This is a genomic window from Sphingobium ummariense RL-3, from assembly GCF_000447205.1.
Classification (GTDB): domain Bacteria; phylum Pseudomonadota; class Alphaproteobacteria; order Sphingomonadales; family Sphingomonadaceae; genus Sphingobium; species Sphingobium ummariense.
This window is the reverse complement of record NZ_AUWY01000057.1, coordinates 1-56,457: the sequence shown is the minus strand read 5'-3', so window position 1 is coordinate 56,457 and position 56,457 is coordinate 1. Positions and strand designations below refer to the sequence as shown.

At 65.6% G+C, this 56,457-nt stretch carries 52 protein-coding genes and 2 pseudogenes; 25 read left to right on the top strand and 29 right to left on the bottom strand.

What is annotated here, in order from left to right; genetic code table 11:
• Nucleotides 1-96: 96 nt before the first annotated feature.
• The 9 genes and pseudogenes from M529_RS32170 (at nt 97) to M529_RS32130 (ending at nt 8,840) form a co-directional block, all read left to right on the top strand.
• Entirely contained in the window at nt 97-2,649 is a 2,553-nt protein-coding gene (locus tag M529_RS32170; protein ID WP_236617664.1) for an Rne/Rng family ribonuclease, read from the top strand.
• A gap of 186 nt (nt 2,650-2,835) precedes the next feature.
• Nucleotides 2,836-4,188, top strand: a complete 1,353-nt coding sequence (locus tag M529_RS32165) for a M48 family metalloprotease (protein ID WP_021317371.1) — start codon at nt 2,836-2,838, stop codon at nt 4,186-4,188.
• Nucleotides 4,185-4,946 carry a DsbA family protein gene (locus tag M529_RS32160; RefSeq protein ID WP_021317370.1) on the top strand — a complete coding sequence of 254 codons (762 nt, stop codon included), beginning with the start codon at nt 4,185-4,187 and terminating at the stop codon, nt 4,944-4,946. Before M529_RS32165 ends, M529_RS32160 begins: the two co-directional genes overlap by 4 nt.
• Before the next feature lie 246 nt (nt 4,947-5,192).
• Nucleotides 5,193-5,327 carry a 50S ribosomal protein L34 gene (gene rpmH / locus M529_RS32155; RefSeq protein WP_021317369.1) on the top strand — a complete coding sequence of 45 codons (135 nt, stop codon included), beginning with the start codon at nt 5,193-5,195 and terminating at the stop codon, nt 5,325-5,327.
• A gap of 32 nt (nt 5,328-5,359) precedes the next feature.
• Nucleotides 5,360-5,677: pseudogene (gene rnpA, locus M529_RS32150) on the top strand (ribonuclease P protein component); the annotation flags it as partial.
• A gap of 127 nt (nt 5,678-5,804) precedes the next feature.
• Entirely contained in the window at nt 5,805-6,017 is a 213-nt protein-coding gene (gene yidD, locus M529_RS32145; protein WP_021317367.1) for a membrane protein insertion efficiency factor YidD, read from the top strand.
• 30 nt (nt 6,018-6,047) lie between these two features.
• On the top strand, nt 6,048-7,751 hold the full coding sequence (gene yidC / locus M529_RS32140) for a membrane protein insertase YidC (protein ID WP_021317366.1): 1,704 nt from the start codon (nt 6,048-6,050) through the stop codon (nt 7,749-7,751).
• Between the two features lie 132 nt (nt 7,752-7,883).
• Nucleotides 7,884-8,531: a ribosome biogenesis GTP-binding protein YihA/YsxC gene (gene yihA / locus M529_RS32135; protein ID WP_021317365.1), complete on the top strand. Its 648-nt coding sequence runs from the start codon at nt 7,884-7,886 to the stop codon at nt 8,529-8,531.
• A gap of 6 nt (nt 8,532-8,537) precedes the next feature.
• Nucleotides 8,538-8,840 carry an alkylphosphonate utilization protein gene (locus M529_RS32130; RefSeq protein WP_021317364.1) on the top strand — a complete coding sequence of 101 codons (303 nt, stop codon included), beginning with the start codon at nt 8,538-8,540 and terminating at the stop codon, nt 8,838-8,840.
• Between the two features lie 154 nt (nt 8,841-8,994).
• Here the strand turns inward: M529_RS32130 and M529_RS32125 are convergent, their stop codons facing one another.
• The 5 genes from M529_RS32125 to M529_RS32105 all read right to left on the bottom strand — a co-directional run bounded on the left by M529_RS32125 (nt 8,995) and on the right by M529_RS32105 (nt 12,360).
• Entirely contained in the window at nt 8,995-9,546 is a 552-nt protein-coding gene (locus M529_RS32125) for a 2'-5' RNA ligase family protein (RefSeq protein ID WP_021317363.1), read from the bottom strand.
• Nucleotides 9,547-9,820: 274 nt separating this feature from the next.
• A complete protein-coding gene (locus tag M529_RS32120) occupies nt 9,821-10,243 on the bottom strand; it encodes an ExbD/TolR family protein (RefSeq protein WP_021317362.1) in 423 nt (140 codons plus the stop codon).
• Between the two features lie 24 nt (nt 10,244-10,267).
• Nucleotides 10,268-10,756 (bottom strand): ExbD/TolR family protein, encoded by a 489-nt coding sequence (locus M529_RS32115; protein ID WP_021317361.1) that lies wholly within the window; start codon nt 10,754-10,756, stop codon nt 10,268-10,270.
• Between the two features lie 113 nt (nt 10,757-10,869).
• A complete protein-coding gene (locus M529_RS32110) occupies nt 10,870-11,625 on the bottom strand; it encodes a MotA/TolQ/ExbB proton channel family protein (protein WP_174391615.1) in 756 nt (251 codons plus the stop codon).
• A 75-nt stretch (nt 11,626-11,700) separates the two neighbouring features.
• Nucleotides 11,701-12,360 carry an energy transducer TonB gene (locus M529_RS32105; RefSeq protein WP_021317359.1) on the bottom strand — a complete coding sequence of 220 codons (660 nt, stop codon included), beginning with the start codon at nt 12,358-12,360 and terminating at the stop codon, nt 11,701-11,703.
• Nucleotides 12,361-12,608: 248 nt separating this feature from the next.
• Here M529_RS32105 and M529_RS32100 point away from each other — a divergent pair, with 248 nt between their 5' ends.
• Nucleotides 12,609-13,490: a hypothetical protein gene (locus M529_RS32100; RefSeq protein WP_031294748.1), complete on the top strand. Its 882-nt coding sequence runs from the start codon at nt 12,609-12,611 to the stop codon at nt 13,488-13,490.
• Between the two features lie 76 nt (nt 13,491-13,566).
• The gene (locus M529_RS32095; protein WP_021317357.1) at nt 13,567-14,871 is read left to right on the top strand and encodes a homoserine dehydrogenase; all 1,305 of its coding nucleotides are present in this window, start codon (nt 13,567-13,569) and stop codon (nt 14,869-14,871) included.
• A 6-nt stretch (nt 14,872-14,877) separates the two neighbouring features.
• Here the strand turns inward: M529_RS32095 and M529_RS50255 are convergent, their stop codons facing one another.
• Nucleotides 14,878-15,036, bottom strand: a complete 159-nt coding sequence (locus M529_RS50255; protein ID WP_236617663.1) for a hypothetical protein — start codon at nt 15,034-15,036, stop codon at nt 14,878-14,880.
• 52 nt (nt 15,037-15,088) lie between these two features.
• On the opposite strand from M529_RS50255, the gene M529_RS50250 reads away from it, so the two are divergent.
• Nucleotides 15,089-15,241 carry a hypothetical protein gene (locus M529_RS50250; protein ID WP_236617662.1) on the top strand — a complete coding sequence of 51 codons (153 nt, stop codon included), beginning with the start codon at nt 15,089-15,091 and terminating at the stop codon, nt 15,239-15,241.
• A 359-nt stretch (nt 15,242-15,600) separates the two neighbouring features.
• The gene (gene glpX / locus M529_RS32085; RefSeq protein WP_031294746.1) at nt 15,601-16,584 is read left to right on the top strand and encodes a class II fructose-bisphosphatase; all 984 of its coding nucleotides are present in this window, start codon (nt 15,601-15,603) and stop codon (nt 16,582-16,584) included.
• A gap of 47 nt (nt 16,585-16,631) precedes the next feature.
• Here glpX and M529_RS32080 read toward each other — a convergent pair whose 3' ends face one another.
• The 5 genes from M529_RS32080 to M529_RS32060 all read right to left on the bottom strand — a co-directional run bounded on the left by M529_RS32080 (nt 16,632) and on the right by M529_RS32060 (nt 22,224).
• Nucleotides 16,632-17,009 carry a MerC domain-containing protein gene (locus tag M529_RS32080; protein ID WP_021317354.1) on the bottom strand — a complete coding sequence of 126 codons (378 nt, stop codon included), beginning with the start codon at nt 17,007-17,009 and terminating at the stop codon, nt 16,632-16,634.
• An 89-nt stretch (nt 17,010-17,098) separates the two neighbouring features.
• The gene (locus M529_RS32075; RefSeq protein WP_021317353.1) at nt 17,099-18,880 is read right to left on the bottom strand and encodes a sensor domain-containing diguanylate cyclase; all 1,782 of its coding nucleotides are present in this window, start codon (nt 18,878-18,880) and stop codon (nt 17,099-17,101) included.
• A 152-nt stretch (nt 18,881-19,032) separates the two neighbouring features.
• Entirely contained in the window at nt 19,033-19,410 is a 378-nt protein-coding gene (clpS, locus tag M529_RS32070; RefSeq protein WP_236617661.1) for an ATP-dependent Clp protease adapter ClpS, read from the bottom strand.
• Nucleotides 19,411-19,544: 134 nt separating this feature from the next.
• Complete coding sequence (locus M529_RS32065; protein ID WP_021317351.1) at nt 19,545-20,333, bottom strand: phasin family protein; 789 nt, start codon at nt 20,331-20,333, stop codon at nt 19,545-19,547.
• Between the two features lie 139 nt (nt 20,334-20,472).
• On the bottom strand, nt 20,473-22,224 hold the full coding sequence (locus M529_RS32060; protein ID WP_021317350.1) for a PHA/PHB synthase family protein: 1,752 nt from the start codon (nt 22,222-22,224) through the stop codon (nt 20,473-20,475).
• A 142-nt stretch (nt 22,225-22,366) separates the two neighbouring features.
• Between M529_RS32060 and M529_RS32055 the strand changes: the two genes are divergently transcribed.
• Genes M529_RS32055 through M529_RS32045 form a run of 4 tightly spaced genes read left to right on the top strand, consistent with a single transcriptional unit; the run spans nt 22,367 to nt 24,835 of the window.
• Entirely contained in the window at nt 22,367-23,578 is a 1,212-nt protein-coding gene (locus M529_RS32055; protein ID WP_021317349.1) for an LL-diaminopimelate aminotransferase, read from the top strand.
• 56 nt (nt 23,579-23,634) lie between these two features.
• The gene (locus M529_RS49675) at nt 23,635-23,802 is read left to right on the top strand and encodes a hypothetical protein (RefSeq protein ID WP_161626329.1); all 168 of its coding nucleotides are present in this window, start codon (nt 23,635-23,637) and stop codon (nt 23,800-23,802) included.
• Nucleotides 23,803-23,804: 2 nt separating this feature from the next.
• Complete coding sequence (locus M529_RS32050) at nt 23,805-24,302, top strand: DUF2721 domain-containing protein (RefSeq protein ID WP_031294744.1); 498 nt, start codon at nt 23,805-23,807, stop codon at nt 24,300-24,302.
• Nucleotides 24,299-24,835: a (2Fe-2S)-binding protein gene (locus M529_RS32045; protein ID WP_021317346.1), complete on the top strand. Its 537-nt coding sequence runs from the start codon at nt 24,299-24,301 to the stop codon at nt 24,833-24,835. The genes M529_RS32050 and M529_RS32045 overlap by 4 nt, the downstream gene beginning before the upstream one ends.
• A gap of 1 nt (nt 24,836) precedes the next feature.
• Here M529_RS32045 and M529_RS32040 read toward each other — a convergent pair whose 3' ends face one another.
• On the bottom strand, nt 24,837-25,646 hold the full coding sequence (locus M529_RS32040; RefSeq protein WP_021317345.1) for a DODA-type extradiol aromatic ring-opening family dioxygenase: 810 nt from the start codon (nt 25,644-25,646) through the stop codon (nt 24,837-24,839).
• 205 nt (nt 25,647-25,851) lie between these two features.
• Here M529_RS32040 and M529_RS32035 point away from each other — a divergent pair, with 205 nt between their 5' ends.
• The 3 genes from M529_RS32035 (at nt 25,852) to M529_RS32025 (ending at nt 28,155) form a co-directional block, all read left to right on the top strand.
• Complete coding sequence (locus tag M529_RS32035; protein WP_408021269.1) at nt 25,852-26,751, top strand: RcnB family protein; 900 nt, start codon at nt 25,852-25,854, stop codon at nt 26,749-26,751.
• A gap of 99 nt (nt 26,752-26,850) precedes the next feature.
• Nucleotides 26,851-27,528: a prolyl hydroxylase family protein gene (locus M529_RS32030; protein ID WP_021317343.1), complete on the top strand. Its 678-nt coding sequence runs from the start codon at nt 26,851-26,853 to the stop codon at nt 27,526-27,528.
• 156 nt (nt 27,529-27,684) lie between these two features.
• Nucleotides 27,685-28,155, top strand: a complete 471-nt coding sequence (locus tag M529_RS32025; RefSeq protein ID WP_021317342.1) for an RcnB family protein — start codon at nt 27,685-27,687, stop codon at nt 28,153-28,155.
• Nucleotides 28,156-28,252: 97 nt separating this feature from the next.
• On the opposite strand, the gene M529_RS32020 is transcribed toward M529_RS32025, so the two are convergent.
• Complete coding sequence (locus M529_RS32020) at nt 28,253-31,216, bottom strand: TonB-dependent receptor domain-containing protein (RefSeq protein ID WP_021317341.1); 2,964 nt, start codon at nt 31,214-31,216, stop codon at nt 28,253-28,255.
• Between the two features lie 115 nt (nt 31,217-31,331).
• Nucleotides 31,332-32,285, bottom strand: coding sequence for a cupin domain-containing protein (locus M529_RS32015; protein WP_031294740.1), 954 nt, complete (start codon nt 32,283-32,285; stop codon nt 31,332-31,334).
• A 106-nt stretch (nt 32,286-32,391) separates the two neighbouring features.
• Here M529_RS32015 and M529_RS32010 point away from each other — a divergent pair, with 106 nt between their 5' ends.
• The gene (locus M529_RS32010; protein WP_021317339.1) at nt 32,392-32,886 is read left to right on the top strand and encodes a hypothetical protein; all 495 of its coding nucleotides are present in this window, start codon (nt 32,392-32,394) and stop codon (nt 32,884-32,886) included.
• Here the strand turns inward: M529_RS32010 and M529_RS32005 are convergent.
• Complete coding sequence (locus tag M529_RS32005; protein ID WP_021317338.1) at nt 32,864-34,186, bottom strand: MFS transporter; 1,323 nt, start codon at nt 34,184-34,186, stop codon at nt 32,864-32,866. The genes M529_RS32010 and M529_RS32005 overlap by 23 nt on opposite strands.
• 121 nt (nt 34,187-34,307) lie before the next feature.
• On the opposite strand from M529_RS32005, the gene M529_RS32000 reads away from it, so the two are divergent.
• Nucleotides 34,308-35,228, top strand: coding sequence for a cupin domain-containing protein (locus M529_RS32000; protein ID WP_021317337.1), 921 nt, complete (start codon nt 34,308-34,310; stop codon nt 35,226-35,228).
• Between the two features lie 87 nt (nt 35,229-35,315).
• Nucleotides 35,316-36,338 (top strand): SMP-30/gluconolactonase/LRE family protein, encoded by a 1,023-nt coding sequence (locus M529_RS31995; protein WP_021317336.1) that lies wholly within the window; start codon nt 35,316-35,318, stop codon nt 36,336-36,338.
• Nucleotides 36,339-36,404: 66 nt separating this feature from the next.
• Here M529_RS31995 and M529_RS31990 read toward each other — a convergent pair whose 3' ends face one another.
• Together M529_RS31990 and M529_RS31985 are read right to left on the bottom strand one after the other, a co-directional pair.
• Complete coding sequence (locus M529_RS31990; protein WP_021317335.1) at nt 36,405-36,755, bottom strand: hypothetical protein; 351 nt, start codon at nt 36,753-36,755, stop codon at nt 36,405-36,407.
• A gap of 9 nt (nt 36,756-36,764) precedes the next feature.
• On the bottom strand, nt 36,765-38,630 hold the full coding sequence (locus M529_RS31985; protein ID WP_021317334.1) for a pyrroloquinoline quinone-dependent dehydrogenase: 1,866 nt from the start codon (nt 38,628-38,630) through the stop codon (nt 36,765-36,767).
• A gap of 194 nt (nt 38,631-38,824) precedes the next feature.
• Here M529_RS31985 and M529_RS31980 point away from each other — a divergent pair, with 194 nt between their 5' ends.
• Both M529_RS31980 and M529_RS31975 read left to right on the top strand, forming a co-directional pair.
• The gene (locus M529_RS31980; RefSeq protein ID WP_021317333.1) at nt 38,825-40,009 is read left to right on the top strand and encodes a CaiB/BaiF CoA transferase family protein; all 1,185 of its coding nucleotides are present in this window, start codon (nt 38,825-38,827) and stop codon (nt 40,007-40,009) included.
• Nucleotides 40,006-40,788, top strand: coding sequence for an enoyl-CoA hydratase (locus M529_RS31975; RefSeq protein WP_021317332.1), 783 nt, complete (start codon nt 40,006-40,008; stop codon nt 40,786-40,788). The genes M529_RS31980 and M529_RS31975 overlap by 4 nt, the downstream gene beginning before the upstream one ends.
• Before the next feature lie 33 nt (nt 40,789-40,821).
• Here the strand turns inward: M529_RS31975 and ccoS are convergent, their stop codons facing one another.
• The 12 genes and pseudogenes from ccoS to M529_RS49670 all read right to left on the bottom strand — a co-directional run.
• The gene (gene ccoS, locus M529_RS31970) at nt 40,822-40,968 is read right to left on the bottom strand and encodes a cbb3-type cytochrome oxidase assembly protein CcoS (protein WP_021317331.1); all 147 of its coding nucleotides are present in this window, start codon (nt 40,966-40,968) and stop codon (nt 40,822-40,824) included.
• Entirely contained in the window at nt 40,965-43,100 is a 2,136-nt protein-coding gene (locus M529_RS31965) for a heavy metal translocating P-type ATPase (RefSeq protein ID WP_021317330.1), read from the bottom strand. Before M529_RS31965 ends, ccoS begins: the two co-directional genes overlap by 4 nt.
• The gene (locus M529_RS31960; protein WP_031294737.1) at nt 43,100-43,576 is read right to left on the bottom strand and encodes a FixH family protein; all 477 of its coding nucleotides are present in this window, start codon (nt 43,574-43,576) and stop codon (nt 43,100-43,102) included. Before M529_RS31960 ends, M529_RS31965 begins: the two co-directional genes overlap by 1 nt.
• Nucleotides 43,573-45,009 carry a cytochrome c oxidase accessory protein CcoG gene (gene ccoG, locus M529_RS31955; RefSeq protein ID WP_021317328.1) on the bottom strand — a complete coding sequence of 479 codons (1,437 nt, stop codon included), beginning with the start codon at nt 45,007-45,009 and terminating at the stop codon, nt 43,573-43,575. The genes M529_RS31960 and ccoG overlap by 4 nt, the downstream gene beginning before the upstream one ends.
• Before the next feature lie 171 nt (nt 45,010-45,180).
• The gene (gene ccoP / locus M529_RS31950; RefSeq protein WP_021317327.1) at nt 45,181-46,101 is read right to left on the bottom strand and encodes a cytochrome-c oxidase, cbb3-type subunit III; all 921 of its coding nucleotides are present in this window, start codon (nt 46,099-46,101) and stop codon (nt 45,181-45,183) included.
• The gene (locus M529_RS31945) at nt 46,094-46,270 is read right to left on the bottom strand and encodes a cbb3-type cytochrome c oxidase subunit 3 (RefSeq protein WP_021317326.1); all 177 of its coding nucleotides are present in this window, start codon (nt 46,268-46,270) and stop codon (nt 46,094-46,096) included. Before M529_RS31945 ends, ccoP begins: the two co-directional genes overlap by 8 nt.
• Nucleotides 46,267-47,001, bottom strand: coding sequence for a cytochrome-c oxidase, cbb3-type subunit II (ccoO, locus tag M529_RS31940; protein ID WP_021317325.1), 735 nt, complete (start codon nt 46,999-47,001; stop codon nt 46,267-46,269). The genes M529_RS31945 and ccoO overlap by 4 nt, the downstream gene beginning before the upstream one ends.
• 12 nt (nt 47,002-47,013) lie before the next feature.
• A complete protein-coding gene (gene ccoN, locus M529_RS31935; RefSeq protein WP_021317324.1) occupies nt 47,014-48,672 on the bottom strand; it encodes a cytochrome-c oxidase, cbb3-type subunit I in 1,659 nt (552 codons plus the stop codon).
• Nucleotides 48,673-48,806: 134 nt separating this feature from the next.
• Nucleotides 48,807-49,571: a Crp/Fnr family transcriptional regulator gene (locus M529_RS31930; RefSeq protein WP_021317323.1), complete on the bottom strand. Its 765-nt coding sequence runs from the start codon at nt 49,569-49,571 to the stop codon at nt 48,807-48,809.
• Between the two features lie 99 nt (nt 49,572-49,670).
• Nucleotides 49,671-53,873 (bottom strand): glycosyltransferase, encoded by a 4,203-nt coding sequence (locus M529_RS47680; protein WP_161626328.1) that lies wholly within the window; start codon nt 53,871-53,873, stop codon nt 49,671-49,673.
• A 442-nt stretch (nt 53,874-54,315) separates the two neighbouring features.
• Nucleotides 54,316-55,584: an MFS transporter gene (locus M529_RS31920; RefSeq protein ID WP_021317321.1), complete on the bottom strand. Its 1,269-nt coding sequence runs from the start codon at nt 55,582-55,584 to the stop codon at nt 54,316-54,318.
• A 504-nt stretch (nt 55,585-56,088) separates the two neighbouring features.
• Nucleotides 56,089-56,457, bottom strand: a pseudogene (locus tag M529_RS49670) (hypothetical protein); the annotation flags it as partial.

Sequence of the window (56,457 nt, the reverse complement as noted above, 5' to 3'; positions counted from 1 at the left end):
CGCACTCCGCGCCGCTGGCGCGCAGGCGGCCGTCCTTCACTTATCGCGTGGCGGCCCGGCTGCATGCCGCAGGCCGCCATCGCCGGAGACTTATAAATGACAATGCGTATGCTGATCGATGCGCGCCACCGGGAAGAAACCCGGGTCGCGGTCGTCAAGGGTAACCGGATCGAGGAGTTTGATTTCGAATCCGCCGAGCACAAGCAGCTCAAAGGAAATATCTATCTAGCCAAGGTCACGCGGGTCGAACCGTCGCTGCAGGCGGCGTTCGTCGATTATGGCGGCAACCGCCACGGCTTCCTGGCCTTTTCGGAAATCCACCCCGATTATTACCAGATTCCGCGCGAGGACCGCGAGGCATTGCTGCGCGAGGAACGCGCGCATGCCGAGGAAGAGGCCGCTCTGCGTGCCGACTATGATGACGACGAGGATGTCGGCGCGATGGACGGCGGCGTCGAATATGTCGAGGCCACCCATCATCAGGACGATGAGGACGCCGCCGAGGGCGAGACCGCGGAGGCCGAGGGCGAAAGCGAAGGCGGCAAGCCCGCGCGTCGCCGTCGCGAGAAGAATGGCGACGACGCGGCCGACGAACTGCGCCGCAAGCGCATGGCGCTGCGTCGCCGTTACAAGATCCAGGACGTCATCAAGCGCCGCCAGGTGCTGCTGGTCCAGGTCGTCAAGGAAGAGCGCGGCAACAAGGGCGCGGCACTGACCACCTATCTGTCGCTGGCCGGCCGTTATTGCGTGCTGATGCCCAACACCAGCCATGGCGGCGGTATTTCCCGCAAGATCAGCAACGCGGCCGACCGCAAGCGGCTGAAGTCGATCATCGCGGAGATGAACCTGCCCTCCACCATGGGCTGCATCGTCCGCACCGCCGGGCTCCAGCGCACCAAGCCGGAGATCAAGCGCGACTTCGACTATCTCGCCCGCCTGTGGGACGAGATCCGCGAAAAGACGCTGAAGTCGGCAGCCCCCGCGCTGATCCACAATGACAGCGACCTCATCAAGCGCGCGATCCGCGATATCTACAACAAGGATATCGAAGAGGTCATCGTCGAGGGCGAGGAAGGCTACAAGGCCGCCAAGGACTTCATGAAGCTGCTGATGCCCAGCCATGCCCGGCGGGTGAAGCAATATGCCGACGCCGTGTCGCTGTTCCAGCGCGCCAGCGTCGAGGACCAGCTGGCCGCGATGTACAATCCGGTCGTGCAGCTGAAGTCCGGCGGCTACCTGGTCATCAACCCGACCGAGGCGCTGGTGTCGATCGACATCAACTCGGGCCGCTCCACCCGCGAGCATGGCATCGAGCAGACCGCCGTCGCCACCAATCTGGAGGCCGCGCGTGAGATCGCGCGCCAGCTGCGCCTGCGCGACATGGCCGGTCTGGTCGTCATCGACTTCATCGACATGGAGATGAACTCCAACATCCGTAAGGTCGAGAAGGCGATGAAGGAGGCGCTGAAGGACGATCGCGCCCGCATCCAGGTCGGCCGCATCTCGGGCTTCGGCCTGATGGAGATGAGCCGCCAGCGGCTGCGCACCGGCGTGCTGGAAGCATCCACCCGGCAGTGCCCGCATTGCGAGGGCACGGGCCTGGTCCGCACCGCGTCGTCGGCAGGCCTTTCCGCGCTGCGCATGCTGGAGGAGGAAGCCGCCCGCGGGCGCGGCAGCATCGTTACCCTGCGCGCGAGCCAGGAAGCGGCCTTCTACGTCCTCAACAACAAGCGCCGCGAGCTCGACGAGATCGAGCAGCGCTATGGCGTCACCATCGTCATCCTGCCGGATGGCGAGGTCGAGGGCGCGCGCATGTCGGTCGAGGCCAGCGGCCCGCGGCCCGAGCGCGTCGTGACCTATGCCCCGCTCGCGCAGGAAGAGGACGATGCCGACCTTCCCGAGGAGGAAGAGGAGGAAGAGGCCGAGGAAGCCGCCACCGCCGAATCCGCTCGTGAAGATCGCAGCGAGCGCGGGGAAGAGCGCGAAGGTGGCCGCCGCCGCAATCGCCGTGGTCGCCGCGGCGGTCGCCGCCGCCGCGAAAATGGCGAGGACGCGGCGGAAACGACCGTGACCGAAGGCAGCGACGCCGAGGCTGCGCAGCCGGAAACGGTCGACGCGGAGCCGGCGATCGAAGCGGAAGTCGCGGCCGAAGCGCCGGCCGAGGAGGAAGCGCCCAAGACGCGCCGCCGTCCACGCGCCCGGAAGGCGAAGGAAGCCGAAGCCGCCCCTGTTACGGAGGCGGCCGAAGCGACCGCTCCCGCCGTGGAGGTGGAGGCCGAAGCTGCTCCCGCAGTCGAGGAGGCGCCCGCCAAGCCCAAGCGCGCGCGCCGCAAAAAGGCCGAGCCGGCCGCCGAGGAGGCCGCTGCCGTCGAGGAGCCCGCCATCGCCGAGGAAGCGCCTGCCAAGCCCAAGCGCTCGCGTCGCAAGAAAGCCGAGCCGACTGCGGAGGAGGCAGCCCCGGCCGAGGCTGCGGCTGTCGAGACACAAATGGCTGCTCCCCCGGCTGTCGAAGCTTCGGCCGCGGCGGAAGCCGGCGACGAGGGCGAGCCCGTGGCCGTTGACGGCGAGACCATGGCCGCCGAGGGCGAAGCACCGGAAGATGGCGGCTCGCCGCGCCGGGGCTGGTGGCAGCGCACTTTCGGCCAGTAAGCCGGAGCGTCATGTCATGAACAAGCGCCGCTGCACGACCGGTCCAGGCCGGAAGGCAGCGGCGCTTTTCGTGTGGCAGCTTTATTCTGCGGCAGGGCAGCCGGGCGTCTTCACCGCCCGTTCATCCCGCAGCTGGCATGGCCGGGCGCCGATGTCCCCCCGCACCCCTGCTCCCGCGGTCCGCGCATGACGGCGCGGCTGTTCCGCTATCTGATCCTGTCGCTCGCGGCGATCGCCTTCACCGCGCGGCCGGCGATGGCGCAACAGATCCTGCGCGACGCGGAGACTGAGGCCTTCATGGCCGAGATGTCGGGTCCGCTCATCAAGGCGGCCGGCATGGAGCCGCGCAACGTCCAGGTGATGGTCATCAACGACCCGGAGATCAACGCCTTCGTCGCGGGCGGGCAATATGTCTGGGTGCACAGCGGCCTGATCGCGCAGGCTGACAATGTGAACCAGTTGCAGGGCGTGGTGGCGCACGAGTTGGGCCATATCGAGGGTGGACACGTCATCCGCTCCGGCGAGGGCATCAAGGAGGCGACCGGCGTCACGCTGCTCAGCCTGGTGCTCGGCGCCGCGGCCATCGCGGCGGGCGGCGCGGAAGCGGGCATGGGCATCATGGGCCTGGGCCAGCAGGCCGCCATGGGCCGGTTCCTCGCCTTTTCCCGCGCGCAGGAAAGCTCCGCCGACCTTGCCGGCGCCCGCTATCTCAGCACCGCGCACCTGAGCGGGAAGGGAAGCCTGGAATTCTTCAAGAAGCTGCAGAACCAGGAATATCGCCTCGCCATCCCGCAGGACAACAGCTACGGCCGCACCCACCCGCTGTCGGGCGAGCGCATCCAGGTGCTGCGCGAGGTCTATGAACCCGATCCGGCCTGGAACAACCCGCCCGACCCTCAGCTGGAGGCGCGGTTCGAGCGGATCAAGGCGAAGCTGATCGGGTTCGTGTCGGAACCCACCCAGACCTTGCTGAAATATCCCGAGAGCGACCAGTCGATCCCGGCGCATTATGCGCGCGCCTATGCCTGGCACAAGAGCGCCTATCCGCAGAAGGCGCTGGAGGAAACCGACACCCTGCTCGCCGCGCAGCCGCACGATCCCTATTTCCTTGAGCTGAAAGGCCAGATCCTGCTGGAAAGCGGCCGCCCCGCCGAGGCCATCCCGCCGCTGCGCGAGGCGGTGCAGCTGACCAGCCAGCCGCTGATCGCCACGCTGCTGGGCCATGCGCTGATCGCGACCGAGGACGATGCCAATTTCGCCGAGGCGGAGAAGGTGCTGCGCAACGCCATCGCCCGTGACCGGGAAAACCCCTTCGCCTGGTATCAGCTCGGGGTCGTTTACGAGCATCGCGGCGACACGGCACGGGCAGCGCTGGCGACGGCGGAACGCTATTCGATGATGGGGCAGGACGCGATGGCGTTGCGCAGCGCGGACGCGGCGATGCAGGGGCTGAAACCCGGCACGGTTGACTATCTGCGCGCACAGGATATCGCGATGGTCTCCCGCGCGGCGGTCGAGCAGCAGCGGAAGAGACGATGACCCAGCCCAGCCGGCCGCCCTTTCGCGCGGCGCTTTCCAACAGGATGATGCAGATGACCCTCGGCGCCCTCGCCCTCCTCGCCGTCGGCGGCACCGCCCTTGCCCTGCAGGCGGGCTCCGTCCCGGTCGGCGACAAGGCGGCGATCGAGAAGATCGTCCACGACTATATATTGGAGCATCCCGAGATCATCCCGCAGGCGATCGAGAAGCTGCAGGCCAAGCGCCTGTCCGGCACGATCCAGGAGAACCGCAAGGCGATCGAGACGCCCTATGCCGGTGCCTGGGAAGGGGCGCCGGATTCGGACGTCACGCTGGTCGAATTCTTCGACTATGCCTGCGGCTATTGCCGGGCGTCGCTGCCCGATCTGGCGAAGCTGGTGAGCGAGGACCGGAAGCTGAAGATCGTCTATCGCGAACTGCCGATCCTGTCGGACGAAAGCAGCGACGCGGCCAAGGTTTCGCTGCTCGCCGCCGAGAAGGGGCGCTATATGGCCTATCACAAGGCGCTCTATGCGGCCGGCCATGTGACGCGGGACTCGATCCTGGCGGCCGCCGCGGAAGCGGGTATCGGCAAGGCGGAAGCGGAAGCGGCGATGGCATCGAGCAAATATGATGCGGAGATCCAGTCCAACATCGCCCTCGCCCAGAAGCTGCAGGCGAACGGTACGCCGACCTTCGTGGTGGGCGACCAGGTGCTGAATGGCGCGGTGGGGTACCAGGCGCTGAAGGACGGCGTGGCCGCGGTGCGGGGGAAGTGAAGCCCAAAGCTCTATTCCGTTCGGGCTGAGCGAAGTCGAAGCCCTCTACTGAGCACAGCGAAGTTACCCTCCCTCCGGTCGGGCGAGCCCTTCGACTTCGCTCAGGGCGAACGGCGTTGATCTGTGCCTCCGCCATTGACTTCCCCGCCCCTTTTCCCTATCGGACGCCCCCTGACATGTGGCCGCCCGGCGTTGGCGGCCCTTTTTTGTCACGCCCGATTCTCTATTTGTGTTGAGGAATGAACGATGAAGCGCACCTTTCAGCCGAGCAATCTGGTTCGGAAGCGCCGTCACGGTTTCCGCGCCCGCATGGCGACGCCGGGTGGCCGCAACGTGATTCGCGCCCGCCGGTCGCGCGGCCGCAAGAGCCTGAGCGCCTGAGCGAATCGCCCGGTACCGCAGCGCCGGCCGTGATGGCCCGGCGCGCGGATTTCCTGGCGGCGAATCGCGGGCAGCGCGCGCCCATGCCGGGCTTCGTGTTGCTGGTCCGCGACCGGGGGGACGGCGATCCGGCGATGCGCTACGGCATCACGGTGACCAAGAAGATCGGCGGCGCTGTCATCCGCAACCGGATGAAGCGCCGTTTTCGCGTTCTGGCGCGCGAACTGCTGCCGACCTGCGGCATCGCCGGGGCGGACCATGTGCTGATCGGCCGGGCCGACGGGATCGAGCGCGACTTCGCCCTGCTGCGCGGCGAACTGGAAAAGGCGCTGCGGAAGGTGGCGAGGCGGTGAGCCTATTTTCCCATCCGTTCGGGCTGAGCTTGTCGAAGCCCCCTGCAGAGCGAAGCGAAGCACCGGCTTTCGCTCCGCTCAGGCGAGCCCTTCGACTTCGCTCAGGGCGAACGGTTACGGCACCATGATCGCCCGCCTGCTCATCCTCCTCGCCCGCATCTGGCAGATCGGGCCTTCGCGCATCCTGCCGCCCACCTGCCGCTATGCCCCATCCTGCTCCGAATATGCGATCCAGGCGGTGCGTAAATATGGCGCGATCAAGGGTAGCTGGCTGGCGGGCAAGCGGCTAATGCGGTGCCACCCATGGGGCGGTTCGGGCTACGACCCGGTCCCCTGACACAAGATCAAGACGGCGGAGCCGACAAGCGTGGACGACAAGAAGAACATCATCCTGGCGGTGCTGCTGACGGCGCTGATCCTGTTTGGCTGGCCCTATATCTCCAACCGCTTCTTCCCGGCGGCCAACCCGCCGGCCACGAAGATCGAGGGCGGCAAGACCACGCCTGTCGCCCAGCCCGGCGCCGATCCGGCCGCCGACAGCCCCGCGGCGATCCGCGACCGCGCGCTGGTGCTGCGCGAAAGCCCGCGCGTGCCCATCCGCACGCCCAAGCTGACCGGCTCGATCAACCTGAAGGGCGCGCGCATCGACGACATCGTGCTGCCGACCTATCGCGAGACGATCGCCAAGGATTCGCCCGCGGTGCGCCTGTTCTCGCCGCGCGGCACGGTGGACGCCTATTTCGCCGGCTTCGGCTGGCAGGGTGAAGGCATCAAGGCGCCCGACGGCAACACGGTCTGGACCGCGGAAGGCACCGAGCTGACCCCGACCAGTCCGGTGACCCTGCGCTGGAACAACGGCGCGGGGCAGACCTTCGAGATCCGCTATTCGGTCGACCAGAATTACATGATCACCGCGCAGCAGAAGGTGTCGAACAGCGGCGCCGGCACGGTGGGGATCAAGAGCTACGGCTACGTCAGCCGCATGGGCATTCCCAAGGATCCCGACACCTGGACCATCCATGTGGGGCCGATGGGCGTGTTCAACGGCGCGGCCAATTACGACGTCAACTACAAGGACCTGGACAAGGGCCCTGCGACGCAGAGCTTCCAGTCGACCGGCGGCTGGCTGGGCTTCACCGACAAATACTGGCTGTCCGCGCTGGTGCCGGATCAGAAGGCGTCCGTCGCGGGCCAGTTCCGCAAGGGCGCCGGCACGCAGTACCAGGCCGACTACAGCCTGGCGCCCGTCATGCTGGCGCCCGGCAAGGCGATCACGCAGACCAGCCGCTTGTTCGTCGGCGCGAAGGAAGTGAAGACGCTCGAAGCCTATCAGGATGCGGGCGTGCCGCTGTTCGACCGGGCGATCGACTGGGGCTGGTTCTACTGGTTCGAAAAGCCGATCTTCGCCCTGCTCCACTGGCTGTTCGAGCATATCGGCAATTTCGGCGTGGCAATCATCTGCCTGACCTTCATTGTCCGGGCGCTGATGTTCCCGGTGGCGCAGCGCCAGTTCGCCAGCATGGCGGCCATGCGCGCGGTGCAGCCAAAGATGAAGGCGCTGCAGGAACGCTACAAGGACGACAAGCCGAAGCTCCAGCAGGAGATGATGGAGCTCTACAAGCGCGAGAAGGTGAACCCGCTCGCTGGCTGCCTGCCGATCTTCATCCAGATCCCGATCTTCTTCGCGCTCTACAAGGTGCTGATGCTGACGATCGAGATGCGGCACCAGCCCTTCGTGCTGTGGATCAAGGATCTGTCGGCGCCCGACCCGCTGCACATCCTCAACCTGTTCGGCCTGCTGGACTTCACGCCGCCCGCCTTCCTGGGGATCGGCGTGCTGGCGCTGCTGCTCGGCATCTCGATGTATTTCCAGTTCAAGCTCAACCCGGCGCAAATGGACCCGATGCAGCAGCAGGTGTTCGCGATCATGCCGTGGATGATGATGTTCATCATGGCGCCCTTCGCGGCGGGCCTGCTGGTCTACTGGATCACCAACAACTGCCTGTCGATGGCGCAGCAGTGGTTCCTCTACAAGCGTCACCCGCAATTGAGCGCGGTGGAGGCGAAATAGCGTCTGGAAAGAACCCGTTCGTGCTGAGTAGGGACTGAGCTTGTCGAAGGCCCGTATCGAAGCATGGCGACTGGCCCTTCGATACGCCGCTTCGACAAGCTCAGCGGCTACTCAGGGCGAACGGAGTAGAATGTGACTGCACCCGAACCTACCGACCTCGTCGAGGAAGCGCGCAAGGTCTTCGCCGGACCGATCGCGTTCCTCAAGTCCGCGCCGGACCTCAAATTCCTGCCCGACATGGCGGTGAACGAGGTGGCGTTCGCGGGGCGCTCGAATGTCGGCAAGTCGTCGCTGCTGAACGCGCTGACGGGGCGCAACGGCCTCGCCCGCACATCCAACACGCCGGGGCGGACGCAGGAGCTGAACTTCTTCGACGTGGGCGATCCGCTGCGCTTCCGGCTGGTCGACATGCCGGGCTATGGCTATGCGAAGGCGCCCAAGGACATGGTGCGCAAGTGGCGTTTCCTGGTGAACGACTATCTGCGCGGGCGGGCGAAGCTCAAGCGCACGCTGGTGCTGATCGACAGCCGCCACGGCATCAAGGACGTCGATACGGACATATTGGACATGCTGGACGCCGCGGCGGTCAGCTACCGCATCGTCCTGACCAAGGCGGACAAGGTGAAGGCCAGCGAGCTGGCAGCCGTGCGGAAGGCGACCGCCGAGGCGATCCGTAAGCGCCCAGCCGCTCACCCCGACATCATCGCCACATCGAGCGATAAGGGCATGGGGATCGCGGAGCTGCGCGCCGCGGTGCTCGAGAGCGTAACGCAGGGGTAAGGCGGCATGGGCGACGAAGACTATGTCTATGACGAGGCGAGCGGCGAGTGGATCAGCGCTGCGGACGCGGCCGCCCGAGCCGGCGCTGTCGATGCTGTGGAGGTGCGCGACGCGGTCGGCAACCTGTTGGCCGACGGGGACCAGGTGACACTGATCAAGGATCTGGTCGTCAAGGGAGCTGGCCAGACCCTCAAGCGCGGCACGCTCATCAAGTCGATCCGGCTGACCGGCGACCCGCAAGAAATCGACTGCCGCTACGAGGGCATCAAAGGCCTGGTGCTGCGCGCGGAGTTTGTGAAGAGGCGGTAGGGACGCGGCAGCTTTCGCGCCATCGGAGAGGCGCTGCAGCGAACAGGCAAGCTGCGATGCCATCCCGAACATTATCGCCGGGCCCATCCCGATGGCCTGCAAGCGGCGGCCCTGCCTTGGGAAGGGGGCGGATATGCCGCCCCGTCAGAACCCTTCAGAACAGGCTATATTGCGCGCTGCCCTGCAGCGGCCAGGTTGCCAGCGTTTCGTGGTGGGTATGGCCGACATGGCTGCAGACCAGGACGAACCGGTCAACATGCCACTGAAAGCCCTCAACGGCGCGCTGGTCGACCGGGCCGTCGCGGTAGAAAAGAGTCTGGTGCGGGCTGAAGCTCCAGCCGGGGCGGCTGGCAATTCCCGCGCGCGTCATAGCATTGGCGACCTGCCGCTGGAGAGCGGCAAGCGGCGGCACCGCGCGGGAAGGACGCAGCGCAACCGATCGGTTGGAAAAGCTCAAATGGTCGAGACGCAGGTCGAAGGGCTCTGCCGCCACCCTGGTCCCGGCCCGCAGGAGGGCCTTGATGACGGCATAGGGATAATCGACATGGTCGGCGGTGATGCAGAGTGTCAGATGCTGATGCTCGATACGGATGCGCGGGACGCGTCCCGCGAGGCTTTCGGTAAAGTGATCGGTCTGCCGCGCAACCAACGGCGTGGGCTTCAAGGCGAAGAACAAACGATAAAGTGGAGCCTGCCGGGGCAGCATGGATCGTCCTTTCGAATCGGGTTCATATGTTCATGATATGTTCTTCCAATGAAAATGCGAGTCCGGACATGATCCCCAGGACGCTTCGCGCTTGCCGCTTTTGAATGCGGCGGATCATGGGGGGCTGCCAGCAGTCGGTCTTCCCTAACGATGCGCGCTCTCAGACAAAAAAGGGGCCGCCGAAGCGACCCCTTCAGGATACAGGTCAGGCCGGCTGTCCGGCACAGGAAGGAGGGGAAGTCGACCTCCCCCGCCGGCAAGCCAGCTTCAGCGTTCAGAACCTGCCATATTGCTCGTTGCCGACGAAACCCAGCTTTGTCACGCCTGCACGCTTGATCTCTGCCAACACCTCATCGACCACGACATAGCGGGTCTGGGCGTCGGGCTGGAACTGCAGTTCCGGCTCGACCGGCAGGCGCAGCGATTGCTGCAGATACTGACGCAGGGTCAGCAGGTCGATCGGCGAACCGTTCCAGGTGATGACGCCGCCGCCGTCGATCGCCACCTTGTTCTTGACCGGGTCGATCACGCTATCCGTCGGAGGCGCGTTCTGCGGCAGGTCGATCTTCACCGCGTGGGTCTGGATCGGGATGGTGATGATGAACATGATGAGAAGAACGAGCATGACGTCGATCAACGGCGTCGTGTTCATCTCGACCATCGGTTCTCCATCATCGGAGCCCATGCTCATGGCCATAGCGATATCTCCTTAATCAGCCGGTCAGAGGCGGGTCGTGGTGGTACCGGGCTCAGGCTCGGAAATGAAGCCCACCTTCGGGAAACCAGCACGCTGCATCGTATAGATGGTGCCGCCGATGCACCGGTAGGGGACATTGATGTCACCGCGGATATGAACTTCGGGCAGATCCTCGGGCGTCAGATTCTCGACACCGCCCGCCTTCTTGATGTCCGCCTCCAGCTTCGCGACCGCCCGGTTGAGCAGTTCGTCGGAGGAAACCCTGGTCAGGTTCCAATAGACCGCACAGCTACCGTCGGGCGCCGAAGTGATCGAAAGGGAGACATTTTCCGGTTTCGTCGTGGTCGGCTCGAACGCCACCTTGGGAAGCTGAAGATCAACCGTCTGGACGACGACCGGGACGGCGATGAGGAAGATGATGAGCAACACCAGCATGACGTCGACGAGCGGCGTCGTGTTGATGTCGGACATCGGCTTGTCATCACCGCCGTCGGAGCCAACACTCATTGCCATTGGTAATTTCCTAACATGCGTCTCGTTGGCGCCCCTGTTCGCGGGGCCCGCGGCCGGTGGGGAACCGGACGGTCACAGCCGCCCGCCGGTTCCCGCACCGGCTATTGCGGCGATCAGGCCTTGGTCGGCGTGGCGGCCGGCTTGGCGACCGGAGCAGCCGGGGCAGCGGTGACGGTCGGGCGAACCGCGCCGTTCGACACCAGATAGGCCAGCAGGTCGACGGTGAAGCCGTTCAGCTGCTCGGCGATCGACTTGTTGCGGCGCTGCAGGAAGTTGTAGGCGAGCACCGCGGGAACGGCCACGGCCAGACCCAGAGCGGTCATGATGAGCGCCTCACCGACCGGACCGGCGACCGCGTCGATCGACGCCTGACCGGCGGCGCCGATCTTGATGAGCGCGCGGTAAATGCCGATAACGGTACCGAACAGACCGATGAACGGCGAGGTCGAACCCACGGTCGCGAGGAAGGCGAGGCCGCCACCCAGCGAGGAGTTGATCGCCGCTTCCGAGCGGGCGAGCGAGCCGTGCAGCCAGTCATGCGCCTCGACGGGATCGGTGAGCTTGGTGTGCTCCTCCTGGGCCTTGATGCCGTCATCGACGATCTGCTTGTAGGCCGAGTTCTTCTCGAGCTTCGCGGAAGCTTCCTTCAGCGAGGCGGCGCGCCAGAAGGTCGCACGGACCTTCTTGCCCTGGTTGATGACCTTCTGCTGCTCGATCAGCTTGGTGAACAGGATGTAGAAGGTGCCGATCGACATACCGCAAAGGATGATGAAGACGGTCCAGGCAATGGTGCCGCCCTGCTCCAGGGCTTCCATCAGGCCGTACGGGTTCGCCGGCTTGGGCGCGGCGGCTGCGAGATACATCAACATGTTCAAGACTTCCCTCTCAAAATGGATCGTGATGTGGCAGGGCGGAGCATGGGCCCGCGCCCTCCCTGTCAGAAATTACTCAGGAATCTGCCAGCGGATTCGGTTGGAATAGGACGCGGCCATCTTGTTGCCCTGGTCGTCCTCCGCGGGCGTGAAGCGCGCACGCCGGGTGACCAGCTTGCAGGTCGCGTCATCCAGTTCCGACGATCCGCTCGACTGCGTGACCGTACAGCTCGTCACGCGCCCGTCCGCACCAACTTCCAGACGGAATCCGGTGGTTCCCTGCTGGCCTTCACGCAGAGCGCGCGAGGGATAGTCGTCGGTGGTCGCCCAGGAAGCCGGGTTGCCACGCGGCGTCAGGGGCTTGGCAGCCTGCCGAGGGGCAGGCGGGGGCGGCGGAGGCGGCGGGGCCGCGACCGGAACCGGGTTGAACACCGGCGGCGGCGTGCGAACCGTCTGGATCGGCGGCGCGGGGGCCGGCGTCTGAACGATCGGCGGCGGTGCCACGACCGGCGGCGGCTCGACCGGCTGGTCTGGCGGCGGCGGCGGCGGCTCCTCGTCCGGCGGCGGCGGCTCCTCCTTCACGTCGATCACGTTCAGCTGTTCCGCCGCCTTTTTGACATATTTCATGCCAAGACCGGTGACAAAGGCATAGCCAAGAACAGCGTGAATCAGGGCGACGATGATGATCGAGACGGTGCGACTCGATCCTTGCGAGTGGTCAGCATAGGCCATTCGGCAACGACACTCCTTAACTCAGCTTAACAGTTGATTATACAAATCAGCCAAAAGCGGCCCGAGCTGCCCGGAGCGATCCGGTCATCTTTGGCCCCTGTCCGTCCCATTTGCTATCGTGCAAACTCCTATCGCGGCGCATCGTGGCACGCAAACGCTTTATCGAAATCCCGATTTGCGCTTACCATTTCACGCCGGAATGACTTGCCTGTGACAAACTTGCCACTGGCTGATAACATAGGACGAATATGAAAAAGGAATCCACCACGGCTTGTGCGGCAATTGGCCTGCTATGCCTCATTTCCGCCGTAAACCCCGCTGTTTCCGTCGATTCTTTTGCCCAGACGCGGCCGGTAACGCAATCGGCAAATGCGCCTGTGGCGCTGTCCTATGCCGATGTCGTCGACCTCGCGGACAGTGCCCCGCTCATAGCGGCCGTGCGAATCCGCAACATCATCACGGTGCCGCCGGAGCAGGTGGGAGCGGTCACAGCCGGCACCAGGCGACTGTTTATCGAGGCCGATGTCGTCAATTTGATTCGCGGTGAAGGCGGTATCAGTCCGGCGGTGCGTTACCTGTATGACGCACCTCTGGATCGAAAGGGAAAGGTGCCCAAGCTCAAGAAGGCGCAGGTCATCCTGTTCGCGCGGCCCGGTACGCGGCCCGGCGAGATCCAGCTGGTCGCGCCCGATGCCCAGGTAGCGGCGACCCCGGCCCTGATCGAACAGATCCGGCGCGTGACCGGCGCGCTGCTGGCCAACCAGGCGGCACCGCGCATCACCGGGCTGGGCGACGCCTTCCACGTCGCCGGCACGATCGCAGGCGAAGGAGAGACGCAGATCTTCCTGCGCACGGAAAAGGGCGATCCGGTGTCGCTGTCGATCCTGCGTCGACCCGGGCAGGAACCGCGCTGGGCGGTTGCGCTGGGCGAAATCGTCGACGAGGCCGCGCGGGCGCCCGAGCCGGGGACGCTGCTCTGGTACCGCCTTGCATGCTTCCTTCCGCCCGCCCTGCCCTCGCGATCGGTCCGTACCCTGCCGGTTCAGGACGCGGAGGCCGCGCGTGCGGACTATCAGTTCGTCATCCAGGCGCTGGGAAGCTGCGGAAGGACACGCAAGCAACCGGCCTGACCCGTCGAATCGTTCTTGGCCCAATGGGCGCGCGCGGCTATCAGCGCGCCTTCAGTTCAGCCGAAGGACATTCGCCATGACCAATCTGCACCGCCATGCACCGCTGCGCGTCGCGCTCGTCGGCCTGGGAACGGTGGGTGGCGGCGTCATTCGACTGCTGGACACCAATCGCGATCTGATCGCCCGGCGCGCCGGCTGCCCGATCCAGATTACCGCCATTTCGGCGCGCGACCGCAGCAAGGACCGCGGTGTGGACCTGTCGCCCTATGAATGGGTCGACGACATGACCACCCTTGCCGCGCGCGACGACATCGACGTGGTGGTGGAGCTGATCGGCGGAGCGGACGGCCCCGCCCTCACGCTGGCGCGGCAATGCCTGAATGCGGGCAAGCCGTTCGTCACCGCGAACAAGGCCATGCTGGCCTATCACGGGCTGGACCTGGCGGGCCTGGCGGAGAAGGCGGGCATTGCGCTCAAATATGAAGCGGCGGTGGCGGGTGGTATCCCGGTCATCAAGGGGATGCGCGAAGGCGCCGCGGCGAATGAGATCAGCCGCGTCTACGGCATCCTCAACGGCACCTGCAATTACATCCTGACCACGATGGAGAAAGAAGGCCGCGGCTTCGATGCGGTGCTGAAGGAGGCGCAGGACCTGGGCTATGCCGAGGCGGACCCGAGCTTCGACATCGACGGTGTCGACGCCGCGCACAAGCTGACGATCCTCGCCAGTCTCGCCTTCGGCACCGAGCTCGATTTTTCCGGCGTCGCCGTCACCGGCATCCGCCATGTGATCGCGGCCGACATCGCGGAGGCGGCGGCGCTCGGCTATCGCATCCGGCTGGTCGGCATGGCGGAGAACGGGCCGGAAGGGCTGTTCCAGCGCGTCCACCCGATGCTGGTCCCGCTCGACCATCCGCTCGCCCATGTCGACGGGTCGCTGAACGCCGTCGTGGCGGAGGGCAATTTCGTCGGCCGCCTGTTCTTCCAGGGACGGGGGGCAGGCGAAGGGCCGACCGCCTCTGCGGTGGTGGCGGACCTGATCGACGTGGCGCGCGACGAATATGGCGATGCCTTCGCCATGCCGATCGCCGCGCTCATGCCGCAGCATCGCGCGGATGCGGGCAAGCGGATCGGCCGCGCCTATCTGCGTTTCAAGGTGCAAGACAGGCCGGGCGTACTGGCGGAAATCGCAGCGGCGACGCGCGACGCCGGCGTTTCCATCGAAAGCATGATCCAGCGCGGGGCGAACCAGGCGGACGGAGTGCTGATGGCCATCGTCACCCATGCGGGCGAGGAACGCTGCGTGCTGGAGACGCTGGAGCGGCTGGCCGGATCCGACAGCCTGCTGCAGGCGCCGATGGTGATGCACATCCTCGATTGACGGCGCTCAGTCGCCGCCCGTGCCCCTGAACCGATCGGGCAAGGGTGGCGGGGCGGCGATCTCCGTATCCGGATCGGCGAGGATGGTGGCGAGCTTGCCGAGCATGGTCACCGCGCCGAGGATCGGCACGCCGCCGACACAGCCTGCCCCCTGACCGCCTACCACCCCGCAGCTTCCCTGCTTGACCGGCGGCCGATGCGCGCTGCGCCTCGCCGCGATGAACAGCGGCATCGCCATCTTCCGCCTCGCGCGGCAGCGGCAGGCGCTCGCGCGCGTTGCGCTCGGCACGGGTGCCGCACACGACGATCGCGCCGCTGCTCCGGTCGCACGGAATCACCACCCGGGTTTTCGCCTGATAGGTCTGCATTAGTCCCTCCGACACAGCGGAGGCTGGCGGTTCCGGCTCCACGGCGAAAACCGGGGACGCGGCAAGCAAAGCCGGCAGGAGCAGGGCGAATCGTCGCATTGCCCTGTTTGACCATGACTTTATGGCATGAACACGGCTGCGCTGACGCTCGACGCCCAACCTCGAAGGCAAGCCGACGGACCGGCGGGAGCGTGCTGGCCGCGCGGCGCTGCCCCTGCCCCCCCTTCCGCCGCGGCAAGGGCCGGCACGGCGGCCCGTGTCGCTGCCTCGGCAAAAGCATGGACGCGGGCGACACATGGCTCGACAAGGCCGGTATCACCCCCTATCGCCAGCATCCGACACTCACCGACAGAGGGATGGATATGGTGCAGGCTAGCTCGATTCTCGATCGCGTCTTGGTGCTGGAAATGGTGCGCGTGACGGAAGCCGCGGCGATTGCCGCGTCCCGGCTGATCGGCCGAGGCGACGAGAAAGCCGCCGATGCCGCGGCGGTCGAGGCGATGCGGTTGGCCTTCAACGACCTCTACATGGACGGCACCGTCGTGATCGGCGAAGGCGAACGCGACGAGGCGCCGATGCTCTATATCGGCGAGAAGGTCGGCAACGCGATCGGCAAGGGTCCGAAGATCGACATCGCGCTCGACCCGCTGGAAGGCACGACGATCACCGCCAAGGCCGGCCCCAATGCGCTGGCCGTGCTCGCCATCTCCGAGGAGGGCGGCCTGCTGAATGCCCCCGACGTCTATATGGAAAAGCTGGCGGTCGGGCCGGGCTATCCCGACGGCATCATCGACCTCAACAAATCGGTGCGCGAGAATGTGGAGGCGGTCGCCAAGGCCAAGGGCGTCGATCCGCACGAGATCATCGTCTGCGTGCTGGACCGCCCGCGCCACGAGAAGCTGATCGGCGAACTGCGCGCGATCGGCTGCGGCATCATGCTGATCCCGGACGGCGACGTTGCCGGCGTGATCGCGACCACCAACCCGGAAACCACGATCGACATCTACATGGGATCCGGCGGCGCTCCGGAAGGCGTGCTGGCCTGCGCGGCGCTGCGGTGCGTCGGCGGCCAGTTCAAGGGCAAGCTGCTGTTCCGCAACGACGACGAGCGCAGCCGCGCCAAGAAGTGGGGCATCACCGACCTCGACAAGGTCTATGACCTCAAGGAACTGGCCAAGGGCGACTGCATCTTTGCCGCGACGGGCGTGACCGACGGATCGCTGCTGGCTGGCGTCAAGCGCATGCCGGGGGGCAAGCTGACCACTGACAGCGTCGTGATGCGCGCCAGCACCGGCACGGTGCGCTGGGTCAAGGGCGAGCACCGACTGGAACGCAAGGACGCCTGAACGCAAGGGAACGGGGGCCTGACGGCCCCCTTTCTTTTGACCGCCGGTCAGTGCCCAGCGCGATGATTGAGGTCGTGGCCGAGCGCCAGGATGCCAACGCCGAGCAGAGTGTAGAGGCTTTCCTGCGCCCCGTGGTCCATGGTGAGCGCGCCCGCCATGATGCCGAGGCCCAGCGAGCCGATCGCGGCCGGCATCATATAGCCATGGGCCATGGCACCATGGCCCAGCGCCAAGGCGCCCAGCGCGATGGCGATCACCAGCCCGGCTTCATGGTACAGAGGGCTTTGCAACAGCCCACCCGCCGAGGCGAGCAGGCCCAGGACCACGGCGGTGGCGAAGCAATGGGCGACGCACAGCCCGGACAAGCCGATGGCGATCCGATCGATCCGGCCGCTCAGAAGGGCTTGGCGAAGGCTGACTGTCATGATGGGCGCTACATAGGACGCGGCCGGTCAAGTTACAACATATCATTTGCACCTGTCGAAGAATCGCCGCTCCCCCAGACCGGTCTCAATCATGCGGCAAGGCGCAGGCAGTTCCGTCCGCTGTGCTTCGCCCGGTAGAGCGCCTTGTCGGCCGCCTCCAGCGCGGCCGACGCGCTGTCGCCTTCGAGTTCGACGAGACCCGCGCTGAAGGTGACCGTGATCGCCTCCCCGTCGCCGATCGCCATCGGCTCGGCCGCGACGGCGCGGCGCAGCCTTTCACACAGGGTGCTGGCGCGGCGGATATCGCTGTCGCTCAGCAGCACGGCAAATTCCTCTCCGCCCAGCCGGCCTATGCTGTCGATCCCGCGCAGGCCGCAACGCAGCCGCTCCACGAACGCCGCCAGCACGCGATCGCCGGCGCCATGGCCATGGCGGTCGTTGATCGCCTTGAAATGATCGAGGTCGAGCAGCAGGAGGCAGCTGCGCCCGCCCTGCCGCGTCCGCCGCATTTCCGTCTCCAGCTTCTCCAGAAAGGCGCGGCGCGTGTCGGCGCCGGTCAGCTCATCGACGGCGGCGACCTGCTGAAGTGCCTGCTGCCGCGCCTTGTGACGCGTCATGTCGCGGATCGTGCTGACCACGCCGGTCGGAAGGCCGCGCTCGTCCAGGACGGCGCGAATCACCATTTCGCACCAGTCGCATCCGACCGCCGACAACGCCGGACGGAATTCCACCGTCTGGACCGTGCCCGGCCGTTCGAGCGCGCGCCTGTGCGCGGCGATCACGATGGGTCGATCCTGCGGATCGACCAGGGTCACGGCCGACCGCCCAACGAGAAGTTCGGGGGCCAGGCCGATCTGCTCCTCCGAAGCGGCGGAGGCGTAGCGGATCGTCCCGTCGACGCTGAGGTCGAACACCACGTCGCCGCTATGTTCGGCCATCAGTCTATATCGCGTCTCGCTTTCCTGCAGGAGACGAAACAGCCGCCGCCGGCCGTTGAGCTCCGCCGCGATAGGCATCGACATAAGGAAGCTGAAGGCGAGGTAGAGTTGGAAGAACTGTGTCCGCTCACCCGTCGAGCCGGCGATCAGGCTGAGCGGACCGACGCCCGCGATCGTCGCGGAGGCACCGATGATCCCCAGGATCACCACCGACATGGCGGCGCCGAGATGCCCGACGCGGAAGGCAATGACGACGATCGGCAGGAGGGGAACGAACAGCAGCGGATAGCGCGACTGGTAGAAGACCGCCCAAGCCAGCACGGCGAAGAGCAGCAGCAGGCCGACCGCCTCCAGTCGCAGCCTTGGCGAGGTCTCACTCATCCAGCGCCGGACCTCCCCCTGCAGAAACATCAGGAGGATCGGCGTGCAAGTGAGCCCACCCAGCACATGGCCGCTATACCACTGGACGAAGGCCAGCGTATAGGGTGTGGCCGCGACCTTCGCCGCCACCGCCGCCGCGGCTGCGGCCGTGACGATGTCGGCGACGCCGCCTAGGGCGAACACGAAGGCCGCCAGTGAGCGCATCGACCCCATCACCGTGCGACCGGGCACCAGCCGTCGGTACAGGATCGCGACGATGAGCGATTCCACCATATTGATCACCGCCATCGGAACAGCCGCCACAGGCCCCATGCCGAACAGCGTCGTCGCGAGTGCGCTTGCCACGGCGCAGGCAGCCAGGGTGGCGATCCAGCTGGAAGGGCGTGAAGTGAGGAGTTCCGCCAATAGGAAGGCGTTGGCGATCCAGATGAAGGCCAGGCCGCCGTCGAACCGCGACGTGAGCAGGGTCAGGCTGGCAGCAAAGAAATAGACCGCGCCGCTCAGGAATGGCGCCAGCGAAGATCGTGGATGGCGAAGGACAGGCCGCTGCATGGTGCAGGCCGTGCTAACGCTCTATCGTTAATATATGCTCACGCGGCGAGCACAAATTGAACGATAGTAAAGGACGTCTCGAGTCAGGCTTGCAGAACGATCCGTCTCTTCGCAATCCTATCGCCTACTGGCGGCACTTCATCCGATCGGCCTCAGGCCTTTTCCAAGGTGCACTGGAGCGGATGCTGGTTCTGCCGGGCGAAGTCCATCACCTGGTTCACCTTGGTCTCCGCGACCTCGTAGCTGAAGATGCCGCAAACGCCGACGCCGCGCTGATGGACATGCAGCATCACCCGGGTCGCTTCCTCCATGTCCATGCGGAAAAATTGCTGGAGAACATGCACGACGAATTCCATCGGCGTGTAATCGTCGTTCAGCATCAGCACCTTGTAGAGCGACGGCTTCTTGGTGCGCGTGCGAGTGCGCGTGGCGATACCGACGCTGGGGCCGCCCGGCCCCTCGCCTTGGTCGTCCTGGTCCCGCCCCGCCATCGTCACGGGAAAGGCTGATGCTGTGGAGACGCTGTTCATGATGCCCAAGAATATGGCGATTTGCCGCCGCATGGCAAGGGGGGCGCTGCCCGCCGTCGTTCTTGTCCATCGACGCGAAAGGGCGCCCGTCCCGTCGGACGAGCGCCCCCACGATGCCTTTGTGTAGCGCCGGCTCAAGCGGCCAGCGACTTGACCTTGTCGGTGACGACGGTGACGCGCGCGGTCAGCGGCTGGGCGACGTCGCCGGCCAGCTTGATCAGCGCTTCGCCGTTCTTCGCCGCTTCCTTGGTGAAGTCGTCGAAGGTGCTCGACAGGAACTGGCTCTGCAGCTGGAAGAACTCGGTCGGAGTCTTGACGCCCGAGAAGGTTTTCATCGAGGCGGTCGCCTTCTCGAAGCTCTTGCGGCTGTAATCGACCGCTTCCTGGCCGAAGGTCTCCAAGCCCTTGGCGGCGATCTTGCCCGACTCGACCAGCGCCTCGACGTTGCCCTTGGCGATGTCGCTCATTTCCTCAAGGGCCTTGGTCGACTTTTCGACGCCGGCCTTGGCCTTCTCGTTCATGTCGGCATAGACCGACTCGAGCTTGGCCTTGGTTTCTTCGGCGAATTTCTTTCCGGTCTCAATCACGTCGTTCATGGTCATGGTTCCTTCTAAGGCAGGCAGCGGCATGGCGTCCGCAGGCATGGTTTTTACAGAGTCAGGCTCCGGTGCAGGTGGCAGCTCCACCGGTTCGGGCGCGGCGTCGACCGCAGTCGATGCGGCGGCGACAGCGACCGGATCCACCGCCGGCTTCGGTTTCGGCTGCGCCGGCTTACGCGGCGCCGGGGCCGCCTGGGCGGGCGAAGTCTTGGCCGGGGGCGCAATCGCTGCTTCGGCCGCCTTCAACGCTTCGCTGGCGGACAAGGTGGTCGAAGAAGTCTTGGGCGTCGCCTTCGCGCGCGGTGCCTTTGGGGTATCGGCCATTGCCATCCTCCGTTTGCTGCAGCGCACAATAATGATTCTGATGGCGGATTGCAAGCGTTTTGTGCAGTGCAACAAAATTGAAACAGCCTGCTCGCCGCAGCGCTCGGCCGGATCACCGCAAAGACCGGAAATTCGCTCCCTAACGCTCCTTGACGTAGCGTCCGGGCGCGTCTTCCAGCGCCTTCAGCTTGCCGCGTCCAGGCCGGCGCGCGCCGCGCACGGCCACTGTCTTGTCGCCATGGCCGCGAATCCATCCCGCCCAGTCCGGCCACCAGCTGCCCTTGGTTTCCTGCGCGTTGGACAGGAAGGCGTCCAGGCTCGGCTGGGCCGTCTCGCAAGACCAATATTGATATTTTCCGGCAGCCGGCGGGTTGATGACGCCGGCGATATGCCCGGATCCTGCCAGCAGGAACCGGACGGGACCGGAAAGCTGCGTCGCAAGCTTCCACACGCTCGCCAGCGGAGCGATATGGTCCTCCTTCCCCGCCTGGACATAAGCGGGGGTCTTCACCTGGCCGAGGTCGATCGGCGTCCCGTCCACGCTGATGGCGCCGGGCACGACAAGCAGGTTATCGCGGTAGAGCTGGGTCAGATAGTCCCGGTGCCAGCGCGCCGGCAGATTGGTCGTATCGCCGTTCCAGTAGAGCAAGTCGAAGGGCGGATAGTCCTGTCCCAACAGATAGTTGTTGACGACATAGTTCCAGATGAGGTCGCGGCCCCGCAGCAGGTTGAAGGTCGCCGCCATGTAGCGCCCGTCGAGAAAGCCGGAACCGGAAAGACGGTCGACCAGCTTCAACTGCTCGTCATCGACGAACAGACTGAGATCGCCGGCCTCGCTGAAATCGACCTGCGCCGTGAAGAAGGTCGCCGTCGCCACCTTCCCCGCCTCGCCCCGTGCCGCGAGCAGGGCGAGCGTCGCGGCGAGCGTGGTGCCCGCGACACAATAGCCGATAGTGTGGACGCTCTCGACGCCCAACAGGTCGCGCATCGTATCGATCGCGTCGACCTGCCCCTGGAGGATATAATCGTCCCAGACGACATCCTTCATCGACGCATCGGCCGATTTCCACGATACCAGGAACACGCTGATCCCTTGGTCCACCGCCCATTTGACGAAGCTCTTTTCGGGCGAGAGGTCGAGGATGTAGAAGCGGTTGATCCAGGGCGGGAAGATCAGCAGCGGCGTTTCCAGCACCCGTTCCGTGGTCGGAGCATAATGGATCAGCTGGTAGAGCGGGGTTTCCTTGATGACCTTGCCCGGTGTCGCGGCGATGTTACGCCCCAGCTCGAAGGCGGTGCCGTCGGTGTGGGTCAGTTGGCCCTTCTCCAGGTCGGCAAGCATGTGCTTGAGGCCTTGTACGAGATTCTCGCCGCCGGTCTGGATCGTCCTTTCGACGACGGTGGGATTGGTCAGCGGGAAGTTGCTGGGGGCAATGGCGTCGAGCAGACCGCTGGTGGCGAAGCGCAGCCGCGCCTTCTGCTGCGGGTCGACGCCGTCCACCGCGTCCGCCATCCGGGTCATATAGTCGGAAAGCAGCAGATAGCTCTGACGGATGAAGTCGTAGAAGGGATTTTCGGTCCAGGCGGGGTCCGCGAAACGCTTGTCCTTGCGCGCCGCCGGACTGCCGGCGGGTACGGGATCGGGCTGGTCGCGCAGCAACCCGCCGGAATCGAGAAAGCGCTGCCACAGTGCCAGCCCCTCGTCGGCGAAGCTGGTCTGGATGCGGGAAACGGCCGCCGAGTCAAAGGGCAGGGTCTGGCCGGTGGCGCCCGCCGCCTGCTCCAGCAGCAGTTGCTGGGCGCGGCCCAGGACCTGAGTCCACTGCTGCATCTGCTCCAGCGTGGGCAGCTGGGGCTCCAGCACATTCGCGCCGTCCGTCTCCACCTTCATGGCCACCTTCCTCTACCCGGCCCGGCCCAAATGGCCGCTTTCGCTGGCGCGCCGCCGACAGCAGGTATATAGCGCCCAAGCGCCGCGTTGAAAGCCGCGCCTTCATCATCCTCCACGGAGACCTTTCAGGAAAGCCCGACGAATGTCCGAAGAATTCTACCGCATGAAGCGCCTGCCCCCCTATGTCATCGCCGAAGTCAATGCGATGCGGGCCGCAGCGCGAGCCGCGGGCGAGGACATCATCGACCTGGGGATGGGCAATCCCGACCTGCCGCCGCCCGATCATGTCATCCAGAAGCTGATCGAGGTCGCGCAGAAGCCGAGCGCGCACGGCTATTCCCAGTCCAAGGGCATTCCAGGGCTGCGGAAGGCGCAGGCCAATTATTATGGCCGCCGCTTCGGGGTGGAGGTCGACCCAGAGACCGAGGTGGTCGTCACCATGGGCTCGAAGGAAGGGCTCGCCAGCCTCGCCACCGCGATCACCGCGCCGGGCGACGTCGTGCTGGCGCCCAATCCCAGCTATCCCATCCACACCTTCGGCTTCATCATCGCGGGCGCGACCATCCGGTCGGTGCCGACGACGCCGGACGAGGAGTATTTCCGCGCGCTCGACCGCGCGATGGCCTTCACCGTGCCGCGGCCGTCGATCCTGGTGGTCAACTATCCGTCCAACCCGACGGCGGAGACCGTCGACCTCGCCTTTTACGAGCGGCTGGTCGCCTGGGCCAAGGAGAACCAGGTCTGGGTGCTGTCCGACCTCGCCTATTCCGAGCTCTATTATGACGGCAACCCGACGCCCTCCATCCTCCAGGTGCCGGGCGCCAAGGACATCGCGATCGAATTTACCTCGCTCAGCAAGACATATTCGATGGCTGGCTGGCGCATGGGCTTCGCAGTGGGCAACCGCAAGCTGATCGCGGCGATGACGCGGGTGAAGTCCTATCTGGACTATGGCGCCTTCACCCCGATCCAGGCGGCGGCCTGCGCCGCGCTCAACGGGCCGCAGGACATCGTCCAGAAGAACCGCGAACTCTATCACAAGCGCCGCGACGTATTGGTGGAGAGCTTCGGTCGCGCCGGCTGGGACATCCCCCCTGCCCGCGCGTCGATGTTCTGCTGGGCGCCGCTGCCGCCGGCGCTGAAGGAGATGGGAAGCCTGGAATTCTCCAAGCAGCTCCTCACTCATGCCAAGGTCGCCGTTGCTCCGGGCGTCGGCTATGGCGAGGACGGCGAAGGCTATGTCCGCATCGCCATGGTGGAGAATGAGCAGCGCCTGCGCCAGGCCGCCCGCAACATCAAGCAGTATCTCAAGTCCATGGGCGTCAACACGCCGTCGAGCAAGGGCGCAGCCTGAGCTATCGGCCGAACAAGGCAGGCGGACGCCGCGGATGTATCGCGGCGCTGCCTGTCATGATGGCTCAGCTTCTCCTCTTGATCGCTTACGCCATCGGCGATTGTCCGCCGGATCCGAATTGCGAAGCAAGAGAGCCATGGATGCCGTGGCTGGCGCTGACGATGCCGATCACCGGCATCGCCACTTTCTTCCTGATCCGTGGGTTGATAGACAAATGGCGATGACCATGATCTCCCTTCCCCAGGTCAGTCAGGTGGCGGCGACCATCCAGCTGGCGGTCGCGCCTGTGTTCATGCTGGCGGGCCTGGGCGCGTTCCTCAATGTCTGCGCCGGGCGGCTGGCCCGGGTGATCGATCGCGCGCGCAAGGTGGAGCAGAGCGTGCTGGTGACACGCGGGCGCGAGCATGATCGGCTGGTCCAGGAGATCCGCGTGCTCGACAAGCGGATGAGCGTCGTCAACGGCGCGATCTTCCTGTCGGTGGCATCGGGCTGCGCCATCTGCCTGGTGGTCATGCTGCTGTTCGCCGCTGAATTGTTCAACGCGCATCTCGGCACGGCGATCGCACTGATCTTCATCTTCGCGATGCTCCTCCAGACCGCTGCCTTCGCGACGTTCATCCAGGAAATCCGACTGGCGGCGCGCACCATCCACATCCGCAACGAAGTGCTCTTTCACCAGGCGGAGGAGGAAGAGAATGATGGCGAGGCCAGCACCGGCGCATGACGAAGTTCACCGTCAACGATCGGCCGGTGCAGTATCGCATGGATCCCGATACGCCACTGCTCTGGGCGCTGCGTGACGCGTCCAACCTTACCGGCACCAAATATGGCTGCGGCACCGGCGACTGCGGCGCCTGCACCGTGGACATAGACGGGGAGGCGGTCCGTTCCTGCCAGATCAGCATCGGCAAGACCGAAGGGCGTTTCGTCACTACCATCGAGGCGCTCTCGCCCGACCGCGGCCATCCGCTGCAGCAGGCCTTTGCGGCGGAGAATGTCTCGCAGTGCGGCTATTGCATCCCCGGCATGATCATGGCCGCCTCCGTGCTGCTCCGGCGCACCAGCGATCCCAGCGACGAGGAAATCGACGCGGCGATCACCAATATCTGCCGCTGCGGCATCTATCCCCGACTGCGCGGCGCGATCCAGCGCGCAGGGCGGATCATGCGCGGCGAGGAGCAGGTCGCCGCCGTGCCGCCGCCGGGCATCACGCCCGAGGATGCGGCCCGCACGGTTCCCGCGCTGCGCCGGCCGTGACTCAGCCGAAGCGGTAGCCCGACACCGCCCAGCCGAGCACGGTGCTGTGGTGATCGCGGACCGCCGTATCGTCCCCGCCCGCGCCGAGCGCCACCATCAGCGGCAGCAGATGCTCCTCGCGAGGATGGGCGAAGGCGGCGTAGGGCAAGGCGCGCCAGTCGGCGACGCGGGCCGCGCGGCGGACGGGATCGGGATCGGTCACCGCCTCGGTCAGCGCCGCGTCCCAAAGCGCCGAGGGTTCGGTAGCCGCCGGTCCGCGCACGCGTAGATTGTGGAAGCTCATGCCCGATCCCACGATCAGCACGCCCTCGTCCCGCAGCGGCGCCAGCGCCCGCCCGGCGGCGATATGCGTGGCCGGGTCGAGGTCGCGCCGGAGCGAAAGCTGGGCGAGCGGGATGTCCGCTTGCGGCACTGCGACCTTCATCGGGATGAACACGCCGTGATCCCAGCCGCGCTCCGCCTCCCGCGCCGTTTCGAATCCCGCTCCCTTGAGCAGTTCGGAAGCCCTGAGCGCGAGTCCAGGCGCACCGGGAGCGTCCCAGCGCAGCCGGTAGGTGTGCGGCGGGAAACCATGATAATCGAACAGCAGCGCCGGCCGCTGGCCCTCATGCAGGGTGAAGTCCTTCTCCTCCCAATGGCCCGACACCAGCAGGATCGCGCGCGGGCGCGCGGGCAGGCTCGCGATCAGGCCTGTAAGATAATCCTGCATCGGCTGCCACATGGGGTCGCTATGCGGCCGGTCGGGATCGGCGGGATCCATGAAGAAACAGGGGCCGCCGCCATGCGGGATGAAAAGACTGGGCTGCTTCATGCGGGATAGATCGACGCGTGAGCGAGCGGAGGCAACCATCGCGGGTGAAACGGATCGTTTCGGACGGCAGCGATGCTTTCAAATCGCTGCATGATGAATTCAGCATCGCGACATGGCCGAGTCGCTAGAGAATGTCGCAGGATGGGCGATTGGGCCCTGCAAGGAAGCCGAAGCGATGGTGAGGAAGATGATGCTGGTGGGCCTGATGGCCGCCACGGTGCTTGGCGGCATGGCGCCCGCTTATGCCCAGCAGGGCGAAGGCGGCGGATGGCGCGGGCGCGGCAATGAACAGCGCGCGGGCGGCAACGCCCAGCCACGATCGGAAGGTGGCCGATGGCAGGCAGGTCCTCGCGCCGCGCCGCAGCAGAACACGATGCCACGTCCCGATCGCGACGGCGCCCGCTGGCAGCAGCCGCGCGCCGACCGGCCGGCTCCATCACAGCCGGATGGCCGGTGGGACCGTAGCCAGCGTCCCGACCGCAACGCCAATGGGCGGCAGGCGCCCGTACCGGTGATGAACCGCCCCAACCAGCCGGACGTGCGGCAGGACTGGCGCAACGATCGCCGCGACGATCGGCAGGACGCGCGCAACGATCGTCGGGATGGGCGTCAGGATTGGCGGCAAGATCGGCGTGACGACCGTCGCGATTGGCGGGATGATCGGCGAGACGATCGCCAGGACTGGCGCCAGGATCGACGCGATGACCGGCGCGACTGGCGGAGCGACGGGCGGAACGGCAACTGGAACGACGGCCGCCGCTTCGATGACCGGACGCGCTGGAGCAGCCAGCGGCGGTGGGACAATGGCTGGCGGAACGACCGGCGCTATGACTGGCGCAGCTATCGGACGCGCTATGGCGACCGCTACCGGATCGGCCGCTATTATGCGCCGCGCGGCTGGGCCTATGGCTATCGCCGCTATTCGACCGGTATCTTTCTGTCCGGGCTGCTCTATTCCAACAGCTACTGGCTGAACGATCCTTGGGCCTATCGCCTGCCGCCGGCCTACGGCACGCTGCGCTGGATCCGCTATTATGATGATGCGCTGCTCGTCGATATCCGGGACGGCTATGTGGTCGACGTGATCCACGACTTCTTCTGGTGAGAGCTTCCTGAATGGCCTTCAGGAGAACTGGGCCCGGGGCGGCAACGCTCCGGGCTCTTTTCCGTTGAGCGGCGTGTCCGCCGATGGCAGGAAGCGCGCATGACGGAGATCATCGACGACGGCGGCACGGCTTCGGCCGCCCGGGCACGGATCGGGGATGCGGTGCGGGCGCGGCTGGACCGCAATCCGCTGGTCAGCCGGATCGATTCGCCCCGGCTGGAAATATACGGTCGGCAGGCTTTTTTGACACCCGAGGAGTGCGCAGGGCTGCGTGCCCTGATCGATTCAGATGCCAGGCCCTCAACCCTCTTTTCGGGCAGCGCCAATGCGGAATATCGCACCAGCCATAGCTGCAACCTGTCGCCATGGGATCCGCTGGTGGAGGCGATCACCGGCCGCATCTGCGCCCTCACTGGCCTGCCGCCGGAGAATGGCGAGACGCTGCAGGGCCAGCGTTATACGGAGGGGCAGGAATATAAGGTCCATTGCGACTATTTCCCGGTCACCGCCAGCTACTGGCCCGCGATGCTGAAAAGCGGCGGGCAACGGACCTGGACTGCGATGATCTATCTGTCGCCAGTGGAATCGGGAGGCGAGACTCACTTCCCGCATTGCGAATTCATGATCCCGCCGGCCGAGGGGATGATCCTTATCTGGAACAATCTCGACCGCGAAGGCGCGCCCAACCTGAACAGCCTGCATGCCGCCCGCCCGGTCACAAGCGGCACCAAATATGTCGTCACCAAATGGTTCCGCGAGCGCCGCTGGGCCCCTTGAACGGCACGATACATTTCGCGACAGTTATGACTGATTCCTGACAACGCCGTTCCCGGCCGGTTCAGGCACACTGCGCGATAACTGCTTCCAGTCGGCGAGGAACCGGCTGCCGCCAGGACGGTTGCCTACCTCCCGCCGTTTAATGGGAGAAGACAGATGCGTAAGTTCATGATTCTGGGTCTGATCGCCGCGACCGCCCTGCCGGGCGTAGCGATGGCCCAATCCGCCGCCGAGCTGCGCCATGACCGGCGCGAGATCCGTGAGGAACAGCGCGACCTGCGCCAGGCACAGCGCTATGGCGATCGCCGCGATGTCCGCGACGCCCGCGGCGACCTGCGCGACGCCCGCCGTGAATATCGCGAGGACTGGCAGGATTATCGCCGCACCCACCGCGACGTCTATCGCGCCGGCAACTGGCGCGCGCCGTTCCGCTATTCGCAGTGGACCGTCGGCGCGCAGCTCCGGCCGGTCTATTACAGCTCACGCTATTATATCGCCGATCCCTATCGTTACCGCCTCCCGCGGCCGGGCGCGAGCCTTCGTTGGGTGCGGCACTATAATGACGTGCTGCTGGTGAACGTCCGCACCGGCCGCGTCGTCCAGGTGCATCGCGGCTTCTTTTGGTAAGATGCACGCCCCATTCTGAAGGGGCGGGATGATGAAAGAAAAGCCCTGGAGCATCGCTGCTCCAGGGCTTCCTTTGCGACCCGATGACCGGGGGAGACTACATGCGGATGCGCAGGCCCACCGAGACCAGGCGTCCGATCGGGTTGGACACGAAGCCGTTATAGCCCCATGCGCCGCCCAGGATGCCCGCGGTGTTGCCATTGTAGAACGGCGGATCCTTGTCGAAGATGTTCTGCGCATCGACATACACCTGCCAGCCGCGCGCGAAACCTTCGCCCTGGAACTCATACTGCAGGTGCAGGTCGAAGATGTTGTTCGACTTGACCTTGTCGCCGCCGCCGACCGGATTGCCGACCGAATCGACGGTGATCGGTATGACGGATGTGCTGATCCAGTTCCGGTAGGAGCCGGTGTGGTTCCAGAACAGGTCGGCGGAAATCCCGTCCTTGGCCCAGCCCAGCTGCGCGCGGTTCTTGAACTGAACCGACGGGAAGGTGGTGTTGTAGCCCGAGGTGTTGAGGATGCTGAACTCGGTGCCGCCGCCGAAATTCTGACGGAACTTCGTGAAGTAGGTGAAGCCCGTGCCGACGGTGAAGGTACCGAGCTCGCCAATCTCCGAACGGTAGCTGAACTGGCCGTCGATACCTTCGACCGTCAGGTTCAGCGCGTTGCGGGTGCTCTGGTCGATCAGGAAGTAAACCTGCGGCGGGATGGCACCCGACACCGTCGCACCGTTTGCCAGGTTGGCGAACTCGTCAATCTGCGCCTGGCTGCAGGTCTGCGGGCAGATCGTCAGCAGGTTGCGCAGACCGGCGGAGTTCACGATGGCGCTCGGGCTCGGCGAGGAAACGCCGCCGATGAACTTGTTGTGGAAGTAAGTGAACGCCGCCGTGAACCCGGGCAGGAAGCGCGGCGCGAGGTCGATACCGGCGGACCAGCTGCGGCCCTTCTGCGGTCCCATGTTGGAGAAGCCGCCGCCCAGCTGGCGCCGCATGCCCTGGACCGCCGGCGTGCCGATGGTGCAGGTGGTGGCGTTGCACTGGATGCCCGGGATGTTGACCACGTCCGGATAGTTGGCGATCGGAACCGCGATCTGCGCACCGTTCACCCCGACGCTGCCGGAAGCGTAGAGATAACCCTGGGTCGGGTCGCCGATGACGGCCTGCGGGGGCGCCACGAACGCGCGGGAATAGTTACCGCGCAGCTTGACGCCCGCGACCGGCTCCCAGTTCGCGGCGAACTTCGGATTGGTGGTCGAACCCACGTCGCTATAGTCGTCGTAGCGCGCCGAAACGCTGAGATCGAGGCTATGCGCGAACGGCACTTCCATATCCGGCGAAATGACCGGGATGTAGAGTTCGCCGTAGAGCGACTTCACGTCGCGCTTGTAGTTGTAGACGCGGAAGTTGGAGCCGGTGGTCGTCGGGCCGGTGTTGTTCGAACCCGTGATCTTCTGGGTCTGCTCATACCATAGATATTCGCCGCCGACGGCAATCTTGAGCGCACCGGCCGGCAGGTTGAACAGCGAACCGTTCAGGTCCAGCTTCATCTGGTTGAACGTGTTGTAGTTCGTGTTCTCGCTGTTGTTCCGGTAAAGCGAGCGGATGACCGCTTCAGAGGTCCGGTTGGTACCGTCGAACGGACGCCACACGTCCAGCGCGTTGGCGGTGGTCAGCGGCAGGTTGAGCGCGATCACGTTCTGGCCCGGGATGTTGGTGGTCGTGGTGCTGCCGCTCAGCTGGCCGGTGCCGTTCAGCGCGAGCAGGGCGCAGGCGGAGCAGAAGCCGTTGATCGTGTTCAGCGCCGACCGGTTCCAGCCAAACGCGTCGGTGAAGCTCAGCGTCCAGTTGTCGTTGACCCGATATTCGGCGACCGCCGTCGAGTAGATGACGTCCGACTGCGATTCCGATTCGCCATAGTCCGCATCGGGCAGCAGCGCGAGCCAGCTGACCGTCTGCTGCGTCGCGCCGGGGGCGCCCGCCGGGGCAACGTAGAACGGGTTGATCTGGCCGCCGCGGTTCGAGCCGGGGCCGAACACCGTGGCGTTGGTCAGACCGCCAGGCGCCAGGGCGTTATGCGTCTCCTGCCGGTTGTAGTTCAGCATCGCAGTGACGGTGAACTTGTCGGAGAAGTCGTTGGTCACCTTGATCATTGCGTTCGCGCGGAACTGCGAAGGCAGCAGGTTGGCGTAGATCGAGTTGTTGCAGGGCGCGTTCGCCGGGGTGTTCGCCACCGTCGTGGTCGCGCTGGGCGACAGGAAGACGCCGGAAACGCCGGGCGCGACGATCGTCGCCGGGCTGCATTGATAGCTGTTGGTGTTGGTACCGCCATAGGGGCGATAGTCACCACGGCTGGAGAAGTCGCGGTCCTTGTTCTTCAGGTCCGACTGGTCGGTATAGGTACCCGCGACATAGACGCCGCCCGTGTCCCACTTCTTGCCCCAGATGAAGTTGAAGCTGGTGTTGTGGTAGTTGTCGGCGAAACCGGCCTGGGCGTTCGCCTCGAAGCCGTCGAAGGTGCGGCGGGTGATGAAGTTGACCACGCCCGCGACCGCGTCCGAACCGTAAACCGACGAGGCACCGTCCGCCAGCACTTCGACCCGCTGGATCGCGCTGACGGGGATGATGTTCGGGTCGGTCTGGTTGAACTGCGTGCCGCCGCCGGGCAGGCGCAGGCCGTCCACGATTACCAGCGTGGTGTTGGACGAAGAGCCCGCGAGGCTGTGGATCTGCGGCGAGTAGTAGGAATAGGCGTTCTCGCCCTGGGCCACCGAGCCGGCGGTCGAAATGGACGGCACAGTGTTGACCAGCTGCGAAACGTTGACCGGCGCGGTCTTCTCGATGGTTTCCTGGCCGACCGAGATCAGGTTGGAACCGACCGGCGCCACGCCGCGGATCGCCGACCCCGTGACCACGATGTCCTGATCGGACGTGATCGACTGGCTCTGCGGGGGCGCGGTGATTGCATTGTCCTGCGCGCTGGCGGCGCTGCTCGCCAGCAACGCAGCGGCGATGGCCACGATCGAGGTCGTGACCTTACCTTGGGTAGTCTCTCCTAGCATTGCAGTCTCCTCTAAACCTCGTTTTTTGGTATGATTTTTATTGTTTTTGGCTTTTACCCCGGACGGATTCCCTTCCGCCGGGGTGATGGCTTCCACCGCTCAGCGCGGCCGGAATTCAGTGCGGCTGGAAGTTGTGCAGTCCGCGCGGATAGGGGTTGATCGCGACCCGGGTATCCATCTGGCCCACCGGGCCGCCGAAGCTGGCGCGATGCCAGCGCCCCTGCGCGGCGATCACGATGTCCCCGGGCGAGGCGGTGAAGAACGGCACCCCCTCGATCTGGTAGGAAATATTGCCCTCCATGATGAACCAGAATTCGTCATAGCCGAAATGGAAGTGGCCCAGATCGGTGGCGGGCGGCGTCGGCGTGCCGCGACCGCGGATGTTGTTCACGAAGATATGATCGCCGGCGATGAAAGCGCCCGCGCGTTCGCTGCCGTTCACGACATCCTTGTAATAATCGAGATAGGGGCGATCCTTCGGGCCATACTGGCCGTCGCCACCGCTGAGCGCCGCCTGCACATAGGTGAAGCCCGGCACGTCCTTCGGCTTTGTCGGAGTAGTCGCCACGGGATAGATCGGGATATCGCCCGCGCCGTGCACTTCCAACCACAGCGCCGGCTCGTCACCGACGGTCTCGAGCGTGAAGGGCAGGCGATAGGGAATGTTGATCTCGCCGCCCTTCACCGCGACGAAGGGTTCCTGCCCCTTGATGCTGACGCGCAGCTGTCCGCCCCAGACGATCAGCGCCGTCGCATTGTCGGGGTACATCAGGGGCGTGGTACGGCCGCCAGGCGCCATCTGGTGCCAGTCGGCCTCCAGGTCGCGATTGCGCACGACGGGATGAATCCAGTTCTTTTGCCCCTTGTGCGCGGCAAGCACGTCGGACAGCTTCCACCATGCCCGATTCGGCGCCTCATAGGGGCGAACCGGTGTCCGCTTGGGCGACCAGCCGATCTCCATCGGCGGTCGGCTGGGACGAGGAGGCGAGGATGGCGGGGTCTGCGAAACCGCCGCGGATGCGAGCAAGGCGGATGCGCACAGATAGAAAGCGACTCTTACGGAAGCCATGTTCCTCCCCTTCAGCAGACTCTTTTGCGTCTTGCAATGCATCATATAGGATATGATATTACCGCTTTAGTCAAACAAATTATCGCATGAATATGAGGAGAAGGGCGTGAAAGGCATCTGCCAGCTGGCTGCAATCGGCGGGATCGCATGGGTTTCGCTGGGTTATGCCCAGGCCCAGGACGATCCCTGCCGGGCCATCGAAGATCCCACCCAGCGCCTCGCCTGCTACGACCAGCGCTCGGGCCGGGCCGGCCAGGGCGGCAGCGGACAGGCCAGCCGCCCGATTCCCTCCGCTCCGGCACAGACCGCCCCGGCGCCATATTCCCCGCAGTCCGCCCCGGCGCCGGAAATGACCGAATCCCGCCGGGATGCGCTCAAACGCCGCACCGATTTCGACAGCAGCATCAAGGCGGTGGTGACGCTGCGGCACGGCTATTACCGGCTCGAACTGGCGGACGGCACCTCCTACGACACGACGACCCTGGTTCCCCCTCCGCAGGTGGGTGAGGCGGTCCATGTCCGCCGCACCCCCTTCGGCACCACCTTCTTCGACATGGAAGGGCGCGACCCCTTCACCGTCAGGCTGTCGCGGCGGCAGTAAACCCCACCGCATCGGTATCCGGGCCGGGCTGCTCCAGCAGCCGGTTCGGATCCACCACCGCCCAGGCCAGCACGCCCGTCAGCACCACGATCGCGCCCGCGATAAAGGCGGCGGTCCAGCCGAACTGCGCCGCGATGATCGGCGTCAGCGTCGACGTCAGCGCGCCACCGATCTGGCATCCCATGTTCATGAAGCCGGAGACGACGCCGGTATGCGGGCCGGCGATGTCGGCGGTCACCGACCAAAAGGAGCTTTGCGACAGATAGATCGCGCCTGCGCCCCCTGCCAGGATCAGAACCGCCAGCGGCGCATTGTCCACCATTGACCCGCAGATCAGGAACAGTCCGGTGAGGATGAAGGATATCACGCCGAGCCCCGACCGGCCCCAGTATAGGCCGTAGCGCGCCGACACCCGGTCATTGATGACCCCGCCGATCAGGCAGCCGAAGGTCATGCAGAGGAAGGGCAGCATCGAGAATATCGCGCTGGACTTGACGTCCAGGTGCCGTGCTTCCGCCAGATAGATGAAGAACCAGCTGAAGAAAATCCAGATGACGTAGCCGAAGGCGAAATAGCTGACGAACAGGCCCCACACATTGCGGCTGGACAGGATCGTGCCCCAGGGAATGGGATCGCGCGATACGGCCTTGGCGGGGGGGAGCCCCGCCTCGATATGCGCCAGCTCCGCCGCATTCACCGACGGATGGTCCTGCGGCCGATCACGAGCCGCAAGATACCAGACGGCGGCCGCGAGAATGCCGATGACGGCGCAGACGTAGAAGGATGCACGCCAGCCGCCGGCCAGGATGATCGCGGTGATCAGCGGCGGCGTGATTCCCGATCCGGCGCCCACGCCGGCGAAGATCCAGCCGTTCGCCTTCCCGCGCTCCTGCGCCGGGATCCAGCGCGAGAGGAACTGGTTGCCGCAGGGATAAACCACCGATTCGCCGATGCCGAGCGCGAAGCGGGTGAAGGCCAGCATCAGCAGCGCCGCACTGCCTTGCGGCGGAATGAGGGCGGTGGCGGCGGTGAAGACGCCCCACCACAATAGCGCGCCGGTCAGCACGGCCCGAGGTCCGTAGCGGGCCGCCAGCCAACCGGCCGGCACCTGGAAGAGAGCATAGCCGATCAGGAACGCGCTGAAGACCCAGCCGAGCTCGACCTGATCGATGCCATATTCGTGGCGCATGTCCACGCCGGCGACAGAGATATTGGTGCGATCCAGAAAGGCGATCGCGCTGATGACGAAGAGCAAGAAAATCAGGCCGAGCCGGACCCTGGAGCGCGCTGTTCCACTCATTAACATCCCTCCGGCGTGACTAGGCACGCGTTATAATATCATATATGATTCTCGATAGATTGCCTGTATGACGGGGTAAACAGACAAGGGCAAGCCAGCCTGAAGAGGGAGAGAGACGGAGATGATTCCGAAGATGCCGCATCTGGCGCCGGTCGCGGCGTTGGTCGCTTTTTCCACCCTATCGAATGCCCATGCCGCCCCGCCACTTGCACAGAGGATCGGCCATACCGATCCCGCCGCGACCCGTGCCCTGACTTCGGTCCATGGCGGCGCGGGCTCGATGAACTTCGGCCCGCTTCTCGGCCTCGACGCGCTCAGCACCAATCTGATCTTCGTTCACCGGGGCACCATCGCGCCGCACAGCGGCATCGGCCAGCACTACCATAATGACTGCGAGGAGATGTTCGTCATCCTCGATGGGGAGGCGGAATTCACCATCGACGGCCGGACGTCGCGCATCGCGGGTCCTGCCGGCGCACCCGACATCAAGGGGCACGCTCATGCCATCTACAACCCGACGGACAAGCCGCTGCAGTGGATGAACATCAACGTCGGCATGACCAAGAGCTACGACAATTTCGACCTGGGCGATCCACGCACCAAGGTCACGCTGGACCCTATCCCCCAGTTCATGACGATGCGGTTGGACAAGGCTCTGCTGAAGCCCGCTGGCACGTTCCTGACCGGCGCGTCGGAGGGTGTCCTCTATCGCCGTGCCCTTGGCCCCACGGTGTTCCAGACGCCTTGGTCCTATGTCGACCACGTCCTGCTGCCCGCCGGCGCCGCGCTAGACAGCCGCACCCAGCCCGACATGAGCGAGGTCTATTATGTGATGTCGGGTGCGGGCGAGGTCACGGTCGGCAGCGAGAAGGCCGCGATCAAGGAAGGCGACGCCATACCGGTGGACCTGGGCGAGGCGCGGGCCATCCGGCAGACTGGCGACAAGCCGCTGGAGTTGATGGTGCTCGGCATCGCGCGCGATCTCGCCGCGAAGGCGCGCTACCGCGCCGAGGCGGACGCGCGCATGCGTCCGCGCCGTTGAACAAACGGGACGCGCTGGCCCGCAGAGACCTGACGCCGCGTCCCAAGATCGGTTTTCCAACACGCAACCCATGATGGGGGAAATGCAATGCTGACTCGATTCCGCGCCGTCCTGCTTGCCGCTTCGCTGGGTGTAGCCTGTGCGCCGCTCATGGCCCAGCCGCCATCCACGCCACCCGCCGCCCCTTCCGTCGAGCGGCTCGATCCGGCGCTGGACGCCGTGATTGCGCCCGGCACTTCGATCGAGCGCGTGGCCACCGGCTTCAGCTTCACCGAGGGGCCGCTGTGGCATGGCGGGAAGCTCTGGTTCTCCGACGTCACGGGCGACAAGATGCGATCCGTGACCCCGCAGGGTGAGGTCCAGGAGCTGATCGCCAACTCCGGCGGCCTGCCCAATCCGCCGCAGGGCGCCAGCATCGGCTCCAACGGCATGGTCCCGGCGCCCGACGGCACGGTGCTGATGACCCAGATGGGCGCGCGCAGGATCGTCAGGGTGAACAAGGATCTTTCGATCCAGCCTTTCCTGTCGGACTATCAGGGCAAGCGGCTGAACAGCCCCAACGACCTGATCTATGACCAGAGCGGCGCGCTGTGGTTCACCGACCCGCCCTTCGGCCTGTTCAACGGCATGGACAAGGATCCGGCGAAGGAGTTGCCGTTCAACGCGGTGTTCCGCTATGCCGACGGCAAGCTGGAACCGGTCATCACCGACATGACGCTGCCCAACGGCATCGGCTTCTCGCCCGATTTCAAGACGCTCTATGTCGGCAATTACGGGCCCGAAATGTATATCCGCGCCTATCAGGTGGGGCCGGACGGCAAGCTGTCCGCGCCGCGCGAGGTGATCCGCTTCCCCCCCGGTTCGGGCCGGGGTGGCCCCGATGGGCTGAAGGTGGACAGCGCAGGCAATATCTGGATGACCGGTCCCGGCGGCATTCGCATCGTCACCCCGCAGGGCAAGGTGCTGGGCCAGATCAAGCTGCCGGAGGTCGCCGCCAACCTCGCCTTCGCGGAGGACGGTCATACCGTCTACATCACCGGCAGCACCAGCATCTATCGCCTGCACAGCAAGGTGAAGGGCATGCTGCCCCTCCACGTCAACGCTGAATAAAGGAAAAGGCGGGCGGTTTCCACCGCCCGCCTGATCCTCGATCGGGGACGCAGAACCAGATCGAGACTAGCGTCCCGCTCCCGGAGCGCCCCCGGCTGGCGCGCCGTCGGCCGCAGCATAATTCTTCGCCAGATAGTCAGTGATCGTCTTGATCTCTTCCGGCGAAACCTCGGCGCCGCGGTCGGCCATGCCCTGCACCGTCGCACTCCAGTCGGCCGGCGTGCGGCGCTTCTGGAAGACTTGGCCGATGGTGTGACAGAAGCCGCACCGCTCGTTGATCAGGTCCAGTCCCGGCCCCGGCGGCGGAGCGGCGGGCGTAGCGGATGCCGCAGCGGGGGCGGCGGCGTCCTGGGCGAAGGCACCCGCCCCGATCAGCGGGACGGCAAACAGGGAAACGGCAATGGCTAGCTTACGCATCGAAATTCCTCAGGGCAGCGAATAGGCCACCACCTCGTCACTGGTGGCGGGTGTAAAGGCAAATCCCCCTGTCGCGACGACTGCCACCATCTGGCGTTTCCCCACGCCATAGGTCATCGGCACGCCGTAGCTGGAGGCAGGCAGCTGGGTTTCCCACAGCAGCTTGCCGGTCTTCGTGTCGAAGGCGCGCATGCGGCTGTCCTTCGTCCCGCCGATGAAGGTGACGCCGGTGGCGGTCGAGATCGGCCCGCCTGCGCTGGTGATGCCCGCATCGGGAAGTTCGGGCACCGGTGAGGTGCCGAGCGGCCGGCGCCAGGCCACGGTGCCCTTCACGACATCCACCGCGACCAGTTCGCCCCATGGCGGCTTGTGGCAGGGAATGCCGCTCTCCATGTCGGCGAAATAGGCATAGCCCGCCTTCATGCCCCAAGTGCCGTCCGGCTGCTTGGCCAGCTGCTGCGGGCTCGCCAGTTCGTTGATGTTGATGATGTAGAGCCCCAGCTTGGGGTCGAACGTGCCGCCGCCCCAATCGCTGCCACCCAGGCTGCCCGGGAAGAAATTGACGGCGCTGTCCGCCCGCAGCGGCTGGAACATCTTGCTCGGCGTGATATTCAGGTCGCGCACGACCTTTTCGCACTTCGCCTTCAGTTCCGGCGTCGCGTCCAGCAGGTCCGTCGCCTCGTAGGACAGGCGGGTGAGCGGCGGCGGCGCCACCGGCATCGGCTGGGTCGGCCAGGGCTGCTCGCCGGGGATGTCCGTGTCGGTCGGCACCGGCACTTCCTTCACGTCGAACAGCGGCTTGCCGGTCACGCGGTCGAGGATGAACATGATCGCCATCTTGTTCATCGCGACCAGCGCCGGGACGGTCCGCCCGCCCTTCTGGATGTCGATCAGGGTGAGCGTCGGCAGGTCGACGTCCCAGATGTCGTGGTGGATGGTCTGGAAATGCCAGAGATATTTGCCGGTGGCCGCGTCGACGGCAACGACGGAATTGGAATAGAGGTTTGTGCCCTTGCGGTCCCCGCCCCAGCGGTCGAAGGTCGGCGCGCCGATCGGCAAGTAGGCGATGCCCCGCTTCTCGTCCACCTGGACGAAGGTCCAGACGTTGGTACCCGAACGGCCTTCCCGGCTGCCCGGCTCCCAGGTATCGGCACCCGGCTCGCCGTCACGGGGAATGGTGTGGAAGGTCCAGACGAGCTTGCCGGTGCGCGCGTCCCAGGCGCGGACGTCGCCCGCCGCGCCCTTCACGGGCATTTCCTGCACGCGCGATCCAGTAATGACCAGATCCTTGTAGATCGCCGGCGGGCTGCTCATGCCGAGCGGCGCCACCTTGAGGCCGTTCATGACCTCCGGCGTCTTCAGGTTCACCGTGCCTGCCTCGCCGAACTCGGCGATCGGCTTGCCGGTGGCGGCGTCGAGCGCGATCAGCTTGCCCGACCGCGTGCCAAAGAAGATCCGGGGCTTGGTGCCCTTGGAACCGGGCCAGTAGGCCACGCCGCGCGTCGGCGCCTGGTCGCGATTCTCCAGGACATGGACCCACTTTTCCTGTCCCGTCGCGGCGTCCAGCGCCACGACGCGGTTATAGGGAGTCGAGAGGTACATGACGCCGTTCACCACCAGCGGTGTCGCTTCCGAAGCGGAAAAGCCGGTGGCGAAGCGGCCGCGCGCTTCGGGCGGGATCATGCTGACGTCCGCCGTCTGCCCGGCCGGCCGCATGTGATAGGTCCAGGCCTTGCGCAGCGTGCCGACATTTTGCGGCGTGATCTCCTTCAGCGGCGAATGCCGGGCACCGCCCGGGTCGAGCGCATAGCTGGCCCAGTCATTGGCGGAAGGTGCCGCGCCCCCCGGGGCTGAAATCGCAGCGATGGAGACCAAGGACGCCAGTGCGGAGGACCGGCGAATTGCAAATAGTCCTTTCAAGGAATTGCCTCTCCGTCATACGGCCGCGCACGGAATGAACGAGGCCGGTTGTTCTTTTGCCGCGCGGATGCTAGCAGAGCGTCAAATCATATACAATATGATCCGTGGCCGAATTTGACGCCGTGCTGGCGCATGTAGGGAGAAGGAATATGGCGACGCTGCCGCTGGCTGGTATCCGCGTGCTCGATATATCGCAGGTCATGGCCGGGCCATTCTGCTGCATGTTGCTGGGCGACATGGGCGCCGATGTCATCAAGATCGAACCGCCCAAGACCGGCGACTCGACCCGGCATTCTATGGGGTTTCGCCTGAAGGGGGAAGACAGCCCCGGCTTCCTCGCACTGAACCGCAACAAGCGCAGCATCACCCTGAATCTGAAGGACGACGCCGATCGCGAAGTGCTTTATGCGCTGGTGAAGACGGCCGACGTCCTCGTGGAAAATGCCCGTCCCGGCGTCGCCGGGCGCTTGGGCATCGACTACGACACGCTGTCGAAGATCAACCCCCGTCTCGTCTATGCCAGTATTTCGGGTTTCGGCCAGACCGGGCCCTGGTCGCAGCGTCCCGGTTTCGACCTGATCGCGCAGGCCATGTCGGGCATTCTGAGCTCGAACGGCTTCCCCGGCATGGAACCGGCGAAGAACAGCATCGCGGTGGCGGACCTGGGCGCCGGGCTCTTTTCCGCCTATGCCATCCTGTCGGCGATCATCGGCCGGGAAAAGAGCGGCCAGGGACAGTATATCGACGCCTCCCTGCTGGAAGCCGCCATGGGCCTTTCCATCTGGGAGACGACCGAATTGTGGGGCACCGGCAAGTCCCCCACGCCGATCGGTTCGGCCAACCGCATGTCCGCGCCCTATCAGGCGGTGCAGGCATCCGACGGCTGGTTCGTGATCGGCGCGGCCAACCAGGGCCTGTGGCTCACCTTCCTCCAGGTGCTGGGCCGTCCGGAGCTTCAGGACGATCCGCGCTATTCCACCAATGCGGCGCGCGTGGCGAACCGCATCGCACTGATCGAGGATCTGGCGCCGACCTTCCTCACCCGCACCAAGCAGGAGTGGATCGACGCCCTGCTGGCCGCCGGCGTCCCCGCCGCACCGATCCTCGACTATGGCGAGGCGGTGACGAGCGAGCAGGCCGTTGCGCGCGACATGGTGCAGATGGTGCCGCACCCGGTCGAGGGCGAATTCAAGGCGCTGGGCTTCCCGGTCAAGATGCGCGGGACGCCGCAGCAGGTGCGCATGCCACCGCCGCTGCTGAACGAGCATGGCGACGCGATCCGGCAGGAACTGGTGGAACAGGGCCTGCTGCCGGCGAAGGAACCCGCCGAATGAGCGATGCGCGGCTGATCTACGAGAAGCGCGGCAACCAGGCGCATATCCAGTTCCACAACCCGGCGGCGCACAATGCGCTGACCAGCCAGATGTGGCACGACCTGCGCGATGCCGCCCGCGACATCGCGTCGGATCGCGCCATTCGCGTCGCCGTGTTCCGCGGCGTCGGCGGCAAGGCGTTCATTTCCGGCACTGACATCACGAAGTTCGCCGACTACGAGACCGGGCAGCAGGGCGTCGACTATGAGCGCGACATCGATGACTGCATGGGCGCGATCGACGCGATCCCCTGCACCACCATCGCGGTGGTGGAGGGATGGGCCGTGGGCGGCGGCATCAACATCTCGTCGGCCTGCGACTTCCGCATCGCCACGCGCGACGCCCGCTTCGGATCGCCGATCGGCCGCACCATCGGCAACTGCCTGTCGGCCGCCAGCGTCGCCCGGATCGGCGGCGCCGTCGGCGTGCAGCGCGCCAAGCGCATGGTGCTGCTGGGTGAGATGCTGACCGCGCAGGAACTGCTCGACAGCGGCTTCCTGCTGCGCATCGTCGAGCGCGAGGCACTGGATGCGGAGGCCGATGCGCTGGCCGTGCGCGCAGCGGAGAATGCGCCCCTCACCACCCGCGCGACCAAGGAGATGATCCGCCGCATGACTTTCGGCGCCCTGCCGGATGTGGAGGACCTGATCGCCGAGGTCTATGGCAGCGCCGACTTCCGCCGCGGCGTGGCCGACTTCCTCGCGCGCACCAAGAAGGTGCCGGACTGGGCGGGGGAATAAGCCGTCAGAGCCTTTCCCCGTCGGGGAAGGGCCTCACCCCTCCTCGCCGTCGTCCAGCATCCGCATGGCGGCGCCCTGCATGTCGTCGAACTGGCCGCTGCGCATCGCCCAGAAAAAGGCGGCAAGACCCATCAGACCGCAACCCAGCGCCAGCGGGATGAGCAAGGTGAGGCCGGTCATTTCGCGGCCCCCTTCAGCCGCAACGCATTGGCGATCACCACCAGCGAAGACAGTGACATGGCGACGGCGGCGACCAACGGCGTCACCTTCCCCGCTATGGCCAGCGGCACGGCCAGCGCGTTGTAGCCGATGGCGAGCGCGAAATTCTGCTTCACCACCCGCACCGTGCGCCGAGCGGCGCGCAGTGCGATCGCGACCGGGGCCAGCCGGTCCCCCAGGAAGACGATATCGGCGGTAAGCTGGCTGGCATCACTCGCCGATGCGGGCGCCATGCTGGCATGGCCGGCAGCAAGCGCGGGTCCATCGTTGAGCCCGTCGCCGACCATCAGCACCTTCTGACCCTGCGCCTTCAGCCGGTCGATCAGCGCCAGCTTGTCCGCGGGGCGCAGGCGACCGATCGCGGTCGTGCCGGTCGCGCGGGCGATCTCCTCCAGCGCCTCCGGCCGGTCGCCACTGGCGATCAGGGTCTTGAGACCAGCGCTGCGCAGCGCCGCCAGCGTTTCGGCCGCATCGGGACGGATCGCGTCGGTGAAGGGCAGCAGATGCACGTCGGCGCCATGGCGATATTCGCTCGCCAGCTCGAACAGGGTGATGAGGCTGCGCGGCCGGGCCAGCGAGACGGGCACGCCGCTATGCTCGGCGAACAGGCCCTCGCCCGGCACCTCGCGGATCGCGCCGAGCGCGGCGGGGCGCACGCCCTGCGCCTCGAGCGCCTGGCGCAGCGCGGTGCTGAGCGGGTGGCGGCTGGCCTGTGCCAGCGCAAGCAGGATGGAGCGGTCCTCCGCATCCAGCCGATCGAGATGGCGCGGCACCGGCCGGCCGAGGGTCAGCGTGCCGGTCTTGTCGAACACGGCCTCGGTGGTTTCGGCGAGCCGCTCCAGCGCGGACCCATCTTTCACCAGCACGCCCTGCCGCATCAGCGCGCCGCACGCGACGACCTGCGCGGCCGGCACGGCGAGGCCAAGCGCACAGGGACAGGTGATGAGCAGCACCGCCACCGCGATCAGTAGCGACTGGTGCAGGCCCGCCCCGGCGATCATCCAGCCGGCGAAGGACAAGGCAGCGAGCAGGTGCACGCAGGGCGCATACCAGCGCGCGGCGCGGTCGGCGAGGCGGACATAGCGCGACTTGCCCTGCCCCGCCTCCTCCATCAGCCTTGCGATGTCGGCGATCACCGTGTCGGCGCCCGCCGCCGTCACCTCGACCGTCAAGGGAGCGGCGACGTTGAGGGCGCCGGCCTGCACGGCATCGCCGGTGCGGACACGGACGGGCGCGCTTTCTCCGGTCAGGAACGAAATGTCCAGACCGCTGTCCCCCGACAGCACGCGCCCGTCCGCTGCCAGCCGCTCCCCCGCAGCGACCAGCATCCGCATGCCCGGACGAAGCGCATCCGCCTTCGTCCAGCGACTTTGTCCCGTCCCGTCCAGCACCAGCGCGCCCGGCGCGGTCTGCTTGAGCAGCGCCGCGACGCCGGCCCGCGCGCGGCTGCGCATCAGGCCGTCGAGGCAGCGCCCAGCGAGCAGGAAGAAAAGCAGCATCACCGCCCCGTCGAACCAGGCATGGGCGCCGCCCGTCGCGGTCTCGTAGAGGCTCATCCCCGTCGTCAGCAGCACGCCGATGCTGATCGGCACGTCCATGTTCGTACGCCTCTGCCGCAGCGCCGCCCAGGCGGAACGGAAGAAGGGCAGGCCGGCATAGGCGACGGTCGGCAGCGCGATCAGCGCGGAGAGCCAGTGGAACATCTGGCGCGTGGCACCTTCCGCGCCCGACCAGACCGAAACCGACAGCAGCATGATGTTCATCGCCGCGAAGCCGGCGACGGCAAGCGCGCGGAGCAGCGACCGGTTCTCCGCCGCCGCAACGTCGACGCCCGGGTCAGCGAGCGGCTCCGCCTCGAAACCGAGGCGGGCCAGCGCCGCCTTGAGCTCGGGCGGGCTCAGCGCCGGATCATGCCGGATCGCGACGCGCTTCGCATCCATGTTGACGCGGGCGGATTCAATCCCGGTCACCCTCGGCAGGCCATTCTCGATCTTCGCCATGCAACCCGCGCAGTGGATGCCGGGGACGGCGAGCAGGCTCTCGCGCGTATCGACCCGCGGTTCCGGTTCGGGGAGAAGCGCCCGGGTCGCCATCAGTCGACCTCCCGCAGCAGATGCTGTTCGCCGCCGCCGTGCCGCACGTCGAGGCGAACACGCCAGCGACCCGCCGGCAAGCCCGTCACGCTGACATAGCGGCCCGGAGCGGTCTCCTGGAAGGCGAGCGGAATGTCGGCGGCCCGGCCGAGCGGATGCTGCGCCAGCGCCTTCACCGTCCCGCCCCGGACCGGCGCGCCGGCTTCATCGTCCAGAATCAGCACGACGTGGCGCACGCTATCGGTCACTACATCGTCCTTCCAGCGCAGCCGGTCCTGCATCCGTGCGGCGGCCAGCCAGCCATTGAAGCGCTGGCTGGCGACATAGCTGTTCTCTACCACCGTGCCTCCGAAGGAACGGACGGCCACCGTCGCCATCAGCATGTTGACCGCGATCACCACCGCGAAGAAAGCGACCAGGATCGCGGTCATGTGCCAGCCGGTGAAGCGGCGCGCGGGAAGGCTGTTGGACATCATTGGGGCCTTTCGAAACGGGCGGGCTCGCTGTCGCCGCCGCCCTCGCGGTCGGTGGCGCGAACGGCGAAGCGGAAGTCCTGGCGCTGCGGCCCGGCGCCCGGCAGGGCGATGAACAGGCGCAATTTGGCGACGCTGTCGGCGGGGACTGTCGCCGCGAGAACGGGACGAGCCTCGTCGCGGGTCATGGCGTCGGTCCAGAGGCGCGCGCCCGGCAGCCCCTCGACCGTCACCGCCATCGGGCGGGGCCGCGCCTCCATGTTGCGCAGCTTCACCGTATAGGCGTTGCGGACCATGCCGTCGGACAGGCGCACGGCAATGGGATTGCGGTCCTGCTGCGCGCTGATCTCTATGCGGGTGCGGGCGCCGAGCGCGAACAGCATGGCAAGGCCGATCCCGCACCAGAGCGTGAAATAGGCGATGGTGCGGGGACGCAGCAGCGTCCTCAGCACCGGGCGGGGCGCTGCCCCCTTCCTCTCCGCCTCCGCATCGTCCTCGGTGCAATAGTCGATCAGGCCGCGCGGGCGACCGACCTGCGCCATGACCTTGTCGCAGGCGTCGATGCACAGCGCGCAGGTGATGCAGCCGATCTGCGGCCCTTCGCGGATGTCGATGCCGGTCGGGCATACGGCGACGCATTGGTTGCAGTCGATGCAGTCGCCATAATCGCCCGGATGCGCCTCCGCCTTCTTCAGGCTGCCGCGCTTCTCCCCACGCCAGTCCTTGTAGGTGACGACCAGCGACTTCTCGTCCAGCATCGCGGTCTGGATGCGCGGCCAAGGGCACATATAGATGCACACCTGCTCGCGCATGAAGCCGCCCAGGACGAAGGTGGTGGCGGTCAGCACGCCGACCGTCGCATAGGCGACGGGCGCGGCGGTGCCTGTCCAGAACTGCTGCTGGAGCGTCGGCGCATCGGCGAAATAGAAAATCCAGGCGCCACCCGTCAGGAAGGCGATGGCCAGCCAGACGCTCCATTTGAGCAGGCGCCTCGCCACCTTCGCCGGGGTCCAGGGCGCCTTCGCCAGCCGGATCTGCGCGTTGCGGTCGCCGTCGATGAAGCGTTCGACATGCTGGTACAGGTCGGTCCACACCGTCTGCGGGCAGGCATAGCCGCACCAGGCGCGCCCCACCGCCGAGGTGACGAGGAACAGACCCACCCCCGCCATGATGAGCAGGCCCGCGACATAATAGAATTCCTGGGGCCAGATCTCGATCGCGAACATGTAGAAGCGCCGGTGGGCGAGGTCGATCAGCACCGCCTGGTCGGGCGCATAGGGTCCGCGATCCCAGCGCAGCCACGGCGTCACCCAGTAGATGGTAAGCGTCACCACCATCACCGCCCATTTGAGGCGGCGATAGAAGCCGTCCACCGCCTTGGGATAGACGCCCTTGCGCCTTTCATAGAGGTCGGAAGAGCCGGCGGGCATCAGCATGATGGGATGTGCTCGCCTGTTCCTCCCCCACAGGGGGAGGGGGTTGAATGGAGGCATGTGACTCCATTCAACCAGCGAAGCGGGTGGTGGAGGGGTGTCACCCTCTCGACGGCGGGACACCCCTCCGTCAGGGCTTCGCCCTGCCACCTCCCCTTCCAGGGAAGGAACGGCTCAGCGCCCCGCATCGCCCGCCCCTTTGGCCGTCGCCACGACAGGCGCCGCCTCGCCCCCGCCGAGGCTGTGGACATAAGCGGCGAGCATGCGGACGGTTGCCTTGTCGAGCTTGTCGCCCCAGCGGGGCATCACGCCCTGGCGGCTGTTCCATACGGTCTGGTGGATCGTGTCGGCGTCGCCGCCATAGAGCCAGATGCCGTCGGTCAGGTTGGGCGCACCCAGCGCGCGATTGCCGTGGCCGGCGGGACCATGGCAGACGGCGCAATTGTCGGCGAACAACTTTGCGCCGCGCTGCGCCGCCGCGCCCAGCCGATCCTGCCGGCTGATCGTGCGGACATAGGCGACGACATCGTCCACCTGCGCCGCGGTCAGCAACTGGTCCCGGCCGAAAGCGGGCATCTGCGACATGCGGGTCGCCGCATGGTCGGGATTGCGCACGCCATCGAAGATCGTCTTCTCGATCGTCGCAAGGTCACCGCCCCACAGCCAGTCGTCGTCATTGAGGTTGGGATAGCCCTTCGACCCCGCCGCGCCCGAACCGTGGCACTGCACGCAATGCACGCGGAAGGCGGCGCGTCCGCCCTCGACCGCCGCCTGCATCAACTGCGGCTTGCCGGGGAGCGCCTCGACCGGCGTTTCGGCGATCGCCTTGCGGATCGGCGCCACCTGCGCCTCGCGCGCGGCCAGTTCCTTGTCCAGAGCGCCCCGACTCGACCAGCCGAGCATGCCCCGCGTGGCGCCGTGGATCATCGGCCAGGCGGGATAGGCGATGGTATAGGCGATCGCGAAGAGGATGGTGGCATAGAAGGTCCACAGCCACCAGCGCGGCAGCGGCGTATCCAGTTCGCGTATGCCGTCCCATTCGTGGCCCTTGAACTCCGTGCCCGTGGCGGCGTCGATATGCTTGTCGTCAGCCATGATCGGCCTCCGTCTCATCGCGGTCCTTGAAGATCATCGTGGCGGCGGCGCGGCTGTGCGCGCGGCCACGCGGCAGGAAATGCCAGCCCACCAGGACGAGGTAGCTCGCCCCCATGAACACCAGCCCCCAGCTGTCGGCGAAATGCCGCAGCGTGTCATAGCTACTCATCGCTCCACCTCCTGCGGCTCGGCGGCATTCACGTCGACCAGCGTCCCCAGCATCTGGAGATAGGCGACCAGCGCGTCCATCTCGGTCAGCCTGTTCGGGTCGCCGTCGAAATCGCGCACCTGCGCCTTGGGGTAGCGCTTCAGCAGGTCGGCGGCGTCGGCTGTCGGGTCGGCCTGGGCCGTGAGGTCGGCATTCGCCTTGGCCACGTCATCCTTGCTATAGGGCACGCCGACATCGGACAGCGCCGTCAGGTGCGCGGCCATGTCGCCCGCCTTCAGGTCGCGCTCCGCGAGGAAGGGATAGGTGGGCATGATCGATTCCGGCACCACCGCGCGCGGATCCTTCAGGTGCTGGACATGCCATTCGTCCGAATAGCGACCGCCCACGCGGGCGAGGTCCGGCCCGGTACGCTTCGACCCCCATTGGAAAGGATGGTCGTACATGCTCTCGGCAGCGAGGCTGTAATGACCGTAGCGCTCGGTCTCGTCCCGGAAGGGGCGGATCATCTGGCTGTGGCAATTGTAGCAGCCTTCGCGAATGTAGATGTTGCGCCCCGCCAGCTCCAGCGGCGTGTAGGGACGCACCCCCTCCACCTTCTCGATCGTGTTGTCGATCCAGAAGAGGGGCGCGATCTCCACGATGCCGCCGATGGCGACGACGATCAGAGCGGCGATGCCGAGCAGCGAGACGTTGCGCTCGAGCTTGCCATGGTCGAAAAAACGGGATGCCATGAGGGCGTCTCCTTAAACGGGCTGGGCGATCAGCGGCTTGTCGACCGCCGGGTCGTATGCCGCGTCGTGCATCGGCTTCTCCACGCGCAGCGGGCTGCCGGCGATGGTACGGCCGATGTTCCAGGCCATGATGATCGCGCCCGACAGGTAGAGCAGGCCACCGGCCGCGCGGATCAGGTACATGGGCAGCATGGCGCTCACGACTTCCGAGAAGGCGTAGACCAGATAGCCGTCCGACCCATATTCGCGCCACATCAGCCCCTGCATGATGCCCGCGACCCACATCGACGCGGCGTAGAGGACGATACCCACCGTCGCGAGCCAGAAGTGCCAGTTGACGAGGCGCAGCGAATAGAGCCGCTCGCGCTTCCACAGGCGCGGGGCGAGATAGTAGAGCGAGGCGAAGGTGATCATGCCGTTCCAGCCGAGCGCGCCGGAATGGACATGGCCGATGGTCCAGTCGGTATAGTGCGAAAGGCTGTTGACCGCCTTCACCGACATCATCGGGCCTTCGAAGGTCGACATGCCGTAAAAGGCGAGCGCCATCACCATCATGCGGATGATCGGGTCGGTGCGGATCTTGTCCCAGGCGCCATTCAGCGTCATCAGGCCGTTGATCATGCCACCCCAGCTCGGCATCCACAGCATGATCGAGAAGACCATGCCCAGCGTCTGCGCCCAGTCGGGCAGCGCGGTGTAATGCAGGTGGTGCGGACCCGCCCAGATATAGAGGAAGATCAGCGACCAGAAGTGGATGATCGACAGGCGATAGCTGTAGACCGGCCGCTCGGCCTGCTTGGGCACGAAATAATACATCATGGCGAGGAAGCCGGCGGTCAGGAAGAAGCCCACCGCATTATGGCCGTACCACCACTGGGTCAGGGCGTCCTGCACGCCGGCGAAGGCGCTGTAGCTCTTGGAGCCCAGGAAGCTGACCGGCACCGTCAGGTTATTGACGATGTGCAGCATCGCGATCGTCAGGATGAAGCTGAGGTAGAACCAGTTCGCCACATAGATGTGCGGCTCGCTGCGCTTCAGGATCGTGCCGCCGAAGACCACGAGATAGGCGACCCAGACGATGGTCAGCCACAGGTCGACATACCATTCGGGCTCGGCATATTCGCGGCCCTCGGTGATGCCCATGAGGTAGCCGGTGGCGGCCAGCACGATGAAAAGCTGGTAGCCCCAGAAGACGAAGTTCGCGAGCGCGGGCGAGAACAGCCGGGCGCGGCAGGTGCGCTGGACGACGTAGAAGCTGGTGGCGATCAGCGCATTGCCGCCGAAGGCGAAGATGACCGCGGAGGTGTGCAGCGGCCGCAGCCGCCCGAAGCTGGTATATTCAAGGCCCAGGTTCAGCGCCGGGAAGGCGAGCTGCAAAGCGATGTAAAGCCCGGCGAGAAAGCCCGCGAGGCCCCAGAACACCGTGGCGATCACGCCCCAGCGGATCACGTCGTCATAATAGCGCCCTTCGTCGGCGGGCATCTTCAGCCATCCGCGCGCGATGCCGGCATAGTCCGCGCCGCGCATCGTCAGGACCGCGACCAGCAGCGCGGCAGCGCTGACGATCCCCATATGGACGGCAAAGCCGGAGTCCGCCGCCGCCACCGCCGCCGCGAAGGCCGCGAGTGCGAGCGCGAACCAGCTGCCCGTCCTCAGAACCAGTCTTTCCATGTAAATTCCCCGTCAAAGGCTTGGCGGCACCACTGCGGCCGGTGCCGTCCCCCTGCATTGACCTCTGTCAAAGCGCCGGGCCGGGGTCTTTAGGGGATAATCCGTAGGGCGCCCGGAGATCGCGCGGCCGAGGTTCAATCGCCCCCGGCCATCGCCTCCAGGGCAACCGCGTCGATCAGCCGAACGCCGCGCCGGCCCGGCAGGGCGATGACGCCCAGGCGCTTCATCTCGTTCATCTGGCGCGAAACGGTCTCGATGGTGAGACCCAGGATATCGGCGACCTGCTGGCGGGAAAGCGGCAGCTCGATCGTGCCGTCCCGATCGATGGGCAAGCGACGGCCCATGTCGAGCAGGAAGGTCGCCACCTTCTCCCGCGCGCTCTTCCGGCCGAGCAGAAGCATCCAGGCGCGGGTGCGGTCTAGGTCGTCGAGCGTCCTTGCGAGAAGCCGGTGCTGCAACGCCCCATGGCTGCGGGCAAAGCCGTCGAAGGCGCGGCGCGGAAAGAGGCAGAGCCGCGCGTCGGTGAGAGCCGTCACGCTGTGCGGCGTCAGCGTGCCGAACGGGCGGCCGATGAAATCCGACGGATAGACGACGCCGACGATCTGCTCGCGCCCGTCGCCCAGGGAAGTGGACAGCTTCAGCGTCCCCTCGATCACATTGGCGACAACCATGCTGTCGTCGCCTTCCCACATCACCGTCTGCCCCGCGCGCAGGGCCACGCGCCGGCCGATCTGGCTCAGCGCCTCTCGATCTCCCGACGGCAGGTCGGCGCAGATCGCGCGATCGCGCACCCCGCACTGGTCGCAGGACCCGGCGGCGCAGGCACGCATCGGCGCACTCATGGGAAAGGCGACGTGGGGAGGCGGCGCGATTTGCGCCAGATCAAACTTCATGTCCATGCGCGCTGAATGACGCGCGGACGCCCAAGGCCCTATCCGTAAATATCCCTAGCGGCCCCGGCGATGCAGGCGGCGGCTGGCCGCCTCCCGCAAGTGCCCTCAACCCAGGATGAAGTTCGGGATCTCCCCATATTCGCATCCCACCAGTTCTGGCGTATAGATAAACCTGTCGCCCGTCATGCCGGCAAAGCCGAACACGATGTCCAGCATCGCGTCGATATCGCTGGCCAGTGTCGCGGCCTGAAGGAACGGCGAGGTGCGTTCCCTGCCGACGAAGAGGTAGTCGCGCGGGATGCTGCGAGTCACCTGACCCTGGATCCGGGAATTGATCGACCAGGATTCGACATGCCCCGCCACCATGCGGGGCACGACGTCGCTATAGATGCTGCCGAAGCGAGAGCTTTTCGGCTTGCCATAGACGCGACCGGTGATCGCCAGCACATTGCCGGAACTCTGCGCCTTGTTGATCACCGAATGCCAGTTCCCGCCGACCGCGTAGTGTCCGCTGGTCAGCAGCAGATCGGCGCTCGGCCTCACGGCAAAGGCCTCCAGCAGCACGTCCGTGGGGCGTTCCACGATCCGCACGTCTTCGTCTGTCAGGATCCGACCCGGCCAGTCGGCCGCGTCCATCGCGACGGCGTGAGCGACGCCCTCCTCCAGCCAGACGGCTGACACGATACCGGTCGTGGAGCGCAGCAGCCTGGCGTTCGCCACCACCCATGCTTCCATTTCTTCCCGGGAACCGCAAGACACCAGAATGTTCAGCAGTTCGGGCGTAGCGGGGACCTGGCTCAGCAGCTTGATCGGGGACCGAATCTTCAACGCCGCCCGATTGCTGTTGAAATCCTCGACCGATGTAATCTGATTGTCCGTCTTGCCGATGAAATAGTTGCTCAGCAGGCAGGGAACCATCAGCGGGACATTGTCCTGCGTATAGCGCATGATGAGATCCCAATCGACCAGGCGCCGCAGACTGGTGTCGAAGCCGCCGAGCGAGCGGTACAGGAAGCGTTTGTGGACGAAGACATTGAGATCGATGAAGTTCCGCTCCTCCATCCGGCTGCGGTTGAACGGCGCAAAGCGCATGGCGCGGTGCTCGGCCTTGTAGCTTTCGCCTCCCATGGTGGGGACGACCTGATAGATCACCTGCCCGGCATAGGCGCACTCATAGGTCGAGTTGGCGACAAGCGCGTTGACCATGATCTTCAGGAAATCGGAATCCCAGATATTGTCCGAATCCAGATAGGTGATGATGTCGCCCGTCGCGTGCTCCAGCCCGACGTTGCGCGCGGCCGACACGCCCGCATTCTGTTCCAGCCGGATGAACCTGATCCGTTCGTCGGTGAAGGTTTCCACCACGGCCGCGGTGTTGTCCTTGCTCCCGTCATCGATGATCAGAAGCTCGAAATTGCCGTAGCTCTGCTGCAGCACCGAATTGATGGAGTCCGCGATCACCGTTTCTCGGTTGAAGGCTGGCATGATGACCGAAGCCAGCGGGCCTTCCATCCTGTCGTCGCACAGCGACAGCCGGCGCAGCTTCTCCATCTCGAACTGGTGGAGCAGCTTGGTCGCGTTTTCCGAATGGCCTGCGGCCATCCGTTCCTCGATATAGGCCCAGCGGAAGAACTTATCCATGTCGAACGCGGTCGAGAAACCGCGCGAGTCATTGACGACCTTGACCGTCTTCCTCTGCAACGTCTCGCGCGACCCGGCCAGTCGGATCTCGATATCGACGTCACTGCGCAGCAGGATTTCGTTCGGAACGCGGAGCGCGAAGGCGTGGCGGCCGTCTCCGATCCCCGCGCTCTTGAGGTCCTGCCGGAAGTTGGAGCTGAGCACATTGGCGCACAGCAGCTGGCCGCTCACATAGACGTCCAGCCGGATGCCGACGTCCGGATGCTCCAGGTCTGCTGCCCAGCCGGTGATCTGGCCATCGGCGATGTTCTCGAGGAACGAGCGCAGCTTTGGCTTGCGGGCGAAGTTGGTTTCGACGATGAGCGGCCACACGTCCTGCTTGACGGCGACCGACGTCGCTAGCTTTCGTCCGTCGGACGTCATCCTGATCTCATATTGATGCTGTTCGCCATCCTCCGAACGGGGGATGTTGAGCGAGAAACCGCTTTCGTTGCTGTAGCCAGCTCCCGCGACGTCGTGCCTGAGGGATGTGGGCTCGATCGGCGAAAGCGGGCTGCCGTTCCGGAACAGCCAGGCGGAGGATTTTTCCCAGCTGTCTGCATCGGCGGTCCGCTGACAGAACCATCCGCTGAGCGATCTTTTGTCCACCTTGTCGATGCGGCCGTGGCTCACCGGCAGGTCCGGCATGGGCACTGCGTCGATCCGGGCGGCAAGGTCGATCCTTCCCTTGACCCCAGCCTTTCCGTCCTCGAACGCGGCCTGCACGCAGCGTTCGAACACTGGGATCAGTTGCGGATAGGTCTTGGCCAGCTTCTCCCGCCAGGCGGACACGAAATTGACCGTGGTATCGCGGGCGATCTCTTCCAGGTCGAGCGGCGAACCCTTCCGATTCCACGTCCTGCTGAAATTGAATTTGTTGCGCAGCAGATAATAGGTGTAGTGGATCGACGGGAAGTCGCCCGCCTTGGACCGCTTGTGATGGGTGATCGTCGCCCTCGGCTCGACGATCAGCTTGGCGCCCTTCTTCCTCGCGGAAAGGCACCAGTCGGTCTCTTCATAATAGAGGAAATAATCCTCCGGGATGTAGCCGATCTTGTCGAGCAGGGCGCTGGGCAGGAACAGCGCGCAGCCATTGAGCACGTGCACGGAATAGGGCGCGACGGGCGCGGCCCCCTTCTGCTCGCGCTCCAGCAGGTGCTCGACATGGATCTGGCCGCTATTATCGTGGCGGACGCGACCGCCGCCATAGGAAATGGTCCCGTCCTCGTCGAGGATCAGCGGCGATTGAACTATACCCGGCTTGGCGTTGGCGACCAGCACGTCCAGCGTGTCTTTCGCCAGCGTCGTGTCGGGATTGAGGACGAACGCATAGTCGCACCCATCGTCCTTGATCATTGAAAGCAGGATGTTGTTCGCGGCGGCGTAACCGATATTGTCCTGCATGGTGGCATAGACGTCGCACAGGTTCGCGACCTTGTAATTGGGCCTGCCGCGGCTGGAATTGTCGAAGAGATAGATCTTCACGGGCTTCCCGCCGACCTCCGCCGGGATCGTCGGGAGCAGCCGGGATATGTCCTCCCAGCTGTGGTAGTAGACGAGGGCGATGCCGATGAAGCCCGCTTCCGCCGGCTTTCGGATGACCTGCACGTCACGGCTCTTGCGGCCGACCTTGACCGTCTCGACCGACGGAACCAGCGTCTCGACGATCTTGCCCTGGAACAGGTCGCTGACGACCGGCCAGCTATGCTGCCTGGCGAACTGGGTGGCGCTCGCGGAAATCGCGCGCGCTTCCTTGCTGGAGAGTTCCAGGCCCTCCCGGATCGCCTGCTCCAGCGCGCCATCGACGCCAGGCTCGTACTGGATGCCCAGCGACTCCTCGCCGACGAAGGCAAGCGTGGGCAGGCGAGGCGTGATCACCGGCTTGCCATAGGTCGCAGCGAGCATGATCGAGCCGGAGGTGAGGATCTCCCGATAGGGAAGAACCATGAGGTCGGCGGCCCCGACGATGACCGGGATCTTGCTGTCGGGCACGAACCCTTCGCGGACGTGGATGCGCGGATTACTTTCCTCGATCATGCGCGCCTGGGCGGAGGTGAAGCCCGACATGGGCTTGCCCACGATCAGCAGATGGACATGATCGTCGCCCGCCGTGGCCGCGTTGAAAGCCTGTATCAGCTCGTCGATGCCCTTGTAGGGCCTCAGCTGGCCGAAGAAGACCAGCAGCTTTTCCGCGTGCGCGAGGCCGAGCATGTCGCGGGACTGATATTTGTCGAAGGCGGGGCCGTAATAACCCTCATAGCTGCCATGCGGAACGACGATGCACTTGCGCGGGTCGACCTCGTAATATTCGTTGATCTGCGGGATCGCCGCTTCGCTGTGGACGTGAATGCTGTTGGCGGCGTGGGCCAGCTTCTGGAGGAACGCCGGCTCCAGGTCGCCATAGCGGCGGTCGTGCGACAGGCGGTTGTGGATGGTCCATACGAACATGCCGCCCATCGACTGGAACAGGCTGACGGCCTTCAGGAATTCGCTGGCGCGGACTTCATAGCCGAAATCGTCCTGAACGCCGGCGAAGAGCGGCTCGGGCCAGTGCAGATGAAAGAGGACGTTCTTCCCTGCATGTTCCTGGAGCAGTCCGATCGCCTCTTCGATACTGCCATATATCACTTCTCCCGAACCCTTGAACGAACTGTATAGCCCATCCTGATAAGGGTTAGTTTTGGAATAATTCGGAAATGCAACGATAATGAATTCACGGGGCGGAACAGTAAAATTCTGCTCCTCCGGGGCATTCGCAACGTCACCGAGATCATCCGACTGAGTCTCATCGACAAATAGGATGTCGGAGGGAAATTCGTTATTATCCGTGATGACCAGGACATCCTCTACGGCGCGGTTTGAAGAAGTTTCCGTTTCGTGATTCATCCCTGTTCCCCTCACGCCTCCTCGATCGAGCGTCGTGTAAGGCAGTCGTATTTGATCCGGCGGCGAATGGCTAGAGGGAGCAGGTGCAGCAAAAGTGGAAATTCAAGCGCAGGAACGCCCACGGTCGGAAGTTGACCAACGGCGCCCGCCCCCATCCCGCTTGCGCATCTTCCTGCCGCGACGGTCAATCGCTTGCTCTGCGCGGCAACGTCTCGGGGAGCGCAAGCAGCAGCGGAAGCGCCGCAAGAGCAACGAGCGCGATCATCGCGGCGGGGGCGGTGGACGCGCCGATGCGGGCGACCGCCATCTGGGCCAGCCAGGGCGCGACGCCGCCGAACAGCGCTGTGGCCGTGGTAGCGCCCAGTGCCAGGCCACTCAGGCGACCCTCGGCCGGCAGCTGCTCCGCAGTGGCGACGGCACCGACGGCGCTCACCCCGCCGGCCAGCACCGCGAGCAGCAGCGCTCCCCCAAACGGTGCGGCGGGGACGGCGCTAGCGAACAGCCGGAAGGACGGATAGGGCAGGACCACCGCCAGGACCGCAAGGCCGACCAGCACCTTCCGGCGTCCCATCCGGTCGGAAAGCAGGCCCACCAGCGGCGTCACCAGGATCACGGCGACAGCAGCCACTGTTGCAAGCCGCAAGGCCTGCGCCTCGTCCAGCCGGCCGATCGAGGAAAGATAGACCGGCACATAGGTGATGCCGATATAGTAAGTGATCGATCCCAAGGCGGAGATCGCAAATCCGCGCATGATGCCGGCACGATGGCGGGCCGCAGCATGGCGAAGCGGACGGCGAACGAGCGTTCCAGCAGCGCGATGCGCCTCGAACTCGGGCGATTCCCCCATGGCCGCACGCGCGGCGAAGATCAGGCCGGCGAGCATCGCGCCGAAGAGGAAGGGAATCCGCCAGCCCCAATCGTCGAGCGCGGACGGAGGCAAGAGGCTGACGGTGAGCGCCGCCATCCCGGCGGCAAGCAGACCGCCCACCTCGCTCGTCGCCGCGGCCATGGACGTCACCAGGCCGCGCCGGTGGGGCTCCGCCCCTTCCAGGAGATAGGCGACAACCCCGGTATATTCCCCGCCCACGGCAAAACCCATGACGCAGCGCAGGACGAGCAGCAGGAGCCCCGCGACCGGACCGACCTGCGATGCGGTCGGCAGCATGGCCGTCAGCAGCATGGCAACCGTCATCAGCGCCATCGACGCCAGCAGCGTCGCGCGCCGGCCGTGCCGATCGCCGAAATGCCCGAACACCACGGCGCCGATCGGACGCATCAGATAGGCGACGGCAAATCCCGCCAGCGCGGTCAGCACCGCGTCCGTCCCCTGAAAGAAGACGCGGGCCAGGACCGTGGCGAGATAGAGGAAGAGCGTGAAGTCGTACCACTCCACGATGGTGGAAATGGCTGCAAGAGCAAGGGAGCGGCGATCCAGGGGACGGGGAGCGGTCATGAGACATCCTCGCCCAGCTCGGGTGATGCTGGCAACCGCCTTGCAGAGCCGCCGGACGGGCTTCGGAGACCAGGGGCTCGCGAAGGTCCCACCGCGAGAATGCCATCAACATGAGAGGGGCCGCCGGGTCCAGCCCGACGGCCCATCATTGACATGGTCAGCGGCCGAAAGTGCCGCCCCAGGGAAACGTGTATCGCGCTATCCGGTTCGGGCAGGAATGCGCCTGTGTATCGGCGACTTGGCTTCCACGCCCGGAAGGATCGACGCTGCGGCGTCGCTCAGCGGCGCGTTCCCCGACAGGACTTGACCGACCCCATTGCTGAACCATGAGACATCGGATCACCTCCTTTCGCTATGTTGAAGCCCGCGTGTCCGGCTGAGGCTTCAAAGCCTTTCACCGGCCACGAGATGATATGTGAATCAGGCGGGTTGCATGATCAAGGCTTGTATTATTCTTTTTTCGAATCATACTTGTTCGTCCGCGATTTCGGCGCGACGCACTCGTCAAGCCCGACAATCCTCGATCACCCGCGCCACCTCCGCCCAAGGCGGCAGGATGAGCATCGGCAAACCCGCCGCCTCCAGCGCAAAACGGCCGCGGCTGTAGGCGATCTGATCCAGCACCACATCGTTGGCCGCCCGCACGGCAACCAGTTCCGGCATCGCGCCGCCCGATGCGGTGGCTGGCCAGCTCACCGCGCCGAAGCTGGTGCGGATGGTCAGCGGCCCCTGCGTCCCCCCGGCGCGGGCGATGCGGATGCGGCGTGTGGCAATGTCGCAGCGGATGGAGGCCTGCGTTCCGAACTGCGCGACCGATCCGGCAGCGTCCGAACGATAGGTCCAGCTTCCCGGCGCGGCAGGGCGATATTGCCA

What these genes read in the sequence shown, in the direction of transcription:
- M529_RS32170 (WP_236617664.1), top strand. Translation starts at nt 97, where the DNA reads ATGACAATGCGTATGCTGATCGATGCGCGCCACCGGGAAGAAACCCGG.
- M529_RS32165 (WP_021317371.1), top strand. Translation starts at nt 2,836, where the DNA reads ATGACGGCGCGGCTGTTCCGCTATCTGATCCTGTCGCTCGCGGCGATC.
- M529_RS32160 (WP_021317370.1), top strand. Translation starts at nt 4,185, where the DNA reads ATGACCCAGCCCAGCCGGCCGCCCTTTCGCGCGGCGCTTTCCAACAGG.
- rpmH (WP_021317369.1), top strand. Translation starts at nt 5,193, where the DNA reads ATGAAGCGCACCTTTCAGCCGAGCAATCTGGTTCGGAAGCGCCGTCAC.
- yidD (WP_021317367.1), top strand. Translation starts at nt 5,805, where the DNA reads ATGATCGCCCGCCTGCTCATCCTCCTCGCCCGCATCTGGCAGATCGGG.
- M529_RS32130 (WP_021317364.1), top strand. Translation starts at nt 8,538, where the DNA reads ATGGGCGACGAAGACTATGTCTATGACGAGGCGAGCGGCGAGTGGATC.
- M529_RS32125 (WP_021317363.1), bottom strand. Translation starts at nt 9,546, where the DNA reads ATGCTGCCCCGGCAGGCTCCACTTTATCGTTTGTTCTTCGCCTTGAAG.
- M529_RS32120 (WP_021317362.1), bottom strand. Translation starts at nt 10,243, where the DNA reads ATGGCCATGAGCATGGGCTCCGATGATGGAGAACCGATGGTCGAGATG.
- M529_RS32115 (WP_021317361.1), bottom strand. Translation starts at nt 10,756, where the DNA reads ATGGCAATGAGTGTTGGCTCCGACGGCGGTGATGACAAGCCGATGTCC.
- M529_RS32110 (WP_174391615.1), bottom strand. Translation starts at nt 11,625, where the DNA reads ATGTTGATGTATCTCGCAGCCGCCGCGCCCAAGCCGGCGAACCCGTAC.
- M529_RS32105 (WP_021317359.1), bottom strand. Translation starts at nt 12,360, where the DNA reads ATGGCCTATGCTGACCACTCGCAAGGATCGAGTCGCACCGTCTCGATC.
- M529_RS32100 (WP_031294748.1), top strand. Translation starts at nt 12,609, where the DNA reads ATGAAAAAGGAATCCACCACGGCTTGTGCGGCAATTGGCCTGCTATGC.
- M529_RS32095 (WP_021317357.1), top strand. Translation starts at nt 13,567, where the DNA reads ATGACCAATCTGCACCGCCATGCACCGCTGCGCGTCGCGCTCGTCGGC.
- M529_RS50250 (WP_236617662.1), top strand. Translation starts at nt 15,089, where the DNA reads ATGAACAGCGGCATCGCCATCTTCCGCCTCGCGCGGCAGCGGCAGGCG.
- glpX (WP_031294746.1), top strand. Translation starts at nt 15,601, where the DNA reads ATGGTGCAGGCTAGCTCGATTCTCGATCGCGTCTTGGTGCTGGAAATG.
- M529_RS32080 (WP_021317354.1), bottom strand. Translation starts at nt 17,009, where the DNA reads ATGACAGTCAGCCTTCGCCAAGCCCTTCTGAGCGGCCGGATCGATCGG.
- M529_RS32075 (WP_021317353.1), bottom strand. Translation starts at nt 18,880, where the DNA reads ATGCAGCGGCCTGTCCTTCGCCATCCACGATCTTCGCTGGCGCCATTC.
- clpS (WP_236617661.1), bottom strand. Translation starts at nt 19,410, where the DNA reads ATGAACAGCGTCTCCACAGCATCAGCCTTTCCCGTGACGATGGCGGGG.
- M529_RS32065 (WP_021317351.1), bottom strand. Translation starts at nt 20,333, where the DNA reads ATGGCCGATACCCCAAAGGCACCGCGCGCGAAGGCGACGCCCAAGACT.
- M529_RS32060 (WP_021317350.1), bottom strand. Translation starts at nt 22,224, where the DNA reads ATGAAGGTGGAGACGGACGGCGCGAATGTGCTGGAGCCCCAGCTGCCC.
- M529_RS32055 (WP_021317349.1), top strand. Translation starts at nt 22,367, where the DNA reads ATGTCCGAAGAATTCTACCGCATGAAGCGCCTGCCCCCCTATGTCATC.
- M529_RS49675 (WP_161626329.1), top strand. Translation starts at nt 23,635, where the DNA reads ATGATGGCTCAGCTTCTCCTCTTGATCGCTTACGCCATCGGCGATTGT.
- M529_RS32050 (WP_031294744.1), top strand. Translation starts at nt 23,805, where the DNA reads ATGATCTCCCTTCCCCAGGTCAGTCAGGTGGCGGCGACCATCCAGCTG.
- M529_RS32045 (WP_021317346.1), top strand. Translation starts at nt 24,299, where the DNA reads ATGACGAAGTTCACCGTCAACGATCGGCCGGTGCAGTATCGCATGGAT.
- M529_RS32040 (WP_021317345.1), bottom strand. Translation starts at nt 25,646, where the DNA reads ATGAAGCAGCCCAGTCTTTTCATCCCGCATGGCGGCGGCCCCTGTTTC.
- M529_RS32035 (WP_408021269.1), top strand. Translation starts at nt 25,852, where the DNA reads ATGGCCGCCACGGTGCTTGGCGGCATGGCGCCCGCTTATGCCCAGCAG.
- M529_RS32030 (WP_021317343.1), top strand. Translation starts at nt 26,851, where the DNA reads ATGACGGAGATCATCGACGACGGCGGCACGGCTTCGGCCGCCCGGGCA.
- M529_RS32025 (WP_021317342.1), top strand. Translation starts at nt 27,685, where the DNA reads ATGCGTAAGTTCATGATTCTGGGTCTGATCGCCGCGACCGCCCTGCCG.
- M529_RS32020 (WP_021317341.1), bottom strand. Translation starts at nt 31,216, where the DNA reads ATGCTAGGAGAGACTACCCAAGGTAAGGTCACGACCTCGATCGTGGCC.
- M529_RS32015 (WP_031294740.1), bottom strand. Translation starts at nt 32,285, where the DNA reads ATGGCTTCCGTAAGAGTCGCTTTCTATCTGTGCGCATCCGCCTTGCTC.
- M529_RS32005 (WP_021317338.1), bottom strand. Translation starts at nt 34,186, where the DNA reads ATGAGTGGAACAGCGCGCTCCAGGGTCCGGCTCGGCCTGATTTTCTTG.
- M529_RS32000 (WP_021317337.1), top strand. Translation starts at nt 34,308, where the DNA reads ATGATTCCGAAGATGCCGCATCTGGCGCCGGTCGCGGCGTTGGTCGCT.
- M529_RS31995 (WP_021317336.1), top strand. Translation starts at nt 35,316, where the DNA reads ATGCTGACTCGATTCCGCGCCGTCCTGCTTGCCGCTTCGCTGGGTGTA.
- M529_RS31990 (WP_021317335.1), bottom strand. Translation starts at nt 36,755, where the DNA reads ATGCGTAAGCTAGCCATTGCCGTTTCCCTGTTTGCCGTCCCGCTGATC.
- M529_RS31980 (WP_021317333.1), top strand. Translation starts at nt 38,825, where the DNA reads ATGGCGACGCTGCCGCTGGCTGGTATCCGCGTGCTCGATATATCGCAG.
- M529_RS31975 (WP_021317332.1), top strand. Translation starts at nt 40,006, where the DNA reads ATGAGCGATGCGCGGCTGATCTACGAGAAGCGCGGCAACCAGGCGCAT.
- ccoS (WP_021317331.1), bottom strand. Translation starts at nt 40,968, where the DNA reads ATGACCGGCCTCACCTTGCTCATCCCGCTGGCGCTGGGTTGCGGTCTG.
- M529_RS31965 (WP_021317330.1), bottom strand. Translation starts at nt 43,100, where the DNA reads ATGGCGACCCGGGCGCTTCTCCCCGAACCGGAACCGCGGGTCGATACG.
- M529_RS31960 (WP_031294737.1), bottom strand. Translation starts at nt 43,576, where the DNA reads ATGATGTCCAACAGCCTTCCCGCGCGCCGCTTCACCGGCTGGCACATG.
- ccoG (WP_021317328.1), bottom strand. Translation starts at nt 45,009, where the DNA reads ATGCTGATGCCCGCCGGCTCTTCCGACCTCTATGAAAGGCGCAAGGGC.
- ccoP (WP_021317327.1), bottom strand. Translation starts at nt 46,101, where the DNA reads ATGGCTGACGACAAGCATATCGACGCCGCCACGGGCACGGAGTTCAAG.
- M529_RS31945 (WP_021317326.1), bottom strand. Translation starts at nt 46,270, where the DNA reads ATGAGTAGCTATGACACGCTGCGGCATTTCGCCGACAGCTGGGGGCTG.
- ccoO (WP_021317325.1), bottom strand. Translation starts at nt 47,001, where the DNA reads ATGGCATCCCGTTTTTTCGACCATGGCAAGCTCGAGCGCAACGTCTCG.
- ccoN (WP_021317324.1), bottom strand. Translation starts at nt 48,672, where the DNA reads ATGGAAAGACTGGTTCTGAGGACGGGCAGCTGGTTCGCGCTCGCACTC.
- M529_RS31930 (WP_021317323.1), bottom strand. Translation starts at nt 49,571, where the DNA reads ATGGACATGAAGTTTGATCTGGCGCAAATCGCGCCGCCTCCCCACGTC.
- M529_RS31920 (WP_021317321.1), bottom strand. Translation starts at nt 55,584, where the DNA reads ATGACCGCTCCCCGTCCCCTGGATCGCCGCTCCCTTGCTCTTGCAGCC.